We start from the raw sequence: 48623 nt of genomic DNA on the forward strand, positions 1-48623 counted from the left end.
AAAAGCGACGCTTCTGACATAACTGCTATGCCCGGTGAGGGTAGCGATGGGTTTTTGGCTTTCGAGATGCCACAGTTGGATGGTCTTGTCACTGCTTGCAGAAGCCAAAGTCAAGCTATCAGGACTAAAGACGACGCTATTGACCGGATTGCTATTCCCGGTGAGTGTAGCAATGGGTTTTGGGCTTTGCAAATCCCACAGTTTGATGGTGTTGTCATCGCTTGCAGAAGCCAATGTCAAGCCATCGGGACTAAATGCCACGCTATAGACCTCATTGCTATGGCCGGTGAGGGTAGCGATGGGTTTTTGGGTTCCCACGTTCCACAGTTTGATGGTGTTATCACTGCTTGCAGAAGACAAAATCAAGCCATCTGGACTAAAAGCGACGCTTCTGACATAACTGCTATGCCCGGTGAGGGTAGCGATGGGTTTTTGGCTTTCGAGATGCCACAGTTTGATGGTGTTGTCATCGCTTGCAGAAGCCAAAGTTTTGCCATCGGGACTAAAGGCGACGCTTCTGATATAACTGCTATGCCCGGTGAGGGTAGCGATGGGTTTTTGGCTTTCGAGATGCCACAGTTTGATGGTTTTGTCAAAGCTTGCAGAAGCCAAAGTTTTGCCATCGGGACTAAAGGCGACGCTTCTGATATAACTGCTATGCCCGGTGAGGGTTGTGAGTTCTTTTTGGCTTTCCAGGTTCCACAGTTTGATGGTGTTGTCACCGCTTGCAGAAGCCAAAGTTTTGCCATCGGGACTAAAGGCGACGCTCAAGACAGAATTGCTATGCCCTCTGAGGGTAGCGATGGGTTTTTGGCTTTCCAGGTTCCACAGTTTGATGGTGTTATCACTGCTTGCAGAAGCCAAAGTCAAGCCATCGGGACTAAAGGCTACGCTCAAGACCGAATTGCTATGTCCTCTGAGGGTAGCGGTCGGTTTTTGGCTTTGCAAGTGCCACAGTTTGATGGTGTTGTCACGGCTTGCAGAAGCCAAAGTTTTGCCATCGGGACTAAAGGCGACGCTTCTGACAGAATTGCTATGCCCTTCCAAACTATTGCGCTCTTTTACTGCGGACACTGCTTGTTGCAGCGCAGCTATCACTCGTCCTCTAATCTGTTTTGTCGTCTCGGCAGAAGCATCTAGTTGTTTGAATGCTTGCCCTGCCTTTAATGCTTCCAAAAGTGCTGGGAATGTCTGTCCTGAACGAAATGATTCATTAGAAAAAGCCGTTTCCTGGATGACATTTGCTAAATTCTGGGCTTGAGTGACTTTATAGGTGGCCAATTGCTCTGCTTTAATTAGCGTCTGATTCGCTTGAGTCAAAATTTTATTCGCTTGTCTCTGGGCTTCTAACTCTCGTTCAACTTCCCGCTGTTGTACTTCCCGACTGGCATTTAAAAACTGATAATCCAAATCGCTCAAACTTTTATCGGCGGCCCAAGTTTGAGCATCTTGTAAGGCTTGACCCCGCAACAGTCGCGATTCATCTTGGCAATCAGACTCTATCCAAGCTTTAAAACTTTCGCTGTAAGGGCGGAGTTCCGCTAATTGTTTTTCCACCCAATCAAGGTTAAAAACCGATTGATAAATAGGGTTATAAACTTTAAGTTTGCCAGACTGCTTAACCACCAACCCTGTTAATCGTAGTTCCATTTGTTCGGGACTATCATCAGTCGCTATTTCATTGTGCTGCAAAATTTGCTGATATAGTCCCAATAACCTACTTGCCCGTTGTTCGCTGCGTAAAATGCGATCGCGAATCGTCTTTAAATGCTCTGGTTCATCCTGCCCTTCCCAATTCTCAATTACTTTTTCTCGGACTAAATCTCCTACCCACTCAGCAGGATTTTGCCTGAAGGCAGAGTTGGCATGATTGAGCAGTAATTTACAAACTTTTTGCGTTAAAAACGGCTGTCCTCCTGTCCAATATAACACCGCTTCTAACAATGCTTGCGAATTTTCTGCTGGAGTTTCTAATCCTACTGCCAAAGGTTGCGCTTCTGCTAATTGAAACCCCGTTAACTCTATCCCTCGACCAATATTAAAAGGAGTGCGTCGCTTGTCTTGAATTAAATCTGAGGGAGTTGCCACCCCTAACATCGTAAATGTTAATCGACCATAGTCGCGTTTGTCGGCTCGATTATTATAGCAATCACGAATCACAGCAAAAAAATCTTCTATTTTAAAGTTTAAGCTAATTAAACTGTCCGATTCATCGACAAAAATTACTATGTTCCCTGAGATATTCTTGAGTAATACTTGTTCAATAAATTTACTAAATCGTTTAACATTGGATAGTAAGCTGTTCTGCTCCCACCATTCATCTAAATCAAAAACGTCATACAAATCTAATCGGCTGACGATGCTATCGATCACGCCTGCATACCACTCTTCTGGTGTAATATCTGAGGTGCCAATTTCTGTGATATCAATGCTACTACAGGCGATTCCCTCTGCTTGTAACCGCTGCATTGTCCGCACTCGCAGGGACGATTTTCCCATTTGTCTGGAATTAAGAACATAGCAAAATTCTCCTGCTTTTAAAGCTTGATAAAGTTCTTCATCCGCCTTTCGAGTGACATAAGTTGGGGCGTTTGCAGGCAGACTCCCTCCAACTTGATATTGATAATCCTTCATAGGTAATTGTTAATTCATAGGTGAAAAATCAGAGAATCAAGGAATCAATTTGTACAGTCGTACAGGTTCAGGAATTCCCTTTAACTGTTGCATTCCTAAGTCAATCACATTTAAAGATAAATGGGTTTTAACGACTTGATAAACTGTCTCAGAAATACAGATTCCACCTGAATCTGCTTTCCCTTCTAAACGAGCCGCTAAATTTACACCAGCCCCTCTGATATCATTATTAAAAGAGAATATTTCCCCCAAGTGAATACCAATGCGATGTTGGAGGACATGACTCGGAGGTAAGGTTGTAGCAGCTTGGGCGAGACTTCGTTGTATTTCTAGCGCACAGGCTACTGCTTTTACGGCACTTTCGGGAAAGCAAATTAATAAACCATCGCCCATTTCTTTAAGGACTTTGCCTTGATGTTTAGCGCAGATGCCTCGGATGATGTTGAAATCTCGATTCACTAATTCTAGTGTCAGCTTTTGGTTGGCAACTGATAAGGCGGTGGAATTAACGACATCCGAAAAAATAATAGCTGCTAAATTACTCTCTACGTGCAAGCTTGATTGGTTATTAATTTGTTGCACAGCAGTCATATTCGCTTGGGGAGAGGCTAGGCGATGGCGAAAATATTGACGGTACAAACCACACAATGGCATGACAGCATTTCCCTGAAATTTGATCAACCCCATGCTTCGCAATTTAAAAGCCTCTCCGGTGTGAATCTCTACAGGTTGTTCGCTGTTAATTACTTGTCTAATTGTTGCTGCTAGTTCTGCATCTGTTTCCAAGTTAACTAAATGCCGTCGTAAATGATCGTAGTAAGGGCCTTCTTCAGTAGGAGCGACTTTTAGCAAGCTATCTAAGGTAATTCTACCCCTGGCAACTTGGTAGAGAGCAACTCTAACTAAATAAGGATGACCGCCCACTATTTCCATCAGGTCACAAATCTCTTGATTTGACCAATTTAATCGGTGTCGATTCACTAAATCAGTTACCTGTCTCTGATTGAGTTCAGGTAACTCTATGGGCAATCCCACGTTAAATGGCGACTGATTAATATTGAGAGGAATATAAACTTCTTGAGAGTGAGAAATGACTAACCTTAGCTTTTTCCAAATTTCCTCATTTTTTCCCCGCTCGTGCCAAGCTCGTAATAATCCAAAGAAGTCGGTGGCTATTTCGGAATGCTGAAAAATCCGATCGACTTCATCTAACCCTAAAACAAGAGGCAGATCGCTGTCCGATAGTAGATAGCGTTGGAAATACTTCGTAGTTTTATTTTTACTGCCGAGAACGCCTTTCCAATATTCTCCTAACCTATCTTCTAAATTTAATTCATTGGTAATCTCACCACAAAACCACTGCAACAACTCATCAAGATTGGTGAGAAAACTACCATCAGCCCATTGAAAGTTTAAATACGCTGTTTGATATCCCTGTTCCTTGGCGTGGTATAAAATTCGCTGCACTAAGGAAGTTTTTCCCATTTGCCGGGGGGCTTTGACTCGGATTAAAGCTCCGGGTTTTACAATAGTTTGGTAGCAGTCCGATTCGATGGGAGGACGATCGATATACAGGGGAGAATCTAAACTAACAGAACCTTCTGGGTTATCTAAATTGAGCAGAGAAACGGGAGGTGCGGCGATCGATCGCGCATTTTCCAGCATAGGCGACGACTCCTCAACGATATCGCTAACAGAAGCATCGCGCGATCGCTCTGGTGCATCCAAATGAGAAAAATCCGACTTCTTCTTTAATACCGGAGTAAGTTCTTCTGGAATTCCTGCCATGCTGATGCTAACGCAACCCAACTTATAGGCAAATTCGATCGACTCCCCCGCCGCCAACGTATCGTAAAAACCTACAGCAAATTCTCGTGCGGCCTTATCTCCCACGGCTTGGTTCATGCCGATCACATAGGGAATGTGACGTGCGATCGCAGACGCTTGCACTTCTGAATAGCAAGCGTTGAGTATGACGCACTCCACGTACTCATTAAACGCCTCAAACAAAGCTGCCAAAGCTTTGGCATTTACCAGCTTAATCTGCCCCATGTCATCTTCTAGGGCTAAACCGCTTTCTCCTGCACCATGCCCTGAGAAATGCACCATCTCTGGTTTATAATCTAATACGGCTCGCTGCATTTCTCTTGGCGTCACCGCCCACTGTTGCTCAAGTTGAAACTTGTCGCGCTTTTTAGAGCGTTGCAACCCCTCTGCAATTTCCTTGGCCTCTTCACCTAAGCGCAGGGGAGTGGAGTTTTTCGGGTTGGCGGCCAAAAACAGGATCGTTTTTTTCTTTCTTGGGGTACTACTCATCAATGGAACCTTCACGCTTAGGAGATACAGGAGTTTAACGAGACTATCCCAGTCAGGGCGAGATATTTCTTGCCTTTACGGTATTTAAGCACAAACATCTTTATTTTTGTTGGTCAGTAAACTGGCAGTAACGATCGCCCTGAGTCAAGCATAAGCAATCGAAAAGGCGATTGCGACTCTCAACTAATCATTTGAACTCTGTATTCAAGAAGTGCGATCGGCTTCCCCTTTTGTAGTCGTATTTTTATAAATATCGAGATTCTTTGCCCATGTAGGACTAATTCCTCCTGCTACATCTTTAGAAATATTCTTGATAATTAATCAAGCTTCCTTCTTCGTTCTTCGTTCTTCGTTCGACTCTTCCTCTACGTCAAGAGCGTCAAGAGCGGTTAATTTAAAGAATTTAGTAATTTTGGATACAATTCCCGACTCAACAGTCGATCGAACTCCTCAATTTTCGATGCGGATCTAAAATTCACCTAAAGTTCGACGCCCTTTCGCAAAACCCTCCCTAAGATAGAAGTTAGGGGAATATCGGTCTAATAGCCGATTCAGGCGCAAGTGTCAAGCACCTGAACAACCCAAACTCAGAGCCGCAAGACAGGGAGGTTATCAATATCATGGTACAAGCGCCGACAGGGGAAGCCCGACTGGGCCCGATCGATCAGGTGCAAGCCTTAGACCGAGATTGCACGACTCTCTCCCGTCACGTACTCCAGCAACTCCACAGCTTTTCAGCAGATGCTCAGGATCTCAGTGCGCTGATGAATCGCATCGGGCTGGCGGCAAAGCTGATCGCGAGGCGGCTCAGCAGAGCCGGGTTAATGGCAGATGCCTTGGGGTTTACAGGGGCTACGAACGTGCAGGGAGAATCCGTCAAAAAGATGGATATCTATGCCAATGAAGTCTTTATCTCGGTATTCCAGCAAAGCGGACTTGTCTGCCGCTTGGCTTCGGAGGAAATGGAAAAACCCTACTACATTCCCGAAAATTGTCCGATCGGACGCTACAGTCTGCTCTACGACCCTATAGACGGTTCTTCCAATCTTGACATCAATCTCAATGTTGGCTCCATATTCAGCATCCGCAGGCAAGAGGGGGACGATGAAGATGGTTCTGCTTCCGACTTGCTGCAACATGGACACAAACAAATTGCCGCTGGTTATGTGCTCTACGGCCCGAGTACCATGCTGGTTTATTCGATCGGTCAGGGCGTTCATTCCTTTACCCTCGATCCGAGTTTGGGCGAGTTTATTCTAGCTAACGAAAACATTAAGGTTCCCGATCGCGGCCCGATTTACAGCGTTAATGAAGGCAACTTCTGGCAGTGGGAGGAATCTTTGAGAGACTACATTCGCTACGTACACCGCAGCGAAGGCTACAGCGCCCGTTACGGTGGGGCTTTGGTGGGAGATTTCCACCGGATTTTATTTCAGGGAGGCGTGTTTTTGTACCCCGGAACGGTCAAACAACCGGAGGGCAAATTGCGTTTGCTCTACGAATCGGCTCCCTTGGCGTTTTTGATGGAGCAAGCCGGCGGGCGCGCCAGTACGGGCATTCAAGACATCTTAGACGTTGTGCCGACCAAACTGCACGAGCGATCGCCCTTGATAATCGGCAGTAAAGAAAATGTAGCGATGGTCGAGTCTTTTATTCAAGATCGATCGCGCAATCCTAGAACAGCCCAAGAGTGAAGGAAGTTCGGCAACGGATTATGTAACGGATGTAACGGATGTCAGGAAGAGGGAAGTTCGGCAACGGATTATGTAACGGATGTAACGGATGTCAGGAAGAAGGAAGAGGGTTTTAACTTATAACTTTCGACTCCCAATTACCAATTGCCCATTACCACTTTTCAATTACCACTTTTCAATTTTCAATTTCCAATTTCCAAGTCCCAATTAACAGCTATCAAATTGTAGGAGTTACAGTAATGACAGCAACACCAACGAATCACCTGTTAGAAATCAAAGAAATTGGCCAAAGTATCTGGATGGACAATTTGACTCGCGATCTGATCGAGTCGGGCGAACTCAAACTGATGATTGAAAGTAGGGGACTGCGCGGGATTACATCTAATCCAGCTATTTTCGAGAAAGCGATCGCGGGTAATGTGATTTACGACGCAGATATCGAAGCGGGCATCCGGGCCGGCAAATCTGTCATGGAGATTTACGAATCTCTGGTATTTGAAGATATCCGCAACGCTTGCGACATCTTCGCCCCAGTTTACGCAGAGTCGAAGGGTTTGGACGGTTACATTAGCATTGAAGTGCCACCGACGATCGCCAACGACACAGAAAGCACGATTAGCGAAGCCCTGCGCTATTACCAAGCCCTCGGCAAAGAAAACGTAATGATTAAGATTCCGGGAACCGCTCAAGGTTTGCCCGCAGTCGAGCAAGTCATCAGCGAAGGCATTAACGTTAACGTGACTTTACTGTTCTCGGTTGACAGCTATGTCGAAACCTTCTGGGCTTACATTCGCGGTTTAGAAGCGCGGGCTGCTAAAGGTTTGGATGTGAGCAATACTGCTTCTGTTGCCAGTTTCTTCTTGAGCCGGATCGACATCAATATCGATGGCAAGATTGACGAGAAACTCAAAAATGTCACAGATATTTCCACCAAAGCCAAACTGGAAGCAGTGAAGGGGAAAGTTGCGATCGCCAATGCGAAGGTAGCTTACCAGAAGTATAAAGAGATCGTAGCGAGCGATCGCTGGCAAGCTTTAGCTGCCAAGGGAGCGAAAGTACAGCGCTTGCTGTGGGCTTCCACCAGCACCAAAAACCCCAACTACAGCGATGTCATGTACGTCGATGAACTAATCGGCCCCGACACCGTTAACACTTTGCCGCCGAACACTGTTGAAGCTTGTTTCGACCACTGCGATGTCGCACCCCGGATTGAGAACAATGTCGAAGAAGCTTACACGCTGATCGAAAGTCTCAAAGATCCCGACATCGACATCAACTTGGACAAAGTGATGGCAGACTTGCTCCTCGACGGGATTGAGAAATTCGTCACCCCGTTCCAATCCCTGATGGATTCCTTGCAAGAGAAAGTCCAGAAGTTGTCACCCGTCGCCTAGACAGATATCTGTATCCTTGAAGGCAGAAGCGTTGAGGATTCGGAATAGATAATTGTTTTGGCTCCTAAATGCTGATTTTTAAATCCTCTCTAGGAAAAATGTGCGCAATTGCGCACATTTTTCCTAGAAAAAAAAATCTAGTCCGTCCTCTAGCACGACTCTCGCCAGAACTCCAACTCCAATTCTCCATCTCCCACCGCTGAGGAATTGCTATGCAAAGTACCAATACCCTACTAGAGAGCGAGTATGCAACCGGCCAACTTGATGTCGCCGAACGGGCGAGGCTTCAAGAACTGGAATTGATCGTAGAACAAGGACTTCAGACTTTTTACGAAGTCGGCAAAGCCCTTAACGGAATTCTGGTACAGAAACTGTACCGGGAAACCCACAAGACCTTTGAGGGTTATTGCTTAGAAAAGTGGAACATAGCCAGACGGACAGCCTATCAATTTATTGAGGCAGCCCTCGTGATGGAAAATTTGTGCGCAATTGCGCACATTTTGCCTAGAAAGGAAAATCAAGTTCGTCCTTTGACCAAACTCTCCCCAGAATTACAAATCCAAATCTGGCAAGAAGCAGTAGAGTCATCACCCAACGGCATTCCAACTGGTGCAGCCGTTAAGCGCTTGGTTGAGGAGCGATTTCCTTCAGACGGAAGCGGGAGAACTCATAAAGATAGTGCTTCAGAATTGGAGAAATTGCGATCGGACAATCAGCGCCTTAGAGAGCAAATCCGAGAGCAAAACAGAGAAAGGGATCGCCGTAGTGCTGCTGTGGCGTTGGAGTTGGAGCAACTGCGAGCCGAAAACAGGCAGTTGAAAGCTGAACTGCTACAGCGCGATAAAGATTGGGAAGTGCGACTGGCTGCTGAGAGGATAAAAATCCGGGAGGAAATCAGAGCGGAAGTCAAAGCAGAGTATGAAGGGCAAATTAACTCTCTCACCCAGCAACTAGCAGAAATGACCGCAAACTATCATGGTGTCTTGGCACGGTTAACAGCACTAGAAAAAGGAAAGTAAATGGTAACGCTACTTGAAAATCCACTGCGGGTCGGTTTGCGAAAAGAACGAGTGCCGGAACCACAAATTCTGGTAATCTTCGGAGCTTCTGGGGATCTTACCCAGCGCAAACTGGTACCTGCAATTTATCAGATGAAGCGCGATCGACGCTTGCCACCGGAAACCACCGTGGTGGGAGTAGCCCGTCGCCCTTGGAGTCACGATTACTTCCGAGAGCAAATGCGCGAAGGCATTGAAGAATTTGGCGGCGGTATTGGCAATGAAGATTTTTGGCAAGATTTCGCTAAAGGTTTGTACTACTGTCCGGGCGACATAGATAACCCCGAAAGCTATCAAAAACTCAAAGATTTCTTAGCGGAACTCGACGAAGAAAGGAGAACTCGCGGCAATCACATATTTTATCTATCAGTTTCCCCGAACTTTTTCCCAGAAGCAATTAGGCAACTGGGCGCGGCTCAAATGCTGGTCGATCCAGTAAAACACCGCTTGGTAATTGAAAAACCCTTCGGCCGCGACTTGAGTTCGGCAAAAGCTCTCAACCGAGTCGTGCAGAAGGTTTGCCAAGAACAGCAAGTTTACCGGATCGACCACTATTTGGGTAAAGAAACTGTTCAGAATTTAATGGTGTTCCGGTTTGCTAACGCGATTTTTGAACCGCTGTGGAATCGGCAATTTGTCGATCACGTACAAATTACAGTTGCAGAAACAGTAGGCGTAGAAGACCGGGCGGGTTACTACGAATCCTCTGGGGCGTTGCGGGATATGCTGCAAAACCACTTGATGCAGATTTTCTGTCTGACGGCGATGGAACCGCCGAACTCGCTCGACGCTGACAGCATCCGCACCGAAAAGATGAAAGTTCTGCAAGCAACTCGCTTGGCAGATTTGAATAACTTGGAGTTCTCAGCGATTCGGGGTCAATATTCCGCCGGTTGGATGAAGGGCAAACAGGTGCCAGGATATCACGAAGAACCGGGGGTTGCTCCCAACTCGACAACGCCGACTTTTGTGGCGATGAAGTTTATGATTGACAACTGGCGTTGGCAGGGAGTGCCTTTCTACCTGCGAACCGGCAAGCGGTTGCCGAAAAAAGTTAGCGAAATTGCGATTCAGTTCCGCGAAGTTCCGCTGTTAATTTTTCAGTCTGCCGCCCAACAAACTACTCCTAACGTTTTGACCATGCGGGTGCATCCGAACGAGGGGATTTCGCTGAGGTTTGAGGCGAAAATGCCGGGGCCGGATTTGCGGACGCGGACGGTGGATATGGATTTCAGTTACGGTTCTTCCTTTGGGGTGACATCTTCGGATGCTTACGATCGACTGTTAATTGACTGTATGCTGGGCGACCAAACTTTGTTTACCCGTTCTGATGAAGTGGAAGAAGCTTGGCGGGTGGTAACGCCGGCGCTGATGGCTTGGGAATCGTCCAACGAACAGGAGTTGGTTCCTAAATACGAAGCGGGTACTTGGGAACCGGCGGAAGCAGAACTGCTAATTAACAGAGACGGTCGCAAGTGGCGCAGACTTTAAGAGTCATTAGTCCGCAGTCTTTAGTTTATTGGTCAGGATTAGTCATTATTGATTAGCTAAAAACCAATGACTAAGAACCAATGACTAATGACTAATAACAAATAACAAAGGAGAAAAGATTTATGACGATGACACCGATGAAAGCTCCGCCTCTGGTTTCGCTACAAAGTCCTAAAGATGTGTCGATCGACCAAATAGAGGCCGAATTGAGTCAAATTTGGGAAAGTTACAGAGAATCGGGGTCGAAAGGGGATTTTCCGATCGCAAGTAGGGCAACAACTTTTACTTTTGTAGTCTACGAACCGGAAGAAACTCAGCGTTTATTAGCGGATCTGGGCTTTTACGACGGGCCGGTGGACGGTATTACCGGGCCCATGACGGCATCTAGCATCAGGGCGGCTCAAAAAGCTTACGGACTGCCGAGAACTGGCAAACCTAACGCTGAATTGCTGGCGACTTTGCGGGAAGAAGTGGCTCGCAAAAATTCAAATGGCGAGGAGATGGGATCGAGTGGTTTGGGTTCTGGGGGTTCGGGCGTGGCTGACGCGATTGTCGCTGCCAATCCCTGCCGGATTATTGCTCTGTGCCCGACGGCGGGGGAAGATACGGGCGTACAGGCTCAAGTCGCTGCTTATTGTCCGGTTCACAAGCGCACCACTGGCAATCTGATCTGCTGCGAGTATATTACGCTACGGGGTACGGAAGCTGCTTTGGAACGGGTGAGCGGCATCGTGACGGCGTTGACTATCCCAAATTTGCCGACGCTGCTGTGGTGGAAAGCGAATCCTGATGCCGATCGAGGTTTGTTCCAGCGGCTGGCGGCAATTAGCAGTTCTGTGATTGTTGACTCTAGCAGCTTTGCCGAGTGTGAAGCGGAATTGCTGTTGATGCAAAGTCTGATCGAGGAGGGAATTCCGATCGCGGATCTGAATTGGCGCCGACTGGCCGCGTGGCAGGAGTTGGCTGCTGAGGCTTTTGACGCCCCGGAACGTCGGGCTGCGATTCGGGAAATCGATCGGGTGACGATCGATTACGAACAGGACAATTCTACGCAAGCGCTGATGTATTTGGGTTGGCTGGCGAGCCGGCTTCAGTGGCGTCCGGTTGCTTTCAAACAAGAGGAGGGCGATTACCACATCAAGCGAATTAAATTCGCGGGGCCGGACGAACGGGTTGTCGAAGCTGAGTTGGCTGCTATTCCTACTGCTGATTCGGGCGATATCGCGGGCGATTTGATTGCTCTGCGTTTGAATTCTACCAACGAAAAGGCTGACTGCGGTACGGTTCTGTGTTCGGAAGCCGGTGGCTGTATGCGGATGGAAACGAAGGGTGGCGCTCAAACCGATCGGTTTAACCAGGTGAGTCCTCTGTTCGATCAGGTAACGGAACACTTGCTGGGTCAGCACTTGCAGAGTTGGGGCCGAGATGTGCTTTACGAAGAAAGTTTGGCAGTGACGGCTCAAATGCTGAAGTTGGCTAAGCGGTAAAGAGAAGTTCGGCAACGGATTGTGTAGCGGATGTAACGGATGTAACGGATGGATGGAATCAGGAGAAAGGAGAAAGGAATAAGTAAGACGGATTGAGTTAGCATTCAGTGGGGCAGGCAATGTCTGCCCTACTTTTTTAGGAGTTATGAATTTTCAGTTAGGAATTTTGAATTAATAATGTTCTTTAACTCAAAAGTTTAAATTACTTCCAAAAAACCACGAAATTACCGCTATTCTTCTCATTCTTCCTTCGCGCCCTTCGCGTCTTCGCGGTTCGTTAAATATGTATTTTTTGTAACTAATCTAGAACTATGACTTTAGTAATTGCTGGCGAACGCAGCGGGGCGGGAAAGACTACTGTAACGATCGCCCTTTTAGCTTTTTTAATCCGTCGCGGCTTGAATGTTCAATCTTTTAAGGTTGGTCCCGATTACATTGACCCCATGTTTCATGCTTTTGTTACTGGTCGCCCCTGTCGGAATTTAGACCCGGTATTAACCTCTGAATCTTATGTAAATAAGTGTTTTTATCGTCATATTCAAGATGTCGATTATGCCTTAGTTGAAGGGGTAATGGGGCTATTTGATGGGGTTTCTCGGAAGAAGGAAGAAGAAAGTTCGGCAACGGATTTCGTAACGGATGTAACGGATACAAGTTCGGCAACGGTTGTACGAGATGTAAAGGATGTAACAGATTTAACGGATTTAAGGAAGCCAGAAGGAAAACAACACTATTCTATTTCCTTTGCTTCTACCGCTCATGTTGCTTATTTGCTGAATTTGCCGGTATTGTTTGTGATAGATTGCAGCAGGCTCTCTGGTTCTGTGGCTGCGATCGCCCACGGTTTTCGTTCTTTTAACCCTGACCTTAAATTCGCTGGTTTGGTGCTGAATCGGGTGGCGAGCGATCGACATTTGGAACTGCTTCAAGATGCTCTCAAACCGCTCAATTTACCTATTTTGGGGGTTTTGCGTAGGGATGAGGCTGTTACTATTCCCGATCGACATTTGGGTTTGATTCCGGCTGAGGAGTTGCCGAATCTTCATGCTGCGATCGATAAGTTAGCGGATTTGGCTGCTGTTAGTTTTGACTGGGAGCAACTTTTGCCTTTGTTGGCTGCAACTCGAAATGAGGGGGGTGAGGGGTCAGAGCAACTTTCGGGTAGGCACAGTCTCCCTTCTGTTATTGTAACTAAAAAAGATGATGTTGTCAACTGTTTGGGAAAACAATTTGGAGTGAGGATTGCAGTTGCGCGCGATCGGGCTTTTAATTTTTACTATCAGGACAATCTTGATTTGTTGGAAGATTTGGGTGCGGAGTTGGTATTTTGGAGTCCGCTTGATGATGCTGTTTTTCCTGACAATGTGCAAGGGTTATATTTTGGTGGCGGTTTTCCCGAAGTGTTTGCTCAAAAATTGAGCGGTAATGTTTTAATTCGGGATGCGGTAAGAAGTGCTATTTTTTTGGGAATGCCGACTTATGCGGAGTGCGGCGGTTTAATGTACTTGTGTGATTCTATTGTAGACTTCGATGGCAATTCTTGGCCAGGGGTGGGAGTGTTGGAAACTGCTGCTGCGATGGGAAAGCGTTTGACGCTGGGATACCGAGAAGCTGTGGCGGTGAGGGATAGTTCGGTGTTAACTGCTCTTGATGAGGTTTGGGGACATGAGTTTCATCGATCGCATTTAATTGTGGAACCGAGTAATCCAGTTTATCACAGTTGGAGGTATGGGAAGCGGGGGGAAGTTGAGGCGGTTGCTGAAGGTTGGGGAGTTTGTCAAGTGCACGCTTCTTACTTGCATTTGCATTGGGGTGCTCGGCCTGATATTCCGGCTCGTTTTTTGCAGCAGTGTGCTGATTTTGATTGTAAGGGTAATTTGGGCGATCGAGAAAGTGAACTAGATTTTTTTATTTAATTAACCGCAGAGGACACAGAGGGCACAGAGAAGAGATGAGAGAGGATTTACTGTATTAGAATGTTCCTAACGGATCAAGCTAGGAATGTTGGGCTTTATGAGCGAATCAATTTCGACTAAGCAGTTATCCGCACAATGGGTGACACCGGAGAATTTTCGGAGTTACGGTCAAGTTATCTGGGCGGCTGTTGATGGCAAGTCTTTCGATGCTGAGGATGCTCAGTTAAATTTGCAAAATGGTATTCCTAGATTTTACATCATGCGACTGCACCAGAAAGGTCGCAAGTTTGGCAAAATTACGAGGCATATTCAATGTACTCAGTGTTTGGGTTCTTTGGATGGGAAGGATTGGTTGATGGCGGTTGCGCCTCAGGGGGATAGCTATAAACCGAGTTTAGAGGAGATTGCTGCTTTTCGGATTCCGGGCAATTGTTTCATTAAGTTAGATGTGGGAACTTGGCACGCTGGGCCGTATTTTGATGCGGATTTTGTTGATTTTTACAATCTGGAATTGAGCAATACTAATGTGGTTGACCATTTTACCTTTGATTTGGTGAAAAATCACAATCTGGAGTTTGAGATTGTCTGATATTGGCGATTTGTAGTTGCGCTTTATTCGGGGTGATTAGGGTTATAGGTTGGTTTTTTTAGTAAGATTTTTTAACCGCAGAGGACGCAGAGGAGGAGAAGGATGGGGTTCGCAAGTGATTGGCGAATTCTTTTGGTCTCACTAGGCTGAATGGCCACGCTTGAAGGATAAAGTTTACAAGTGTTAAAATAAGTGCAATTGTCATGCCTGAGCAAAAGTATAGCATTGTTCTGCGCGAATGTCGTTTGTTGGGTGCGATCGACGATCGCCCAACGGTAGATATTGCTATTGAGAATGAGCAAATAGTCGCCGTTTCGCCGCACATCTCAGAACTTGGGGAACGCGAAATCGACATTCAAGGCAATTTAGTTAGTCCTCCTTTTGTGGAGTCGCACATTCATCTCGATTCGGCTTTGACTGCGGGGGAACCGCGATGGAATCAAAGCGGCACTTTGTTCGAGGGAATTCAAATCTGGGGGGAACGAAAGCAAAGTTTAACTTTGGATGATGTCAAAAAACGGGCTGTTGAAACTTTAAGGCTGCAAGCGTCTCAAGGGATTTTGTTTGTCAGGAGTCACGCTGATGTTAGCGAACCGACGCTGACTGCTTTGCAAGGACTTTTGGAAGTTCGAGAACAAGTCAAAGATTGGATGACTCTGCAAGTTGTGGCTTTTCCCCAAGACGGGATTTACGGAAGTCCAGAAAATGACAAACTTTTAGAGAAATCTCTGGATATGGGTGCGGATGCTGTGGGCGGGATTCCGCATTATGAGTTGACGCGGGAAGATGGGGTGAAGTCGGTTGAGCGAATTTTTGAACTTGCTGAAAAATACAATAGATTAATAGATGTTCACTGCGATGAAATCGATGATGAACAGTCGAGATTTTTGGAAGTTGTAGCAGCTTGTGCGATTAGAAGCGGGGCTGGTTCGCGGGTGACGGCTAGCCACACAACTGCCTTCGGTTCTTATAACAATGCTTATGCTTTTAAGCTGATGGGAAGTTTGGCCAAATCGGGAATTAATTTCATTGCCAATCCTTTAATTAATATCACTCTGCAAGGCCGCGCTGATACTTATCCCAAACGCCGTGGGGTGACGCGGGTTAAGGAATTGTGGCAGCAGGGATTGAATGTGAGTTTTGGCCACGACTGCGTGCAAGATCCTTGGTATAGTTTAGGTACGGGAAATATGTTGGATGTCGCTCATATGGCGGTTCATGTTTGTCATATGACGGGAATGGCTGAGATTGCAGCTTGTTTTAATATGGTGACTGTCAACGGTGCTAAAACTCTCTATCTGGGAGATGAGAATTATGGGATAGAGGCGGGGAAACCTGCAAATTTGATTGTGTTGGATGCTGATGATTGTTATGATGCAATTAGGAGGCGCGCTGCAGTTCGGTATGTGATTTCGCGGGGTAAGTTGCTGGCGGAAACTGTACCTGCTAAAATTAATTTTTATGGTATTTGACAAACAATATTTGAAGCTGTTAAATTGTGAATCAAGGTGCTATTCCCGATGAGAGTCCGAGAAATTTGCAGGAGCAACTGCTACTGCAAGATGCTAAGGCTGGTAATTGTAGAGCAATTCAGGGCGGGGCTGACGATATACTAGGGGATGTTTCCAGATTAGTTGCCCTCTATGGAGGTAATCCCCAAGACTGGTACAAAATAACTAGCATTCAGGCTTTTACAATTAATGGAGCTTCCGTACAAGTGCACTGGTTTGAAAACGGGGAAATTTTGCAACAAGTGGAATTAAAGTTTAAACGACAATATCCTAAAATAGCACCTAAAAATTTATAGGTAGACAAGTTATGATTGTTCGCTGTATTGCTAATACTGGGGAAGTTCTACCGGAAAATTATATTGATCCGGCCCGAGGTTATACTAAAAAGGTTGAATTGCCGTTGACAGTTGGCAAGGAATATGTTGTTTATGCTATCCGATCCTGGCAGGGAATAGTTTGGTACTATATTTGTGATGATAATTACAGTTATTATCCCATACAAACTCCTGCACCGCTGTTTGAAGTAATTGATAACCGAGTTTCTAAGTATTGGCAGTTTATGCTTGACCCGAATGGGGTGTTAAGGTTCGCTTTTGAGCAGTGGTTTACTGACCCTTGTTTTTATGATAAGCTAACGGATCAGGAAGAGGCGGAGGTTGAGATTTTTGAGAAGGTTAAGGAATTGATGGATGCTGAGGATTTTACTTTGCCTGCGCTGGATGTTGCGGTTGATAAGTTGCGGCAAATTGTCAGTGTTTGAATTGAAAAAGTGCGATTCTCGCAAATTGTTTCTTGACCACCTTGACTCACATACCTTCAAATGGTATCAAATAGGAAGCAGCAGAAATTTGTGAAATAAAATGAACGAAAAAAATGAAGCCAATAAAAACTATGAGACAGTTGGTGATGATGATGTTTTGTTATTCGATGAAGCTACTTTTATGGTGCGTAAGTTTAAAAAGTTAACCGCCAGCAAGTTTAGTAAGATACTTGGGTATTATGTAGAACATAATCTCCAAGGAGGTAAAAAGCAGATAATTGATTGTATGAACGAGCTGCGGATTAACGAACAAATAATAATTTTGGGATCTGAAATAAACTGGAACTCCCCTAAAGAAGGAATCGATTGTCAAGTTCTCAAAATAGGTTCTAAGGGTTGGCAAAAAGGAAAGATTAAAATAGAAGTTAATGAAAATTTACAGTTGGGTGAAACACAGGTATGTATAAAGTTTTGTGCTGATGAACCACTAGAGCCAAAATCGCCTTTAGATGATATCAGACAATCCGAGGAATACAAAAAACTGAGCAATAACAACTGACAGCCCGATCGCGATTACAATACAATTATCGATCGCACTTATATCTGAACCTGAGATTTTAAACCGCAGATGAGGGCAGATGTACGCGGATGAACGCTGATGTTTTTTTGGGAGGGACTCATGGTAAATGTAGAAGAATATGTCGATCGCACCGCTGAACTGATAAACTTACCCTTAGACCCGGAACACCGCCCCGGTGTTGTGGTAAACTTCGAGAGAATAGCTGCGATCACCCGACTCGTTACTGAATTCCCTTTACCCCCAGAAGTAGAAGTCGCGCCGGTGTTTGAACCTTAGATTTTGAACCGCAGATGAACGCAGAGGAACGTAAATTTTTAGCACAAGCGGATGCAGTCGCCACAGCATCAGCGGTTAAAAGTGGTAAAATTACAGCGACAGCGGTTGTGACTGCGGCATTAGAACGAATTGCCGATCGAGATAACGTCCTCAATTGCTTTACTGCTATCACTGCATCAAGCGCACTCGCAGCAGCCGAAAATATAGATAATTCGATCGCAAATAACCAAAACCCAGGCCCTTTAGCAGGCGTTCCCTTCGCAGTCAAAAACCTGTTCGACATCGCCGGAATTACCACTCTAGCAGGGTCAAAAATCAACGCTGGCAATCCTCCGGCTACTCAGGACGCGGCGGTGGTCGCCCGACTAAAACAAGCCGGGGCTGTGCTCGTGGGTACTCTCAACATGGATGAGTACGCCTACGGTTTCGTCACGGAAAACAGCCACTACGGGCCGACTCGCAATCCCCGCGATACTACGCGCATCGCTGGCGGTTCCAGCGGCGGTTCTGCTGCAGCAGTCGCCGCCGGTTTAGTACCCGTCACTCTCGGTTCTGATACTAACGGTTCCATCCGCGTACCGGCTGCTTTGTGCGGTGTCTTTGGGTTTAAGCCTACTTACGGCCGTTTGTCCAGGGCTGGCGCTTATTTATTTTCGGGTAGTTTGGATTGTGTGGGGCCGTTTGGGCGATCGATCAGAGATATGGCGCTGCTGTACGATATCCTGCAAGGCCCTGATTCTCGTGACCCAGTTTGCACTCAACGCCCGCCAGAACTTTGTTCGCCGCAGTTAAATCAAGGCATCGAAGGATTGCGAATTGCTGTTGCTGACGGGTATTTCGCTACAGGAACTCAACCGGAAGCAATGGATGCTGTAGAAATAGTTGCTAAAGCCTTGACAAATATCTTGGATTGTGGTATGAGAACAGAAAAAACAACAAACCCCCCAAAAATAGGGGGGCTTGCGACTGTCAGCATACCGGAATCCGATCGCGCCAGGGCTGCTGCATTTATCATTACCGCCTGCGAGGGCGGAAACTTGCATTTAGACAATTTGCGATCGCGCCCTCAAGACTTCGATCCCGCCACGCGCGATCGCTTTTTAGCGGGAACCCTGATCCCTGCGACTTGGTACTTGCAAGCCCAGAGATTCAGACAGTGGTACCGCGATCGAATTCGCGAAATATTCCAACACACAGACATCATCCTCGCACCCGCCACCCCGATTGCTGCCCCTGAAATTGGCATCGAGAAAATGGTAATAGCCGGACAAGAAATCTTAGTGCGTCCCAATCTCGGACTGTTCACCCAACCCCTATCATTTATTGGCTTGCCCGTTCTTTGCGTGCCCGTACAGCGATCCGGCGCTTTGCCCTTGGGGGTACAAATTATTGGTGCTCCCTACAGCGAAGCGGTGATTCTCCGAGTCGCTGCGGTACTAGAATCGCAAGGCATTATATCTGCCGAATCAATTTAGTGCTAATAATTCTAGGGTTTGTTAGTGCGGTGAAAGCGTCTCTTAGTCCTTCTGGCAATAGCTTTGCGCTTCTGCTTTTCCAACGGGGTTTCAAAGTGGCGGTGCTTTCTCATGTCGGGGAAAATACCCGCTTTGGAAACTTGTCGCTTAAACCGTCGTAGGGCTGACTCAATCCCTTCATTTTCGCCTATTACAACTTGGGTCATTATTTCTCCTTTTGTTCGTTAGATCAAGTTTTATCATATCAAGGTTTTTGACCGCGCGACCTATTGGAGGTCGGGCGATCGACCAAAACCCCAAAATTATACCAAATCCGCTGCCATTACTGCTCTTGATTCTTTAGTCTGCACAGGCAGACTTTGTATGTCAAGGCGCCAATTATATTCGGGCGGTTGAATCAGTTTGGGCTATCAACTGATTTTCCTGCCGCAGGTAAGCTTGAATAAACGGGTCTAATTCGCCGTTCATTACATCTTCGATGGCGGTTGTTTCCACTCCAGTCCGCAAATCCTTGACCATTTGATAGGGGTGAAAAACATAATTGCGAATTTGCTGCCCCCAAGCCGCCTCCACCATATCGCCGCGAATTTCGGCAATTTCCGAAGCCCGCTGTTCCTTAGCAACTACCAACAGCCTAGCCTTGAGTAATGCCAAAGCTTTTTCCTTATTTTGCAACTGACTGCGTTCTTCAGTGCAACGGACGGCCAAACCAGTAGGAAGGTGAACGATGCGGACTGCGGTTTCTACCTTGTTAACATTTTGCCCGCCCTTGCCGCCAGCGCGGGAAGTCGTGATTTCCAAATCTTTTTCTGGAATGTCCAACTTGACGGATCGATCGAGAATTGGCATCACTTCAACGCCAGCAAAACTGGTTTGACGCTTGTCGTTAGCGTTAAAAGGCGAAATTCTGACCAAGCGGTGAGTGCCTTTTTCTGATCGCATATAACCGTAAGCGTAACGGCCGACAATTTCCAAAGAAGCAGATTTAACACCTGCTTCCTCTCCCTCGGAAATTTCCATTAAATGTACTTTGTAACCTTGACTTTCCCCCCAGCGGGTGTACATCCGCAGCAGCATTTCGGCCCAATCTTGAGCATCTGTGCCGCCGGCCCCGGCGTTAATTGTCAAAACGGCGCCGCCTTCATCGTAGGGCCCCGATAGTAATTGTTGCAGTTCCCACTGGTCGAGTTCGCGGGTTAACTGAGAAAGACTCGATGAGGCTTCTTGGAACAGGGACTCATCGGCTTCTAACTCCAGCAGTTCTAAAATAGCTTTAGCATCTTCCAAGCTCGTTTGCCAGCCACGATATTGGTCTAAATGAGATTTGAAGTCATTAAGTTCTTGGAGGGTTTCTTGAGCTCGATCTTGGTCGTCCCAAAATGCTGGTTGGGCGCAGATTTGCTCTAAGTCTTGAATTTTTGCTGTAAGTGCGGGGATGTCAAAGATAGTCCTGGGTTGTACCCAGTCGATCGGACAAAGTTTCGATATTGTGTTTGATGTCTAGAACTTCCACTGTGAGTTCTCCTAGTTTTGGGGTGTATTTTTGAGTTTAGCTGAAATTGGGATTTTTCAACAAAATGTTATTGCTTCTTCCTGATTAGATATAGTGCGAACCCGTTGAATTAAAAACTTTACCGCATTAAAAATTCAAAATTCAAAAAAAGTTGCTATAGTCTAAAATCAGGTTAACGCTCTCGATGGGAGTTAACTGCCATGATTTCCCCAGAACTAAAATTCAGCTTGCCGTCCACCGAAGACCTGCCCTGTTCGGACGATACCCCTGTGGATAACGAAGACCAGAATCTGCTGCCGAACCTATTGTTGTTTGTCCTGACCAGCATTTGGTCGGCTCGCATGGATTGGTACTTTGGGGTAGATATGGCGGTGTATCACACCACAGGAATCAGTCCCAAAGTGCCTGTCGTCCCCGACGGGTTTCTCAGTTTGGGGGTGGAGCGCCGAAAAGGGGGCAAATCTCGCCGCAGCTATGCTGTCTGGGAAGAAAACGAGGTTGTGCCGATCGTAGCATTGGAAATGGTGTCTCACAAACCCGGCGGAGAATACGACGATAAAATGTCGATTTATGCCGGGTTAGGGGTTTTGTACTACATTATTTACAACCCCGAATTTTGGCGGCGCGATCGGCATCAACCGTTTGAAGCCTACAAGCTGATTGACGGGCAGTATCGCCAGCAGATTGGCGAGCCCTATTGGATGCCAGAAGTGGGACTGGGCATGGGGCGATCTGGGCAAGTTATTGGGGGCATCGAGCAAGAAATTCTGGTTTGGTACGACGAGTCGGGAAATGTCTATCCCCTGCCGGATGTAGCGGCGGGGCAGATGCGCGAGGAGTTGAGGGTAGAACGACAGCGAGCCGAACGCCTAGCTGAGTATTTGCGATCGCAAGGGCTCGATCCCGATAACCTGCCTGAATCGTGACGTGAAATTCGATCGCTTCACCACATTAAAACCAGGGTTCCCGATAGAATTAACAGCGTTATCCGTGTAGTGCCTTCCTTCTTATATATACTGCGAACCTGTTGAATTGAAAGTTTTACCGCATTCGTGAGCGCATACGTCCAACCTTTTAGAACAGGAAAAACTTTTTGTGAGGTCTTCGCGAAACCAATCTCTGGCGATCGCATCTTTCACAGATTGAGTTCTGAGAGAATTAAACCCCTTGCCGTACTTTTCAATTAAACCCAGCATTTGCGGTCTGTAAGTGTGGTTATAAACAGCGTATTTAGTATGGCTTACCCAACAGCAAGGCCAGAGTTCCGCTTCAAAACTGATGAAAATCTCTTTGGTGGCTTGAGTTTGACAGCTAATTTCTACATTACGGTAGTAATTATTTAGGCTACCAAATTTTTCTACAGCTTGGATAAATTGGTCTCCCTGTGGATTTTTATATTGTTCCAGTGATGGGGGTTGCAGTTCTTCGCTGGCTGGCTGTGATGGGATAGGCTGAGTTTGAGCGGGTGCTTGAGAGGTTTCGATAGCTATAGCTTGATACCAAGCATAATTGGCTTTTCCTGGTTGCCCCAACTGCGTCAAAACTTTAGCTAAATTGCGATAAGCTCCTGCAAAATTGGGTTTAAGCTCGATCGCCTTTTGGTAATAAGCACTAGCTGGTTGCCACTGTTGCTGTTGAGCATAAAGACTGCCGACATTAGCATAAACTTCGGGAAAATTAGGCTGAATTTTGAGGGCCTTGGCGTAACAATCTGCTGCTGCTTGCATCTTCCCCAAACCTTGAACAGCATTGCCTAAAGTTTTCCAGGCTGCTGCAAAATTAGGTTGAATTTTCAGGGCTTGTTGGCTGGCTGCGATCGCCTCTGACAGTTGCCCTTGTTTCAAACATTCCTCACCTTGTCGGTGGAACTGAAGCGCTGCCTGTTCTTGATGCTGAGGGGCTGACACATTAGCTGTTACTGGTTGGTTTTGGCGATCGCTCTTGGCATCTACCTGAGAGTTTTCTGCTTTCTGAGGCTCTTGATTTGCTGACTCTTTATCATAAATCTCTTTCGCCACAAAACGAGAGGTAGCTTTCGGTACAAACTCGACAAATCCTATTTGTTGGGCTAAATCCCGCGCTGCTTCTACTTGGTGCTGGTTGTGTTCAAATATCAAGTAGTGCCATACAGCTTTTCCGCCAGCTTGGATAAAGGCATTAACCGACTGCATTATCCTGTCCCAGTTGGTATTTTGGCGGTAGATGCTGTTAGTATCTGCCAACCCGTCGATACTAAAAATTACGCGATCGTGTTCTCCTGTCATCGCCTTTGCCAGCGATTGCCACCAGTCGGGATTGCGTCCGCTACCGTTGGTGTACAGGCTGATATGAGGAACTCCCATGCGGTGCAAATACTCGATCGCCGGAATTGTGGTATTGCTAGTCATAGCATCGCCGTAGTTGCCGCACATATAAACCAAATCCAACTGAGAGCAAAACTCTTGGGGGAAAATTCTCTCAATATCCTCCATCTTTAATTCTGCCCCCGGCAAAATCGGGTTGTCGGTGCGGGGACACTGCGGGCAAGCTGCATTGCACCTGGAGGTAATTTCTACGCTGACTCTCCTGATATCTTCATATTTTAAGTACATGAGTTTTCCCCAATTAATTTTTTATGAATGTTCAAATCGCGATCGACACAATTAGATACCAAGAGTTTTGATTGAGTGATTAAAAATTAAAATTATACCTTATGTCTGTCGGCTGTGAACATGATATAAGTTTTTTGTATGAGGGACAAAGGAGGCGATGACGACTATGTTGATTCCAAATCTTAATTAAAAAACCGCGGCCGGATGTCGATCGAGCCGCGGTTTTTTTAAGCTAAAGTTTCAATTAATCGCGGCTGTTGATAGCAATCAACAGGCGCAGAATAAAGATGAACAAGTTGATGTAGGTCAAGTACATCGACAGAGCGGCGGGCAAATACTGGTCGTCGCGGTAGCTGCGGGGTAATATGTAAAAATCGACGATCGCAGCGCCGGCAAATATAAACACGCCGATGCCAGAAATGCCAATTTCCAACCATGTTGGGGTGTAGACGCCAAATAGAGAGAGCAGAAACTGACCGCCAACGACGACTAACAAAGCAATCACACCTAAACTGATAGTTTTGGTGAGGGCCATGCCGTCTTGTTCAGAAAGGTTGGAGCCAATTTGGCGGGCGGCGATAAAAGTAATGCCACATCCAAGTGCAGCAAAACCAATACCGGCGATGCCGACGCCTTCGCTTCTGAGGGCTAGAGACACCAATCCGCTGAGGGTGTAGCCTGTAAGCAAGCTGTAGGTTGCCAGCAGAGGCAAAGCGGTATTTTTGTTGTTTTGTTCGGCTGCGCCGCGGGCGACAAAGAACAGAATTAATTGTAGGACGATCGCAGCGATGAATGTGGGAAAGAAGATCGCGGGATAGTTGCGGATCACTCCCAGGCCACCGTAGGTGCCGACAGCAGTTAAGACAAGTCCGCCGCCGACGAAGGGGAGAGCGTTGGAGATGACGTTGGGGCCTACCAGCGCGTGGTTTTTGGCCTCGCGCACGGCTTCGCGGAAATTGCTAGTGTTACTCACGAGGATTTACCTAATTTTGGCTGAGAATTGCTATCTATCATTTTGACAGCTTTACACTGTGTTTGCAAAACCTGAAAGAGTTTAAAGATTTGATAAAGAACGGGGGTGAAATCACTCCAAAGCAGGGATCGATTGTTTATAATCGACTGCGTACAGGTCTGTGCCGTGTCGCTGTCTCCCACCGTTGCGCCTCGCGGCAAAGCTATAATTGAGTTTAAAGGGTCGGGGCTATATGTAGCCAGGGGCCAACTTAAAGTCCATCAAATCGCAGATATAGCTGAAGTCAATCAATTTTGGATGGGGGATTTACGATTGGGGATTAAGGAGTATATGCTAGAGGCAGGGGCCACAGTTGATTTTAGGTTTTTGATTTGGGACTTAGTTGAAACTAGGGATCAGAAACTTGAATAATATAAAATATAAAATTTAAAATCTAAAATCTAAAATCTACAATCGGTTCCGTTAATTACTAAGGTAGCTCAGACAGAGAATGCCCATAAAATTAATGAATAGAGCGAGTTCGATCGACAAACTGCTAAATAGGTAATGTCCAATGCCCACCTTTTTTGAACGCAAATTATTGTCACCTACAGCCGGAATATTATTGGCTGCCGCCACCGTTATTTCCGGTAGTCAAGCTGCCGTTGCAGCTAATGTCCGAGCCGTTTCTACCGCTACTTCAGGGCAGGGTTCAGAACATTTGCTGCTGGCTGATAGTATCGGTCAACTCCCCCAACGTACAACTTCTTCAAGCCAGAACCGGGCAACGGTAAGCCGGGAGCCTCTGCCCGTAAGAATTCCTGAGCCTTCGGCGGTGATAGGGTTGGGTTTAGTTGCGGGTTCGCTGGCGGTGACTCGCCGGAGAGTGAGAGTTAAAAATTAGACTTTTGGCAAAAAAAAGTCTAATTTTTGGATTTTTAACCGCACATAAACGCGGATATCAGGATTTTAGCCGATCGCGTCACGCAGAGCATTTTTAGTCATAGCTGCGATCGACTGTTCGGTAGCTTTCGGTAAGTGATAGTATTTCCCTCCAGAAGTCTTGGCCAATTCCTTCGCAAAGCCAGTCGAAATAAACTTGCTCTCGGTATCAATCACCAGCAACTGCATTCCCAACCCACGAATTTTGGCAGCAATTTCTAACAATTCCTGCTTAATATCAGGCTTTTCTCCATCTACAATCGGTTCGCCCAAAGAACGAGCCAAAGGAATATTCCCCCGCCCATCAGTAATTGCGACAATCGCCACTTGACCAATATCTCCAGACTGTCGCGCATTGACTCCCACCCGCACTGCTTGAGTCAATCCGTGGGCCAGGGGGGAACCGCCACCACAGGGCAAACGTTCCAAACGCTTGCGGGCCAAGGCTATCGAGCGAGTCGGCGGTAGCAGCACTTCTGCTTGTTCTCCGCGAAAGGGAATGAGAGCCACTTGGTCGCGGCTTTGATAAGCTTCTGTGAGTAGCTGCATGACTGCACCTTTGGCCGACTGCATCCGGTTGAGGGCCATCGAACCGGAGGCATCGACGACAAAGACAACTAAAGCTCCAGCTTTTCTCGCCAAGCGCTTCGCCCGAATATCTCCCTGTTCCACAAATACACGGCGCTCAACCCCCCCTTGCTCCCCCTTGCTAAGGGGGGGTTGGGGGGGGTTAGAATTCCGGTCGCGGCGGGCTTTTTGGTAGGGTGCGGCGGCTCTGAGGGTAGCGTCAACGGCAATGCGGCGGACGGGGCCTTTGGGCAATACTGGCTTGACGTAACGGCCTCTATCTTCCGAGAAAATAGTGCTTCTGCTGCCCGATTTGCCTTGGCGGTTGGCGGCTTGGGCGAAGAAAAGCACGCTGGGGTCGAGAATTACGCCTTCGGGGTCGAAGAGAAATTCTTCGGGAATGGTATCTTTTTCTGGTTCTTCTTCAGGTTCCGGGTTGTCTTCATCCTCTTGGTCTTCTTCGTCTTCTTGCTCGTTTTCTGGTTCGTCTTGTTCTTGTTCTGACTGCTTTTGGGGAGGCGGTGGGGGGGGAGGAGGAGGAGAGTTTTCGTCTGGGGGAGTTTGGATGATGGTGGCGCGGGGTACGATGACTAATTCTACGGCGCGGCGCAGGTCTTCGGCGTTAACTTCTGTGCGTCCCTCCATGGCGGCGCAGGCTTTGGCGACGCGGACTGCGAATATTTCGGCGCGGTGTCCTTGAACGCCACCCCGGATGGCTTCTTCTACTAGGTAGGCAATTTGTTCGCGTTTAATGCTGACATCTTTGAGCCATTCTCTGGCTAGGATGATTTGGGTTTTGAGGTTGTCGGTGTCTTCGCTGTATTGATTGAGAAAGTCTTGGGGGGAGCTGGAGTAGGATAAAGCTTGTTCTACTGCATAGACTCTTTCTTCTAGTTCGAGTGCTGCGTCGGCTGAAAGTACGATCGCGATGCGATCAAGCAAATGTTCTCTGAGCGGCCCTTCTTCGGGGTTGTAGGTGGCGATGAATAGAGGTTTGCAGGGGTGTTGGAAGCTAATCCCTTCGCGTTCTATTTGGTTGCGCCCTTCGGTTAATACTGTTAGCAATTGGTTGGAAATGTTGTCATCAAGGAGGTTAATTTCGTCTACATAAAGTACGCCTCGATTTGCTTGGGCTAAGAGTCCGGGTTGAAATACGGTTTGGCCGAATTTTACTGATTGTTCGACATCGACTGAACCTAAGAGTCTGTCTTCGGTGACACCCAAAGGAATTTGAATGAAGGGTGTGGGAATTATTTCTGTCTTTGGGGAATTAGTATCGGTAGTGTTGGAATCTTGCCCGTTTTCTTCCAATAGAAAAGATGCCTTTTCTGCAAGAATATGAGTAGGTTCGGCGTTGCAAAAAGAGTCTTTAACAATTTCAATTGGTGGCAGTAGAGAGTGCAAGGCGCGGGCCATTACTGATTTTGCTGTACCACGGCGGCCTGCGATCGCAACTCCTCCCAATCCGGGATCGACTGCTGCTAACAGCAGGGCTAATTTGATTGCTTCTTGCCCGACTACGGCGGTGAGGGGAAAGGCTGTGGTGGAAGGGCTAAGGTTGGCTGCGGGCATAGGATTTTCGGATGTAAAAATTTGAACTTAATGTTTAGCTTACTTCTTGGAGAATTTTAACTTCTTGGGGTAGAATCACGGTAAAAGTTGAACCGACTCCTATTTCTGATACTACCTCGATTTTGCCTTGGAGCAGCGTGACGAGCCGCGATACTATTGCTAATCCCAGGCCGGTGCTTTCGGCAGGAAAGAGCTGTTTGCCGACTTCTCCGGCTTGAAAGAAGGGGTCAAAGATGCGGTTTGTATATTCGGGGGCGATGCCAATGCCGGTATCTGTAATTGCGATCGCCCACTTTGCTTCTCCGGCACGGTGGCAACTTAATTCGATGCTACCGCATTCTGTATAGCGAATGGCATTGCTCAGGAGGTTGATCAGAATTTGTTGCAGCCGCCCAGAGTCGGAGATTACTTGTGTTGGGGCGCAGTCGCTGGTAACAGCGAGCTTTAGTCCTTTAGCATCAGCAATTGGCTGCATCATTTCTACTACGGTGCTAATTACTGATTGTACATTAGTTCGCTGCAGGTGAAGTTTAATTTTTCCGGCATCGGCGCGAGAAAGTTCTAGTGTGTCATTAATCATGCGGAGCAACTGTCTGCCGTTACGCAATACTCGCTCGATGTGTTCGATGCCGGGGAGGGTATCTTTGACTTCAGGTTGCCATCTTTCTTTTCGCAGGAATAGTTCGGAATAACCAATAATTGAGTTGAGAGGAGTTTTGAGTTCGTGAGCCAAATGGTAGACGTTTTCTTGATTGGCGCTGACAAGGCGAGAGAGTTCTTGATTTGTGAGTTGTAACTGAGTTTGGATTTGTTGAAGTTCCAGCAGCCTCTGAGCAACGTAGCTATTGAAACACTGGGCAATTGCTTCGTCTAGTACGGCATCTATGAGCCGAAAAGCTCTGAATACCTCGGCGGTGGTTCCTGCTAGCAATTCTGCTTCTAAGTGGGAGAATATTACTTGACGCAATAAATGGTATTCGCGGGCTACTTCTGCGGCGTCGTAGCCTTGTTCGGCCCTGAGAAATCCGTGATCTAAACTGGCTTCAATTATTACTTTTATTTCGCTGCGTTGATATTGGGAAAGCACTGTGGCCATCGCCGCCAACAGGTGAGGTATGTGATTCTCGATTGCTGAGTGCGGTAGGGCCTCAGCAGTTTCAATTTTCCGATCCTGACGAACTGCTTCAATCCAATTTTGGACGATAATATCGGTTTTGTCGGCGAGCACTTGGCTGTAGTCCATGATGTCTGCGTAGGGGGTGAGTTTGGCAGAGATTGCCCATGCTTCATTGTAGTTTAGTGATCGCCAGATCGCCATACCAAACTTCGGGCGATCGCGACCCTGCCAAAAGAAGTAGTTTTGAGGTTATTTTTTCCCTATGCCGGATCTCTCTCTAGGGCTCGATCCCAGCTTGTTGTTACGATAATCAGCCCTTCAACCTATTGACAGAAGAGCCATAAAGTAGTAAATTGCCTCACACTAATAGTTTTTAATTTTAAGTTTTAAATTTTTCAGGGGAATAAATGGAAAACGTACAAGCTGTGATTGCTGCAACAACATTTATATGTGTAATTTTCTTAATAATTACAGAATGGATACACCTCACAGTTGCGGCATTTCTGGGAGCGGTGATTCTGGTTTTTACCCACGTGATGACGTTAAACAACGCGATCGAATATATTGGTCGGAGTCACGCAACACTGGGCTTATTCTTCGGTGTGATGGTAATGGTGAGAGCCTTTGAGCCTACCAAAATATTCGACTACTTAGCAACTCAAATGGTGCTTTTGGCGAAAGGCAAAGGCAAAAATCTATTGCTGGGTATTGTCGCAATTACTACCCCAATTTGTGCAGTTTTGCCCAATGCCACGACAGTCATGCTGCTAGCCCCATTAATTCCGCCAATGGCAGAAGAAGTCGGTGTAGATTTTGTGCCGTTACTGATTTTAATGGTATTTGTAGCTAACAGTTCGGGACTGCTGACAATCGTGGGCGATCCGGCGACATTCATTGTCGGTGATGCTATTAACATGAGCTTTGCAGATTACCTGGTAAAGTTAAGTTTGGGCGGGGCAATTGCAGTAGGAGTTATAGTAGTTATGTTGCCTTGGCTGTTCCGCGAAATTTGGCACAAGAACTTAGACGATTTGGAACATTTGCCCCACCCAAAAATTAATCACCCGCGAGTTTTAGCAGTAGGCGGCTTAATTATAGCTTTCGTGCTGACATTTTTTGTAATAGGAGAGTCTCTGCCCGTGCCTATTTCACCGGCAGCCGTTGCTTTGTTGGGGGCTGCTTTGGCAATGCTTTTAGCTCACCATTCCCAAATTGATTCTGTTAATAATATTTTGCGGGATTTAGATTGGAGCACGCTGCTGTTTTTTATGTCTATCTTTGTGCTGATTGGCGGTTTGGAAAAAACCGGAGTAATCGGCAATATATCTGGAATATTAGCAGTGATTTTAGGTAAAAATATTGTTCTGGGTTCTTTAGTTTTGTTATTTTTTGTGGGTTTGATGTCGAGCGTGGTGCCAAATATTCCGTTGGTAGTGGCGATGGTGCCGCTGCTAAAACAGTATGTTGTCAATGTCGGGCTTGCACCGGCAGAAGTGCTGGCGCCGGATTTTGCAGGGCAGTTTCCACCTGCTGTGCTGCCGCTGTTTTATGCGATGATGTATGGAGCAACTTTAGGCGGAAATGGCACTTTGGTAGGAGCTTCTTCTAATATAGTGGCGGCGGGAATTTCTGAACAGCACGGACGCCGGATTTCTTTTCAAACTTTTCTGCGTTACGGACTTCCTGTGATGGCGGTGCAATTAATAAGTGCGGCTGTTTATGTAACTCTTCGGTTTCTGATTTGAAGAAGTCATTAGTGATTAGTCATTAGTCATTAGTTATTAGTCATTAGTTTTGTTGCGAGAGGAAGAAAGAAGGAGTAAGGTGCTTAGTTGTGACCTAAGTATAGAGGTTGCAGTGAGTCCTAAATCTAAACTCCATCCAATTCTAAGGGAAAAATTACAGTGAAGGAGGAGCCAACTCCTACTTCAGAAACTAATTCGATTTTACCCTGCAAGAGGTTGACTAATCGAGCGACAATTGCTAGCCCTAAGCCGGTACTGTCCGGCATCCCAGAAGCCAGGGAGCTGTCGGCTCGAAAATAGGGCATAAAAATCCGATCGCAGTCTTCTGAAGCAATGCCAATTCCTGTATCGGTGATGCAGAGACTCCAATGTTTGTGTGACAATAATTCGGTTTTTATGGTAATAGTACCAGCTTGGGTGTAGCGAATGGCGTTGCTCGTCAAGTTGGTGATAATTTGCTGCAAGCGCAAGTAATCTGTCATCACTTGATCCAGAACCGGATCGCACTCAACGGCGATCTCTAAATTTTTTGCTTTAGCCAAAGGCTCGACTATTTCGACAACAGTGCCGATCGCCGATCGCACCTTTGTCGCAGTTAGCTGCAATTTTATGCGTCCCGCGTCGTACCGCGAGATTTCGAGAGTATCGTTAATTAATCTAAGTAACCGTCTGCCGTTGCTGAGGACTTTATCAATATGTGCCAAATTGGGAGTAGAATCTTTAAGTTGAGAATTGTTTCTTTGGCGCAAAAACAATTCTGAGTAACCAATAATAGAGGTGAGGGGAGTTTTCAATTCGTGAGCTAAGTGAGATAGATTCTCTTGACTGGCGCGAAGTAAGCGAGTCAGCTCTTGATTTGTAAGTTGCAATTGGTTTTGCAACTCCTGTAGTTCTTGGAATCTTGCCTGAGTATAGGTTTGGAAACAGTCAGCAATTGCTTCGTCGAGGGCAGTGTCAATTAAGCGATAAGCTCGGTTCACTTCAGCGGCTGAGCCTTTTAGCAATTCTGGCTCTAAAGCATCGAAAATTACCCTCCGCAGCAAGCGGTATTCCCGCGCAATTTCTTGGGCATCGTAGCCTTGTTGTGCTCTGACAGTCCCGTGGTTTAAACTTTCTTGTATGACTGTCCGAAAGTCGCTGTCTTCTGATTCGGACAGCATAGTTACGATCGCATGCAGTACGATGGGAAGGCTGTCGCGCACGGAATCGTAGGTGAGTTGCTTGGCGGTGTCGATTTCCTCGTCGCCCCGAACAGCTTCGATCCAGTTTTCTATAATTAGGTCAATTTGATCTTGTAACGCTTGGCTAAAATCTATCATGGCTTTTATAAATAAATTGAGCGATCGCATTTTATCTCTCTAGGCTAGTTTAATAGTTAACTTTTTGAATTTTCTCTTTTTGAGCTTTGCCGATCGCCAATGGCTACTTCTAAAGACATATTGACAAAATTAAATGCTCGTGCTAATTTATGTTAAATTGGCTTAAAAAGTCAAGCCTAATCCAGCACTGCGCGATCAAACCAAGCGTGTGGCTGGAGCGGAGGAACCAATTTTCGGGGCGAATCTCTACAGAATTAAAAAGCAAAGTTAAAAATTGCCAAATGTGAGTGTAATTTTTGATTTTGAAATCTAAGGAGAAGGACATCTCTCAGTCCTAGCCCGTCAGCTAACTTCGCAGGCATTGAGAAGAGACTGAAAAGCCAAATTTCTGAACAAGATAGTTTGGCTTCGTCAGTGTCTCAGGTTGGTATTGTTCAAGATTCTTGTACCTGCCCTGACTCTGAAGGAGATTGAAATGTTCATACAGCTTAATTTATCTGCGATCGTACTTGCAGGAGTTGCAACGTGGAAGCGTGTAAAACCCGTTGTCATCCGAGATGCTGTTTTGTTGCCTGCTGCGGGTTTTTTGGGAATTCTTGGCTTGTGGTGGATTGTTGCCAGCTTCAACAGCGATTTGATTCCCACTCCGTATCAGGCATTAATAGCTAATTTAGATTACATATTACATCCATTTTACCAGCGCGGGCCTGGAGATTTAGGCATTGGGTGGCTGCTGCTAGCGAGTTTGCGACGGGTGTTGGTGGGATTTTTCCTGGGTGCAGCAGTTGCGATTCCCGTGGGATTTCTGATCGGGATGTCGAAACCGGCAATGATGGCGCTCAATCCGCTGATTCAAATCTTCAAACCAGTGTCGCCGCTAGCTTGGCTGCCCATAGCTTTATCGATTTTTAATTTAGCAGAGCCGTCGGCAATTTTTGTCATATTCATCACGTCTTTGTGGCCGACAATTATCAACACAGCTTTGGGAGTTTCTAGCGTTTCCAAGGATTATCTGGATGTGGCGCGAGTGTTGGAAATGCCGCGCTGGAGGCGGATTACCAAGATAATTTGGCCGGCGAGTTTGCCATACATTTTTACAGGTTTGCGGATTAGTTTAGGGATTGCTTGGCTGGTGATTGTGGCGGTAGAAATGCTGACAGGCGGTGTAGGAATTGGCTTTTTTGTCTGGGATGAGTGGAGCCGTTTGAACCTGAGTTCGGTATTTTTAGCGGTGTTTGTAATTGGCTTAACTGGATTGTTGCTCGACGCTGCTGTTGACAAAGTTCAGGAATTGGTAACGCATCGATCGGTCATTAATCATTAGTCAGTTTGCAGTTGGCAGTTGTTAGGAAACCAGTTGTCAGTTGTCAACAGTTAACAGTCAACAGTTAACAGTTAACAGTCATTAGTCAAATTAAATATGAGTGACAAGTTTTCCAATGAATGGAAGCGCCGCGAGTTTTTGCAAGGAATGGGCTCGGCGGCGGCGGGAATGGCTTTATCTGGTTGTGGAATTAGCGCGGATCGATCGGCAAAAGGACTCACAGAAGAAGCCTCAGCCGTAAAGCCGGTCGTCGATTCCCGAACCTTAGAAAAACCAAATTTAACCGTAGGATACGTGCCGGTTAACGATTGTGCACCATTTGCGATCGCCTGGAAAAAAGGCTTTTTCCGCAAATACGGTTTAAACGTCCAACTCAACCGCGAAGCAAGCTGGGCAACCTCTCGCGACGGCGTAATCTTCGGCCGCCTCGACGCCTCCCCAGTCGTATCCGGCGCCGTCACAAACGCCCGAGTTGGCGCCGAAGGAGCGCGCCACGCACCCCTGTGTGCGGCAATGACAATTCACCGCCACGGCAACGCCATGACGATGAACAAAGCTATGTGGGATTTCGGTTTACGCCCTTGGCACGAATACAACGGCAATTTAGAAGAATTTGGCAAACAATTTCGAGCTTTTTTTGACAGTCAGCCGTCGGAAAAAAGAGTTTGGGCAGTGGTTCTGAGTTCTTCTATTTATGAATACTTTGTCCGCTACATATCGGCGGCGGCGGGTGTGAATCCGTTCAAAGAATTTCGGGTAATTATTGTGCCGCCGCCGCAGATGGTGACGAACATCAGGATTGGCGCCATGCAGGCTTACATGGTAGCCGAACCTTGGAATACGCGGGCAATTCAAGGCAATTTAGGAGTGGGTTTTACCTTCGTGCAAGGCAAGGAAGTTTGGCTGGGACATCCCGATCGCCTTTTGGGAGTAATGGAATCATTCATTGAGGAAAATCCGAAGACTTATTACTCGCTGGTTAAGGCAATGGTGGAAGCTTGTCAGTATTGCAGCAAGCCGGAAAATCGCAGTGAAATATCGGCGCTGCTGACTGAGCGATCGTTTACGGGGGCGAAACCGAAAAAAGGGGCGATCGACAAATTTACGCGACCAGCAATAGTTGGCGACTATAACTATGGAGGGTTTGACGAAAAAGACCGCACCATACAATCGGAAGATGCAACTATTTTCTATGACATTCCTAAGAATTTGCCTCAAATACCCGGAAATCATTCAACATTTATGTGGCAGTCTCAGAGTATTTGGTTGATGACTCAAGCCGCACGCTGGGGACAGATTAAAGAAGTGCCAAAAAATGCTGAGGAATTAGCTAAAAAAGCTTGGAGAACCGACCTTTACCGCAAGATTGTTGCCGAAATGGCGATCGATTGTCCCAAGGAGGATTACCAAGTGGAATCGGCAGAACTTTTCATTGATAAAAAGGCATTTGATCCTAGCGATCCGGTGGGTTATTTGAATAGTTTTGAAATTCGAGCAAACCGCCCTCAGTCTTTTTTTCAGGCTTAATGTTTGAGATGTTGCGCTTTTCCTAATGTCCCGCCAGGGACTTAAGTCCCTGGCTAATAGCTAAAGTCGGTTTCAACCGACTGCCCAATTTTAGGATTTAGGCAATAGCCAGAAAAGTCAATTAACACTTTACTAATTTTTAGGAGAATACCATGAGTCAATACACTTCTACTTCTATCAGTACCCAAAATTCCGTCAAGAGCGATCGTCTATTTCTGGAAATAGACAATTTGTTCAAGTCTTACAAAAATGGTGACGGTACAGAATTTAGCGTCTTGGAAAATATCAATTTAAGTATTGGAGAAAACGAATTTATTTCCGTAATCGGTCACTCTGGCTGTGGCAAATCAACGCTGCTAAAAATAGTGGCTGGTTTGGAAAAACAGAGCAGGGGTATGGTGACACTGGAAGGAAAAGAAATTCGCAAACCTGGAGCCGATCGCATGATGGTATTTCAGCACTACGGATTGCTGCCTTGGCTGACGGTGCGGGAAAATATTCGGCTGGCAGTTGATGAAGTTTTGCAAAGTCTTAGCCGTTCCGAGAAGATTAGTCTTGTCAACGAACACCTAGCAATGGTAAACTTAACATCGGCAGCCGATAAATATCCAGACGAAATTTCAGGGGGCATGAAACAGCGGGTTGGGATTGCGCGAGCTTTGGCGATTCGACCGAAAATGTTATTAATGGACGAACCGTTTGGAGCGTTGGATGCTCTGACTCGCGGCAAGTTGCAGAAACAGGTGCTGGATATCTGGGAAAATCACAGACAAGCTGCAATGATGATTACTCACGATGTGGATGAAGCTATCTATATGTCCGATCGTATTGTGCTGATGACAAACGGCCCGGCTGCGACAATAGGAGAGATTTTGTCAGTGCCGTTTGCACACCCGCGCGATCGCCAGGAGTTGCGGGAATCGAAGGATTATTACGAACTCCGCAACTATGCTTTGAATTTTCTCGATCGCTACTTTACTCAAGACGAATAACACCCGACGGATCGACATAACAATTCACTTAAGAGAGGTTAAGCCTGTGAATCTCAAAACAATGTTAGCGCGTTTTGAAAGTGCATTGGGATACCAAAATTTAGCAGAAGAAATGGTGTTGCTGCCGGAGCCAACATTACCAGTTTCTAAGAAATCAAAATCCTCAAAACAGGCCAAAACAATCAATTTTATGGTCGGTTACAACAGTTCTCCCAAAAGTCAAATAGCTCTGGATATTACCCTTTGGATGGCGCATCAAACTCGTTTAGTAACAACTAAAGAAGTCACGGTTCAAGTCGTCTACGTAATCGACGAATCGCCAAAAAGTTACGGTGAAGATCCTTGCGAATTTGCTGTAGCAAATGCCTTGATCGCACAGCAGAAAGTGTCTAATTTAGAGGAAACATTCGCCCTTAATTGTGCAGCGCCTGCGATGGCTTTACCCACCGAAATCCAATCGGTATCCCAGCAAAAAAGTTGGATCGACCCGCATTATTTTCGAGAAATTTTTGGTCAAAAGAATGAGTATGAGATAGCAGATAAGTTGCTGTGGCAAGCGCGCTGTTTGGCTGAGGAATGGCGCGGTTTATTCAAAGCTCATTTACGCATCGGGCAGGTTGCTACAGAACTGAGAAACGTGGTTGAATTAGAATCAGCAGATTTACTATTCTTGGGCTGCGATTCGGGCAACCACTCGCTGGTTAAGGAACTAGGCAATAATTTTCCGTGCTGCGTGCTCGGGATTCCTGCGGCACTCAGCTATCAGATGGATGTTCAGCCTGAAGAAAGTTTAAGCAAGTTACAGTTGGCGACAACTATGTCTGCACATTAAACTTGTTCAGCATTTACGCAAAACTATATGTAAGGTTCGCAGTGCAAACCCTACCGCTATAAATTCGCGCGCTAAACCTTTTTTTGCGTAAGTTCTATGTCGATAAAAAATTAACAATAGTTTCATCGCCCGAAGTCCCAACTACGAGACAATTGGGACTTTTTTTGATTATTGAGATGTTTAAAATTACTGTTAAGGAAAATTATCGTCACTTACCTGATCATAGACAATTCGTTAACTAATTTTATTCTTCCCCGGCACACAGAGCGCAGGAGTCGATCGATCGAGCGTTTGTCTTCCTCCGTCAAATTTTCGTCAAAAATAGCCGCCATCAAACCGTACCGATCGGCTAGAGTAATGTACCCATTATGATTCACTTCGGCAAACAGCTCGCCCAAAGCAGATGGAATCAGGTTGATAGGAGTTTGCATAGCGATTGACTCTAAAATCGAGGATGGCGCGATCGGGCGTTTCTTGGGTAACAAAAGGCGATCGCACTCTGATATTCTGTCAGTGTATTTCCTTAAAAGGTGTGACAATCAACCGCCAAAACTTGTGACAGCAAACAGCCAAAATTGTGAACGACATCACATTCCCTATTTGCGAAATATGCTAAAGCGTGCAGTTGCGTTTTAGCCCAAACAAAGCAACTGCAAACTTAATTTTTTCTACATATTGTAAATCTGCACTTCCTCCCCAGGTTCAGCTAACTCAAACTTAAACACCTGGGAATAGAAATAGAATTCGCCGTCAAGAGTTCTTTTGATATTTTCAGCGCGGCGAAAACCGTGCTGTTCCCCTTCATAAGCAACATAAGCAACCGGCAAACCTTTAGCTTTCAATATCTCTACCATCATTTCCGCTTGATTAGGCGGAACCACTTTATCTTCTAATCCTTGAAAAAAGATAACGGGACAAGATAAACGTTCGGCGGAATGAATCGGCGAACGAGCTACATACAAATCTTTTCTTTCAGGATAAGGCCCGATTAATCCATCCAGATAGCGCGCTTCAAATTTGTGAGTATCCGTTGCCAAAGCTTCCAAATCGCTAACTCCATAATAGCTCGCACCGGCCTTAAACACATCGCGGAAAGTAAGAGCGCACAGAGTAGTGTACCCCCCTGCACTGCCTCCGGCGATCGCCATTCTTTCGCCATCAACTAAACCCTTTTGAGCTAAATATTTAGCACCGTTAGCGCAGTCGTCAACATCGACAATGCCCCAACTATCTTGCAGTCTTTTTCTGTATTCTCGGCCGTAACCAGTGCTGCCGCCGTAATTAACATCAAGTACGGCAAAACCGCGACTCGTCCAATATTGAATTTTTAAATTCATGCTGCTAGAAGTAGCAGCAGTTGGGCCGCCGTGACTTTTGACAACAAGCGGCGGTTTTTCACCCCCAGGTGCTGCGAAATCTTGATTTTTCGGGGGATAGAAGAAACCGAAAGCAGTCAAATTATTTTCCGTAGGAAACTCGATAGGTTCCGGTACAGAAAGATAACCCGGATTGATGCTTAAATTGCTCGATTGGCGCAATATTTCTAGTTGATTTGTTGCTAAATTGAGTTGTACAATAGCAGTAGATTCAGTCGGCGAACCTGCCAGAAAAACCACAGTTTCTCCCCCCGCGTTGACCGAGGAAATATCAGTGTAAGGCGTTTCAATTGTTGTCAACTGCTTTGTCGTTAAATCAAGACTCGCTAAATGCCATTTGCCTTGCTGAGTGTAGGTGCAAATAATTTTGCTCTCCGAGACAACGGCATAAGTAGACATTCCAAAAACCCACTGAGGAAGTCCGAATTCCGCCGCCATTTCGCACAGAGGTTCGACCTCTTGCTGTTCTCTCGGCAAGCAAGGATTGACGGTTCTATATAAATTCCACCAGTTAGACTTGTCAGAAACAAAATACAAAACTCCATCGGGCGACCATTCCGGTTGAAAAATCGACTCCTCAACCCCGCCAGCAACTAAGTATTTTTCACCTAAAGAACCATCAGCATTAATTTCTGCCACCCACAATTCTGTGCCATCCCACGGCATATTTGGATGGTTCCAACAAATCCAGGAAAGTTGAGAACCATCAGGGTTCAAACGAGGGGAAGCATAAAAATCATTGCCCTGAGTTAAGATTGAAATATCTTCGCCGTTATCTAAATTAATGCTAACAATAGTATTGACAGGTTCCCCCTCACCTGCATGGTCTTCGCGCACGCAAATCAGGCGATTTCTTTGTTTGTCAACTATCGCATCTGCATAGCGACAATTAGCAGCAGGAGTCAGAGGTTCGGGTTGAGAATTTAATGTTTGAGAATAAATACGTTGGTCGGCAAAATGAGAAAAATAGACAACACTGCCAGCAACTGCAAAAGCAGCACCGCCGTATTCGTTAACGCGAGTGCGAACATTAAAAGGAGGGGGTGTCACGTCGCTAGTTGTACCGTCAGGAGTGCGCCGCACGAGGACGCTTCTCCCTGCTTCCGAAGGCCTTCCCTCAACCCAGTAAATATCATCGCCGTCAATAGCAATTTGTCCGAGTCCGACAGTTCCAGAAACAATTAAATCGGAAGAAATAGGTGATTTCCAAGAGCCGTAAGGTGATACTGTATTCATATAGTTGAGGCAGTTGTGTTTCTCGAACAAAAAAATTAATATTTGTACTTTACACTAACTCAGTCACCGGGGAAGCAAAATGTCCAAAAAACTCGTACTAATGGATCACGACGGTGCAGTTGATGACTATCTCTCAGTCGTGTTGCTGATGACAATGGAGGAAGTCGAAACTCTGGGAGTAATTGTAACTCCTGCGGACTGCTACATTCAACCGGCGGTGAGTGCAACGCGCAAAATCCTGGATTTGATGGGGCGTTCAGAAGTTCCAGTGGCGGCGAGTACCGTGCGGGGACTCAACCCATTTCCCGTGTTATTTCGGCGAGATTCCTTTGCAGTCGATCGACTTCCCATTCTAAATGAAAAAGGAACCATTGACACCCCGTTAATATCAGAACCCGGACAAAACTTTATGGTGCGAGTTTTGCGAGATGCAGCCGCACCAGTCACATTAATGGTAACGGGGCCGTTAACAACAGTAGCGCAAGCTTTAGATATCGCGCCAGAAATTGAAAGCAAAATTCAAGAAATTGTCTGGATGGGAGGCGCCCTAAATGTTATGGGCAATGTTAGCAAAGATATGGAACCCGGACAAGATATGTCGGCGGAATGGAATGCTTACTGGGACCCGATAGCAATCGAGAGAATTTGGCAAACCCAAATTCCCGTTGTCATGTGTCCTTTAGACATCACGAATAATGTACCGCTGACTGTAGAATTTTCCAATCTCTTAGCAAAACAGCGCAAATATCCAATTTCCGACTTAGCAGGACAGTGTTATGCCCTAGCAATATCTCAAGATTACTATTTTTGGGACATTTTGGCAACCGCTTATTTAGCGCATCCCGAATTTTACCAACTGCGAGAATGGGAAACCAAAATTATTACCGAAGGCATCAGCCAAGGACGCACACAAGTTAAAATAGGAGGGCGAAAAATTCAAGCAATGGATAAAGTAGACACCGCCAAATTTTACAATTACATATTAGAACAGTGGGCGAGGTAAAAATCACAATATCTGCTAGAAGTGAGCAAAATCTCCGTACAAAACCCGCCCTGACGCAAATATTTACGGGTTCTTCTCTTCCCTCTCTTCCTCTGCGCCCTCTGCGCCCTCTGCGGTAAAAAAAAACTCATCTCAAAAATGCTGCCAATTATATCAATTATCCCCTTAGCCCAAACCCCTCCCGCACCTCAAGAAATCCTCCAAATCCAAGAAGTGCGACCTCTCCCCGGACAGTTAGACAACATACCAGTATTTAACAGCAACAGTCCCGAAGTAGTGCTGCAAGAAGGAATTTTGCTTTCGACATTTCCCCCAGATGGTAAAAGATTTCCGGCGGCACATTTAAACTTTCCGTTTCAAGGACGTTTTGACATATTTGCCCACCACATAGCCCGCGCACCTTCCCCGGAAGATTTGCGAACATTGTATCAAGGAATAATTGTTTATAATCCGGGCAATAAACCTGTAAGATTAGATATATTGCAAGCTGCGAGTTATCTCAGTCAACCCGATGCACCTTTTATTGAATTGCCGCCGCAAGTGGATAATTCAAACAGTAATATTTACGCGGGGCCGGGAAGTCGCGCTGTGAATGATATTCTCAGAGGAAGGAGACAGTCTGACTTTGAGCCTGGGTTAATTATTCCACCGGGAAAAAGCGAACTGTTGATGAATCATCCGATACCGGTGCGGGGATTGGTACCGCCGCTAAACGGTCGATCGACCTTGATGCGGTTGCGGAGCGATGGTATAGTCTATGTTGCCAGTCTGGCGATGTTTGCCCGAGTTGACCCAGAGGAAAACGGACAGGGAAACGAGCGATCGCCCAACTTAGCAGAATGGCAAAACTTATTAGACAATGGTAATATAGCCGGGCCGCGCGATCGAACTCCCACACCGCCAGAAATCACCGAAGGTCAAGTAATTTATGGCCGAGTTGCCGGTGTAGCATTAGGTTCAGAATGGCGAGCACTTCTCTCAGACAACCAAGCCACATCAAACCTAGCAATTCCCCAACCCGGAACAGCATTTTCCTACCCATTAAGCAGCCTCCCGCGCGGAATGCTGGGCACACATCAAGTGCAAAGTGCGAAGATGCTAGTCCGCTACCCAGATACAGCATACCGCGCCCACGGCAATTACGGAATTCAATACAATCTCAGCTTGCCGCTGTACAATTCTACCAGCAAAAATCAAACTGTAACAGTCGCGATTCAAACTCCAATTAAGACAGACAAATTAACTTCAGGAGGACTTAATTTTTTAGAACCTCCGGCACCTCAAACTTTTTTTAGGGGGACGGTCAGAGTGCGCTATAATGATGACAATAAAGTGCTTCAAACTCGCTACGTGCATTTAGTCCAGCGGCGGGGACAGCAGGGGGAACCTTTGGTAAAACTAGAGATGAAATCGGGAGAAAAGCGACTTGTAGAAGTGGATTTTATTTATCCGCCCGATGCGTCGCCTCCGCAAGTTTTGACAGTGAAAACAAATTAAATTTGATTTGATTTGAACTTGTTTAAAATTAGCAATTAACCGGGATTTCCCTCTCGACAATGTGTTTGAGAGTGTTTAATCACTCTCTTCCAAAAAGGTTTGTACTCGACCGTTCGGTCGTAAAACAACTCGAATTTTCGGGTTTTTTCCATTAGAAACGGCAGAAACAAACGGCTCGCCGGCTAATGGCATATTAGTTTGCTCGATATAATCTGCTGCTGCTTTTCCCATCGGGACAATACTTTGAATTGATCCATTTTCATCGATCAGCACGCTGTATTCCAAAGTTTGTTCCATTCCTTCAGGAGGCTTCCAGCGTTCCTCAAAGTAAGTTCTAGCTTCTGAAACTTGAGGAATTGTATCAAATAAAGTGCGGTTTTTTCGGCTGGCCGCGGCCTGGTTGTTGTCCTCGGACTCGGTGGTTGGTTGAGCATCCTCAAGGGCTGGGAGTTCGGTACTGGCGGGGGGGACAATCGGCTCGATGGGGCTGGGGAAGGTTTGGGGCGGGGGAACGGGAAATCGGGAAGCAGACAGGGAGGGCGGCAGGGGGGGAGGTACGGCGGGAGCTAGTCTCGGCGGTAGGGGGGGCAGCACGTAGGGTACTGGTGCGGGTGCTTGGGGGGCGGAAATGGGTGGTTCTTCGGGGGCGGGAATTGTGATTGTTTGCCCTTGAGGGAATGCTGGGGCGCTCTGTGGGGCGCTGGCTGCGCTGCCGTTGGAAAATAGCAGGGGTGGCTGCTGGATAGGGCTGGGTCTGTTGGTGGCTGGAGTTGGGGCGAGGGCGATGGGGGGCAAGCTGGGGCTGGGGGAGGCGGCGGTGTTGATGGGCGGGGGCGGCAGCGGTGGTAAACCGGGTGTGGCTGCAGGTGTTGGTGCTGGGGGTGTGGGTAGGGCAGGAACAGGACTGGGGGAGATGCCGGCAGCTAGCTGGGGCTGTCCTGGATCGGGGCCTGTGGCGGTTTGCGGGGAGGTGGCGGTTCGATCGAGCATTTTGATAATTCCTGTCGTCAGGCCCGCGCTGGCGACCAGCATTGCGGCCACCTTGAGCCAGGGTGAGGACAGCGGCCGTCGGGACTCACGGTTGAGGTTGGGAAGCGCCATCACTTCGGCGGCGCAGTCATCTAGTGCTGTGGCCAAGTCAAACAGTTGCAGGGTGCTCAAGGGAACTACTGGCCCGGATTCTGCGGCGCTCAAAGAGCCTAAAAACAAGTTGTGGGCAAGCAAGCCGCGGGGCTCTAAGCGGGGGGGAACCGGAAGGTAGGAAGTTGGGAGGGAGTAGGGGTTGGAATTCGCTAGTTCGGAAGTGTTGACGGCTCGATCGAATATAACGGCATTACGCGCGGCTTCTGGCGAGTCTGGGCCCGCAGGGATACGGCCGGTTTGAGCGTTGAGGTTGCTGTCCCAATCGCGGGATGCGCCGAGCAAGTTTTGGACGTAGTTGCTGACAGCTTCGTGCAGAGTTTCGAGTTGAATTCGATCGCCCCTGAGAGTAACGTGTTCGTTATCTGGCAGCCTGGGGTCGTCGAGTCGCAGCTCGAAACTTAAAGATTTAAACACCGGTTGGCCCGCCCAGCGAGATAGAGGCGAACTTTTGGCTGTGATTTCCAGCGTGCAAGTGGGGGGCGTGTACCGTTTGAGAACCATAGCAGGAAGTCTGTTGACGGTTGACTGATGACTGTTGACTGTTGACTGTTGACTGTTGACTGTTGACTGTTGACTGTTGACTGTTGGCTGCTGACTGTTGACTGTTGGCTGCTGACTGTTGACTGTTGACTGTTGGCTGCTGACTGATGACTGTTGACGGTTGACTGTTGACTGTTGGCTGCTGAGTGTTGACTGCTGAGTGTTGACTGCTGAGTGTTGACTGTTGACTGATGACTACTGACTACTGACTACTGACTACTGACCGTTGTTTAATTCTTAGCGCGGTCTAGAAGAGCCAGCCAGAGGCGGCGGTGGCCGCCGGGACTGCTGTAAAACAGCAAATCGATCAGGAGTTTGAGGGCCAAATCAGTCAGTTCTCGTGCCGATAAATTTTCTGCATCTTCCATGCGCGAGCCATAAGTGTTGCTGAACCTGTCAATATAATCTCCCAACAAAGCGATGGTGTGAGGTTCGCGGTTTTGCTCAGCCATTTGTTCGAGCAAAGCAACAGCGCGGCGGATTAAAGCTTGGTGCTGTTTTGCCAAATGACAGCTTATCAAAACGAGCGATCGAGCTTCCTCCACATCGAGTTTTTTGCGCCCTCCCTGGCCTTTCCGCAGCGGGTTAGACTGTCGCAGCCGCCACAAAGCTACCCGATCGGCTACCATTGGCTCTAAATTCAGTTCGGCTGCTACCTTGAGCATCGCCTCTGAGCCAATTTCTGCCAGTGCTTCTAGGGCTAACAGCACTAAATCCAGTTGGGCTTTAATGTTGTCCAACTGGGTAGGTTCTGGTGCTTTTTGGGTCAATTCTTCCCAGTTGGGAGATGGGCCCGTTTCGTTTGTGGGAGCGGAGGGCTTTACGGTCGAGCGCATGGCTTCAGCACGGGAAATTAAGACTGGTTGAGGCAGGATATCAAACAGTATGCAGTGATTAAAGCTTTGCGGCCTGTGGGCAACAGCACATCTGTTAATTTGTCTCCATAGCTCGTTGCTTTGATTCCGGCAATCCTAACTGCTGGACGGAGTTGCGGGCTAAAAGTTGCGGCTTCAAGTTCGATCGATCGCAATCCGCAAAACCCAGAGATTTTTACTTTTAACCATGCTACGCCACCGGGTGCCACAAATCAATGTAAATAAACCACCGTCACACCTCCACCTCCTTCTTTTTGACTGGCGAGTTCAAAGCGGGAAACCTGCGGGTGATTCGCGAGGAACTCGTGAACCCCGCGCCGCAACTGTCCCGTACCTTTGCCGTGAATTATCCATAGCACTCCGTATTCCACGGCCTTGGAAAGAGCTCTGTCTATTTCGATTTCTGCATCTGAGACTCTCGCACCCCGTAAGTCGATCGAATTATTAGCAGTGCGAATGGCAATTTCGGGATTGGGTTTTGCAGGTTCTGCCGCTGCTTGCTTAGCTTTAGCCGTAGCGAGTGCTTGTGCTTGGGCTGCTACCTTGGCTAATTGAGCTTTAGTTTCCGGTTTTTGACCGTCTAGGGATTCTATTTCTCCCAGTTTGACAGTCATTTTCATAATTCCAAACCGGACGCTCAACTCTTCGTTAGCATCGGGGCCGCTGAGCACTTCGGCGGTTTGGCCCAAGCTGGGAATGCGGATGCGATCGCCCACTTTTGGCATAAAACTCGGTTTGGGTTTAGCCGGTTGTTGCCGCGAGGGCAGATGTTTTTGGGAAATTTGATTTAAAGTATCTGTCGCTTGTTGGGCATTCTGAGCCGTCTGGTTGCCCGACTGCAAGCGACGAATGATTTGAGCAATTTCGGATTTTGCCGACCCGATCGCCTCATTTACTGCCACTTCCTGAGCTATTTTTAGTTCTCGCTCCCGCTCTTGCAAAGCCGCTGCTTTTTGAGAAACTTCTCTGTGCAGTTTTTCGGTTTGGTGTAGCAGTTGAGTTGCTTCTCTGGCCTTGGTTTCCTGTTTCCGGCGCTGTGCTTCGAGTCCAGCAATCACTTGATTAACATCTTGAGAGGCTCCCCCGACATAGGTTTGAGCTTCTTCGACTATGGATGCTAGCAAACCGAGTCTTTTGGCAATGGTGAGGGCGTTGGAACGTCCGGGAATTCCCCACAGCAAGCGATAGGTTGGCTGCATGGAATTGTCGTCAAATTCTACTGAGGCATTTTCAAAGCGGGAGTCTTGATATTTGAGGGCTTTGAGTTCGCCAAAGTGGGTAGTTGCAACTGTTAATAGGGAATGTTGGGCGAGGTATTGCAACAGGGCGATCGCCAATGCACTGCCTTCTGAGGGGTCTGTCCCCGCTCCTACTTCGTCTAACAAAACTAAAGATTTGGGAATTGCTAATTGGGAATTGGTAATTGGGATTTGGGGTTGGGGAATTTGTAATTTAGGTTTGAGGATTGGGAGAGCAGAAACAGTCTTCTGTGTATCTGTCAATTCCTGATCTTGCTGTTGAGAATTAGTAATTGGAAGGTTTGAATTTTCTTCCCCTTCAGCCTGCGATTTATTGTGTAAAACTTCTAAAATGCGGCTGATGCGGCGGATATGACCGGAGAAAGTAGACAAACTTTGCTGTAAAGATTGTTCGTCACCAATATCGGCCAAAATATTGTCGAACCAAGGCAATTCTACTGGTTCGCGGGCGGCAACAAACATTCCTGCTTTCGCCATTAAAGCTGCCAATCCCAAGGTTTTGAGGGTGACAGTTTTGCCGCCAGTGTTAGGGCCTGTGATGGCGACGACGCGGATGTGCGGCCCGATCGTTAAATCCACCGGCACGACTGGAAAGCCTTGCTCGTATTGCTGCTGCCAAACTAATAAAGGATGGCGCAACTGGCGCAGGGTAATTTGCGATCGCAGGTTGCGAATTAATAATTGACTGTTTTCTGAGTTTTCCTCATCTTCTTTTTCTTCTTTTTCCTCATCTTCTTTTTCGGGATTTTTTGGTGCTAATTCTGGCTCTCCCAATTCGATAAATTTCGGCGGATTTGCTTGCAACCAAAAACTATAACGCGCTTTAGCTGCTGCTAAATCTAAAGTTGTAACTACCACCACCAATCTGTCTAAATCAGGTTTTACTGCTGCGACTTGCTCCGTGAGGACGCGGCGGACTGCTTCTTCTTCAGCTTGTTCTTGCCTGAGCAACTGCCGCATTTGGTTGTTAAGATTAACTGTGCTGTGGGGTTCTACGTACAGTGTCGCGCCGCTAGCCGAGGAGTCATGAACGATGCCCGGTATGGCATCTTTTTGGGGAGCTTTGACGGGAATGACAAAGCGTCCGCTTCTTTGGGTAATTAGCTGTTCTTGTACGGCGTTGGATTGGCGCTGCAAAATCCCCTGCAATATTTGATAAATGCGATCGCGCAACTGTCGCATTTGAACTCTAATTCCTGCTAATTTAGGAGTGGCTCTGTCTGCTACTTGAGCGCGATCGTCTATACAGCGATGGATTTCTTGCTCTAGTTCAGGATAAGTCCGCAATTGGGCTGCCAGTTCTTTGAGCGTCGGCACATCTGGCTGAGAGTCAATTATCCGGCGCAATTGCCTTGCTCCGGCGAGGGTAGTAGCAATTGCCAGCAATTCTTCGCCGCTGAGCAAACCTTGGAGTTCGGCTCGCTGCAGGGAAGTGCCGATATCTTGGATTCCTTCAAAACTCAAAGCACCGCCAGCGCGGCTCTCTAACTGATAAGTTTCCTGAGTTTGGGCGAGGAGTTCTGCTGTTTGAGCTTGAGTTGCCGGGATTGCGAGGTCTAGGGCGGCGGCGACGCCGAGTTTGGTCGCAGCGAAGGTAGCCAAGTGCTGACACAGGCGCGGCCATTCTAATAGTTCTAGTGTTTCGGCTTGAATCAAAGTTGAGGTGGTGTTGGTAATTGGCATTCCCAGGCGCTGACCGAGAAGGTGAATTTAACGATACTATTAATTGATTTTAAAGTTTTTTATTGTTTCCTGGGGCAATTTGAGAAAGTATCTGCGATCGCCCTCAGCAGTCTTTCGACCGCAAGCTCTGATGTAACATTAATTACGAAGGAGAAAATTTGCATTTTTGCATTACCCGTCTAAAATTATACCTTCTCGTGATACCAGTCCCCAAAAAATATGCAACTTTAGGCAAGCTCCCACCTATTATACAGTAAGTCATTACCAATTTTTTACTCTAAAATATAAAATCTAAAATGGTATGAGCTATTTTTGGTTTTGAGGGAGCAGGGATGGGCTGTTTTTTGGTGAAATTGAACTCTTTTGGAAGTTTAAATCTGTCAGCGCAATTCGGGCGGTTGTATCCTAAAAAGTAATTTGTGGAGGTGGTAGAAGTATGGCAAAGATTCTGGCGATCATCGCGGATACTGTGACTTTTCAAGTTGTCCAAGAGTTACTCAGCCAAGAGGGACATCAGGTGAGAGTCGTTCCCGACGACAAGGAGGGTTTAGACTTGGCGAAGGAATTTTCCCCCGAAGCGATAATTTGCGACGGGACTTCGCCTCAAATCAACTTTTTGGAGGTGTGCAGGCTGGTGAAAGCCGATTCCCTACGGGATAGCTTCGCTTCACGAGAATTGGCGGCAGCCTATTTTATTCTGCTGACAACACCGGAGCAATTTGATGAAATTCAAGAATTGGATGCGCCCTTTGACGATTTTCTGTTTAAACCGATAGTTAAGCAGGAATTATTGGCGCGGGTGCGCGCGTCTAAGCGATCGCACGAGTTGAGGGGGCGGTTGGAGTTAACCCAGCAAGAATTGGATCTGTCGCGCGATCGAATGCTGCAAAATGAAAAAATGTCGAGTTTGGGCGAACTGGTGTCTGGGATAGCCCACGAAATTAACAACCCAATTACTTTTATTTACAGCAATCTAACTCACGTCCAAAGCTACGCGACCGATTTAATTCAACTGCTGCGATTGTATCAAAAAGAGCTAGTCACTCCCGGAGATGAAATCCTGCAAAAGCAGCAAGATATGGATGTGGAATTCGTTCTGGACGATTTATTAAAAATTGTGAGTTCCATGCGTACCGGGAGCGATCGCATCCGCCAAATAATCTTGTCGCTACAGGATTTTTCCCGCAGCGATCGATCGGGCTGGCAGTTATTCGATGTTTCCGACGGTTTAGAAAATACTCTGTTGTTGTTACAGCACCGCTTGCCGGCTCGCGAGGGAAGGCGAGACATCAAGGTGATGAAAGAATTCGGCAATTTGCCACAAATTGAGTGTTATGCAGGTCTGCTAAATCAAGCTTTTCTGAATATCATCAATCACGCGATCGATATTTTGGAAGAGTCTGCTCAAGAGCTGGCAGAGTTGGAATCAATCAAATTTAAGCCTGTGATTTTGATTAGCACTCAGGTGGTCGATGCTGAGCGAATTTCTATTGAGATTGCTGATAACGACATGGCAATTAGCAAAGATATCACAGCGCAACTTTCTGAGGCCTTTTTGGTTGCCCACCCTGCGGAACCACCCATCTACTCGGGACTTGCTCTCAGCTATCAGATAATTGTAGAGCAGCACAAAGGAGAGTTAAGGTGTTTTTCGGAACCCGGTAAAGGTACTAAAATTTACATAGAAATTCCCCTGCGTCACAGCTAATTAATACTATTTACCGTTGGTGGGGGCGGGTTTTTGAGATTGTTTGTTTTAGCCTGGGGGGGTGACAACCCCGTTAGAAGCTAGACAAGGTAAGGCGTTGACCCACTTGTGGTAAAAAAAGATAGGCCC

General features: G+C 46.8%; 38 protein-coding genes and 1 riboswitch. Of the genes, 23 read left to right on the forward strand and 15 right to left on the reverse strand.

The window, feature by feature from the left end:
- Together QUA74_RS22290 and QUA74_RS22295 are read right to left on the reverse strand one after the other, a co-directional pair.
- A partial coding sequence (locus QUA74_RS22290; protein WP_333333572.1) for a WD40 domain-containing protein occupies window positions 1–2634 on the reverse strand: 2634 nt, incomplete at its 3' end.
- Between the two features lie 36 nt (window positions 2635–2670).
- Window positions 2671–4950: an AAA-like domain-containing protein gene (locus QUA74_RS22295; protein WP_333333574.1), complete on the reverse strand. Its 2280-nt coding sequence runs from the start codon at window positions 4948–4950 to the stop codon at window positions 2671–2673.
- A 620-nt stretch (window positions 4951–5570) separates the two neighbouring features.
- On the opposite strand from QUA74_RS22295, the gene fbp reads away from it, so the two are divergent.
- The 13 genes from fbp (at window position 5571) to QUA74_RS22360 (ending at window position 19181) form a co-directional block, all read left to right on the forward strand.
- On the forward strand, window positions 5571–6644 hold the full coding sequence (fbp, locus tag QUA74_RS22300) for a class 1 fructose-bisphosphatase (protein WP_333333576.1): 1074 nt from the start codon (window positions 5571–5573) through the stop codon (window positions 6642–6644).
- A 239-nt stretch (window positions 6645–6883) separates the two neighbouring features.
- A complete protein-coding gene (gene tal, locus QUA74_RS22305; RefSeq protein ID WP_333333578.1) occupies window positions 6884–8038 on the forward strand; it encodes a transaldolase in 1155 nt (384 codons plus the stop codon).
- 212 nt (window positions 8039–8250) lie between these two features.
- Complete coding sequence (locus QUA74_RS22310) at window positions 8251–9057, forward strand: hypothetical protein (RefSeq protein ID WP_333333580.1); 807 nt, start codon at window positions 8251–8253, stop codon at window positions 9055–9057.
- Window positions 9058–10587 (forward strand): glucose-6-phosphate dehydrogenase, encoded by a 1530-nt coding sequence (gene zwf, locus QUA74_RS22315; protein ID WP_333333582.1) that lies wholly within the window; start codon window positions 9058–9060, stop codon window positions 10585–10587. It begins immediately after the preceding gene.
- A gap of 122 nt (window positions 10588–10709) precedes the next feature.
- Window positions 10710–12074 (forward strand): glucose-6-phosphate dehydrogenase assembly protein OpcA, encoded by a 1365-nt coding sequence (gene opcA, locus QUA74_RS22320; RefSeq protein WP_333333584.1) that lies wholly within the window; start codon window positions 10710–10712, stop codon window positions 12072–12074.
- 311 nt (window positions 12075–12385) lie between these two features.
- On the forward strand, window positions 12386–13990 hold the full coding sequence (locus QUA74_RS22325) for a cobyrinate a,c-diamide synthase (protein ID WP_333333586.1): 1605 nt from the start codon (window positions 12386–12388) through the stop codon (window positions 13988–13990).
- Window positions 13991–14087: 97 nt separating this feature from the next.
- The gene (locus tag QUA74_RS22330; RefSeq protein ID WP_333333588.1) at window positions 14088–14579 is read left to right on the forward strand and encodes an ureidoglycolate lyase; all 492 of its coding nucleotides are present in this window, start codon (window positions 14088–14090) and stop codon (window positions 14577–14579) included.
- A gap of 203 nt (window positions 14580–14782) precedes the next feature.
- The gene (gene codA, locus QUA74_RS22335) at window positions 14783–16051 is read left to right on the forward strand and encodes a cytosine deaminase (protein ID WP_333333590.1); all 1269 of its coding nucleotides are present in this window, start codon (window positions 14783–14785) and stop codon (window positions 16049–16051) included.
- Window positions 16052–16077: 26 nt separating this feature from the next.
- The gene (locus QUA74_RS22340) at window positions 16078–16386 is read left to right on the forward strand and encodes a hypothetical protein (RefSeq protein ID WP_333333592.1); all 309 of its coding nucleotides are present in this window, start codon (window positions 16078–16080) and stop codon (window positions 16384–16386) included.
- 11 nt (window positions 16387–16397) lie between these two features.
- Window positions 16398–16850, forward strand: coding sequence for a hypothetical protein (locus tag QUA74_RS22345; protein WP_333333594.1), 453 nt, complete (start codon window positions 16398–16400; stop codon window positions 16848–16850).
- A 100-nt stretch (window positions 16851–16950) separates the two neighbouring features.
- Entirely contained in the window at window positions 16951–17409 is a 459-nt protein-coding gene (locus tag QUA74_RS22350) for a KGK domain-containing protein (RefSeq protein ID WP_333333596.1), read from the forward strand.
- A 120-nt stretch (window positions 17410–17529) separates the two neighbouring features.
- A complete protein-coding gene (locus QUA74_RS22355; protein ID WP_333333598.1) occupies window positions 17530–17706 on the forward strand; it encodes a DUF4089 domain-containing protein in 177 nt (58 codons plus the stop codon).
- Between the two features lie 14 nt (window positions 17707–17720).
- Window positions 17721–19181: an AtzE family amidohydrolase gene (locus tag QUA74_RS22360; RefSeq protein ID WP_333333600.1), complete on the forward strand. Its 1461-nt coding sequence runs from the start codon at window positions 17721–17723 to the stop codon at window positions 19179–19181.
- A gap of 11 nt (window positions 19182–19192) precedes the next feature.
- On the opposite strand, the gene rpsU is transcribed toward QUA74_RS22360, so the two are convergent.
- Entirely contained in the window at window positions 19193–19387 is a 195-nt protein-coding gene (gene rpsU / locus QUA74_RS22365; RefSeq protein ID WP_333044279.1) for a 30S ribosomal protein S21, read from the reverse strand.
- A gap of 172 nt (window positions 19388–19559) precedes the next feature.
- A protein-coding gene (gene prfB, locus QUA74_RS22370; RefSeq protein ID WP_333333602.1) for a peptide chain release factor 2 occupies window positions 19560–20694 on the reverse strand; the annotation gives its coding sequence in 2 pieces (ribosomal slippage) (window positions 19560–20621 and window positions 20623–20694; 1134 coding nt in all).
- 200 nt (window positions 20695–20894) lie between these two features.
- Between prfB and QUA74_RS22375 the strand changes: the two genes are divergently transcribed.
- On the forward strand, window positions 20895–21620 hold the full coding sequence (locus tag QUA74_RS22375) for a Uma2 family endonuclease (RefSeq protein ID WP_333333604.1): 726 nt from the start codon (window positions 20895–20897) through the stop codon (window positions 21618–21620).
- A gap of 81 nt (window positions 21621–21701) precedes the next feature.
- Here QUA74_RS22375 and QUA74_RS22380 read toward each other — a convergent pair whose 3' ends face one another.
- Both QUA74_RS22380 and QUA74_RS22385 read right to left on the reverse strand, forming a co-directional pair.
- Window positions 21702–23285: a tetratricopeptide repeat protein gene (locus tag QUA74_RS22380; RefSeq protein ID WP_333333606.1), complete on the reverse strand. Its 1584-nt coding sequence runs from the start codon at window positions 23283–23285 to the stop codon at window positions 21702–21704.
- Between the two features lie 244 nt (window positions 23286–23529).
- Window positions 23530–24258 carry a Bax inhibitor-1 family protein gene (locus tag QUA74_RS22385; protein WP_333333608.1) on the reverse strand — a complete coding sequence of 243 codons (729 nt, stop codon included), beginning with the start codon at window positions 24256–24258 and terminating at the stop codon, window positions 23530–23532.
- 553 nt (window positions 24259–24811) lie between these two features.
- Between QUA74_RS22385 and QUA74_RS22390 the strand changes: the two genes are divergently transcribed.
- Window positions 24812–25141, forward strand: coding sequence for a PEP-CTERM sorting domain-containing protein (locus tag QUA74_RS22390; RefSeq protein ID WP_333333610.1), 330 nt, complete (start codon window positions 24812–24814; stop codon window positions 25139–25141).
- 65 nt (window positions 25142–25206) lie between these two features.
- On the opposite strand, the gene bchD is transcribed toward QUA74_RS22390, so the two are convergent.
- Together bchD and QUA74_RS22400 are read right to left on the reverse strand one after the other, a co-directional pair.
- Window positions 25207–27318: a magnesium chelatase ATPase subunit D gene (gene bchD, locus QUA74_RS22395; RefSeq protein ID WP_333333612.1), complete on the reverse strand. Its 2112-nt coding sequence runs from the start codon at window positions 27316–27318 to the stop codon at window positions 25207–25209.
- 34 nt (window positions 27319–27352) lie between these two features.
- Window positions 27353–28636 (reverse strand): HAMP domain-containing sensor histidine kinase, encoded by a 1284-nt coding sequence (locus QUA74_RS22400; protein ID WP_333333614.1) that lies wholly within the window; start codon window positions 28634–28636, stop codon window positions 27353–27355.
- Between the two features lie 206 nt (window positions 28637–28842).
- Between QUA74_RS22400 and QUA74_RS22405 the strand changes: the two genes are divergently transcribed.
- Window positions 28843–30180, forward strand: coding sequence for an ArsB/NhaD family transporter (locus QUA74_RS22405; protein WP_333333616.1), 1338 nt, complete (start codon window positions 28843–28845; stop codon window positions 30178–30180).
- Between the two features lie 125 nt (window positions 30181–30305).
- Here the strand turns inward: QUA74_RS22405 and QUA74_RS22410 are convergent, their stop codons facing one another.
- On the reverse strand, window positions 30306–31499 hold the full coding sequence (locus tag QUA74_RS22410) for a sensor histidine kinase (protein WP_333333618.1): 1194 nt from the start codon (window positions 31497–31499) through the stop codon (window positions 30306–30308).
- A gap of 163 nt (window positions 31500–31662) precedes the next feature.
- A riboswitch (cyclic di-AMP (ydaO/yuaA leader) is annotated at window positions 31663–31875 on the forward strand.
- Window positions 31876–31974: 99 nt separating this feature from the next.
- Here QUA74_RS22410 and ntrB point away from each other — a divergent pair.
- The 4 genes from ntrB (at window position 31975) to QUA74_RS22430 (ending at window position 36174) form a co-directional block, all read left to right on the forward strand.
- Window positions 31975–32823 (forward strand): nitrate ABC transporter permease, encoded by an 849-nt coding sequence (gene ntrB, locus QUA74_RS22415; RefSeq protein ID WP_333333620.1) that lies wholly within the window; start codon window positions 31975–31977, stop codon window positions 32821–32823.
- A gap of 96 nt (window positions 32824–32919) precedes the next feature.
- Entirely contained in the window at window positions 32920–34350 is a 1431-nt protein-coding gene (locus tag QUA74_RS22420; RefSeq protein ID WP_333333622.1) for an ABC transporter substrate-binding protein, read from the forward strand.
- 152 nt (window positions 34351–34502) lie between these two features.
- A complete protein-coding gene (locus QUA74_RS22425) occupies window positions 34503–35342 on the forward strand; it encodes a nitrate ABC transporter ATP-binding protein (protein WP_333333624.1) in 840 nt (279 codons plus the stop codon).
- 46 nt (window positions 35343–35388) lie between these two features.
- On the forward strand, window positions 35389–36174 hold the full coding sequence (locus QUA74_RS22430) for a universal stress protein (protein ID WP_333333626.1): 786 nt from the start codon (window positions 35389–35391) through the stop codon (window positions 36172–36174).
- A gap of 212 nt (window positions 36175–36386) precedes the next feature.
- On the opposite strand, the gene QUA74_RS22435 is transcribed toward QUA74_RS22430, so the two are convergent.
- Window positions 36387–36605: a hypothetical protein gene (locus tag QUA74_RS22435; protein ID WP_333084085.1), complete on the reverse strand. Its 219-nt coding sequence runs from the start codon at window positions 36603–36605 to the stop codon at window positions 36387–36389.
- Window positions 36606–36842: 237 nt separating this feature from the next.
- Window positions 36843–38786, reverse strand: coding sequence for a S9 family peptidase (locus QUA74_RS22440; protein WP_333333628.1), 1944 nt, complete (start codon window positions 38784–38786; stop codon window positions 36843–36845).
- A gap of 79 nt (window positions 38787–38865) precedes the next feature.
- On the opposite strand from QUA74_RS22440, the gene QUA74_RS22445 reads away from it, so the two are divergent.
- Window positions 38866–39789: a nucleoside hydrolase gene (locus QUA74_RS22445; protein ID WP_333333630.1), complete on the forward strand. Its 924-nt coding sequence runs from the start codon at window positions 38866–38868 to the stop codon at window positions 39787–39789.
- A gap of 138 nt (window positions 39790–39927) precedes the next feature.
- Entirely contained in the window at window positions 39928–41286 is a 1359-nt protein-coding gene (locus QUA74_RS22450; protein ID WP_333333632.1) for a DUF3370 domain-containing protein, read from the forward strand.
- A gap of 75 nt (window positions 41287–41361) precedes the next feature.
- On the opposite strand, the gene QUA74_RS22455 is transcribed toward QUA74_RS22450, so the two are convergent.
- The 4 genes from QUA74_RS22455 to QUA74_RS22470 all read right to left on the reverse strand — a co-directional run bounded on the left by QUA74_RS22455 (window position 41362) and on the right by QUA74_RS22470 (window position 46759).
- On the reverse strand, window positions 41362–42930 hold the full coding sequence (locus QUA74_RS22455; RefSeq protein ID WP_333333634.1) for a DUF4335 domain-containing protein: 1569 nt from the start codon (window positions 42928–42930) through the stop codon (window positions 41362–41364).
- A 269-nt stretch (window positions 42931–43199) separates the two neighbouring features.
- A complete protein-coding gene (locus QUA74_RS22460) occupies window positions 43200–43805 on the reverse strand; it encodes a DUF3038 domain-containing protein (protein WP_333333636.1) in 606 nt (201 codons plus the stop codon).
- A 17-nt stretch (window positions 43806–43822) separates the two neighbouring features.
- A complete protein-coding gene (locus QUA74_RS22465; protein ID WP_333333637.1) occupies window positions 43823–44053 on the reverse strand; it encodes a hypothetical protein in 231 nt (76 codons plus the stop codon).
- Window positions 44054–44056: 3 nt separating this feature from the next.
- Window positions 44057–46759 carry an endonuclease MutS2 gene (locus QUA74_RS22470; protein ID WP_333333641.1) on the reverse strand — a complete coding sequence of 901 codons (2703 nt, stop codon included), beginning with the start codon at window positions 46757–46759 and terminating at the stop codon, window positions 44057–44059.
- A 463-nt stretch (window positions 46760–47222) separates the two neighbouring features.
- Here QUA74_RS22470 and QUA74_RS22475 point away from each other — a divergent pair, with 463 nt between their 5' ends.
- Entirely contained in the window at window positions 47223–48494 is a 1272-nt protein-coding gene (locus QUA74_RS22475) for an ATP-binding protein (protein ID WP_333333639.1), read from the forward strand.
- Window positions 48495–48623 lie beyond the last annotated feature (129 nt).

This window comes from Microcoleus sp. LAD1_D3, assembly GCF_036702135.1.
GTDB lineage: Bacteria > Cyanobacteriota > Cyanobacteriia > Cyanobacteriales > Microcoleaceae > Microcoleus.

Excerpts from the sequence above, each read along its gene's own strand:
- QUA74_RS22295 (WP_333333574.1), bottom strand. The coding sequence starts at position 4,950 with ATGAGTAGTACCCCAAGAAAGAAAAAAACGATCCTGTTTTTGGCCGCC.
- fbp (WP_333333576.1), top strand. The coding sequence starts at position 5,571 with ATGGTACAAGCGCCGACAGGGGAAGCCCGACTGGGCCCGATCGATCAG.
- tal (WP_333333578.1), top strand. The coding sequence starts at position 6,884 with ATGACAGCAACACCAACGAATCACCTGTTAGAAATCAAAGAAATTGGC.
- QUA74_RS22310 (WP_333333580.1), top strand. The coding sequence starts at position 8,251 with ATGCAAAGTACCAATACCCTACTAGAGAGCGAGTATGCAACCGGCCAA.
- zwf (WP_333333582.1), top strand. The coding sequence starts at position 9,058 with ATGGTAACGCTACTTGAAAATCCACTGCGGGTCGGTTTGCGAAAAGAA.
- opcA (WP_333333584.1), top strand. The coding sequence starts at position 10,710 with ATGACGATGACACCGATGAAAGCTCCGCCTCTGGTTTCGCTACAAAGT.
- QUA74_RS22325 (WP_333333586.1), top strand. The coding sequence starts at position 12,386 with ATGACTTTAGTAATTGCTGGCGAACGCAGCGGGGCGGGAAAGACTACT.
- QUA74_RS22330 (WP_333333588.1), top strand. The coding sequence starts at position 14,088 with ATGAGCGAATCAATTTCGACTAAGCAGTTATCCGCACAATGGGTGACA.
- codA (WP_333333590.1), top strand. The coding sequence starts at position 14,783 with ATGCCTGAGCAAAAGTATAGCATTGTTCTGCGCGAATGTCGTTTGTTG.
- QUA74_RS22345 (WP_333333594.1), top strand. The coding sequence starts at position 16,398 with ATGATTGTTCGCTGTATTGCTAATACTGGGGAAGTTCTACCGGAAAAT.
- QUA74_RS22350 (WP_333333596.1), top strand. The coding sequence starts at position 16,951 with ATGAACGAAAAAAATGAAGCCAATAAAAACTATGAGACAGTTGGTGAT.
- QUA74_RS22355 (WP_333333598.1), top strand. The coding sequence starts at position 17,530 with ATGGTAAATGTAGAAGAATATGTCGATCGCACCGCTGAACTGATAAAC.
- QUA74_RS22360 (WP_333333600.1), top strand. The coding sequence starts at position 17,721 with ATGAACGCAGAGGAACGTAAATTTTTAGCACAAGCGGATGCAGTCGCC.
- rpsU (WP_333044279.1), bottom strand. The coding sequence starts at position 19,387 with ATGACCCAAGTTGTAATAGGCGAAAATGAAGGGATTGAGTCAGCCCTA.
- QUA74_RS22375 (WP_333333604.1), top strand. The coding sequence starts at position 20,895 with ATGATTTCCCCAGAACTAAAATTCAGCTTGCCGTCCACCGAAGACCTG.
- QUA74_RS22380 (WP_333333606.1), bottom strand. The coding sequence starts at position 23,285 with ATGTACTTAAAATATGAAGATATCAGGAGAGTCAGCGTAGAAATTACC.
- QUA74_RS22390 (WP_333333610.1), top strand. The coding sequence starts at position 24,812 with ATGCCCACCTTTTTTGAACGCAAATTATTGTCACCTACAGCCGGAATA.
- bchD (WP_333333612.1), bottom strand. The coding sequence starts at position 27,318 with ATGCCCGCAGCCAACCTTAGCCCTTCCACCACAGCCTTTCCCCTCACC.
- QUA74_RS22400 (WP_333333614.1), bottom strand. The coding sequence starts at position 28,636 with ATGGCGATCTGGCGATCACTAAACTACAATGAAGCATGGGCAATCTCT.
- QUA74_RS22405 (WP_333333616.1), top strand. The coding sequence starts at position 28,843 with ATGGAAAACGTACAAGCTGTGATTGCTGCAACAACATTTATATGTGTA.
- QUA74_RS22410 (WP_333333618.1), bottom strand. The coding sequence starts at position 31,499 with ATGATAGATTTTAGCCAAGCGTTACAAGATCAAATTGACCTAATTATA.
- ntrB (WP_333333620.1), top strand. The coding sequence starts at position 31,975 with ATGTTCATACAGCTTAATTTATCTGCGATCGTACTTGCAGGAGTTGCA.
- QUA74_RS22420 (WP_333333622.1), top strand. The coding sequence starts at position 32,920 with ATGAGTGACAAGTTTTCCAATGAATGGAAGCGCCGCGAGTTTTTGCAA.
- QUA74_RS22425 (WP_333333624.1), top strand. The coding sequence starts at position 34,503 with ATGAGTCAATACACTTCTACTTCTATCAGTACCCAAAATTCCGTCAAG.
- QUA74_RS22435 (WP_333084085.1), bottom strand. The coding sequence starts at position 36,605 with ATGCAAACTCCTATCAACCTGATTCCATCTGCTTTGGGCGAGCTGTTT.
- QUA74_RS22440 (WP_333333628.1), bottom strand. The coding sequence starts at position 38,786 with ATGAATACAGTATCACCTTACGGCTCTTGGAAATCACCTATTTCTTCC.
- QUA74_RS22445 (WP_333333630.1), top strand. The coding sequence starts at position 38,866 with ATGTCCAAAAAACTCGTACTAATGGATCACGACGGTGCAGTTGATGAC.
- QUA74_RS22450 (WP_333333632.1), top strand. The coding sequence starts at position 39,928 with ATGCTGCCAATTATATCAATTATCCCCTTAGCCCAAACCCCTCCCGCA.
- QUA74_RS22455 (WP_333333634.1), bottom strand. The coding sequence starts at position 42,930 with ATGGTTCTCAAACGGTACACGCCCCCCACTTGCACGCTGGAAATCACA.
- QUA74_RS22460 (WP_333333636.1), bottom strand. The coding sequence starts at position 43,805 with ATGCGCTCGACCGTAAAGCCCTCCGCTCCCACAAACGAAACGGGCCCA.
- QUA74_RS22475 (WP_333333639.1), top strand. The coding sequence starts at position 47,223 with ATGGCAAAGATTCTGGCGATCATCGCGGATACTGTGACTTTTCAAGTT.